The organism is uncultured Odoribacter sp., assembly GCF_937966165.1.
GTDB lineage: Bacteria > Bacteroidota > Bacteroidia > Bacteroidales > Marinifilaceae > Culturomica.
Map to the genome: position 1 here is coordinate 57,672 of NZ_CALCLB010000014.1, position 47,739 is coordinate 105,410.

Consider the following 47,739-nt stretch of genomic DNA (forward strand, 5'->3'; position numbering starts at 1 on the left):
AATATGTTGAGGACAAAGTAAACGTAGATACCGACACCCGTTTAGGAGATATCCGGGTTATTTTGCTGGTCGAAGATTCTATCCGTTACTACTCCCGCTATCTTCCCCTTTTATACAGTGAGATTGTAACCCAGACCCAGGAACTGATCCGGAATGAACCGGAAAATGATGAACTGAGTCTGATTATGAAGATACGGGTACGTCCGAAAGTTATACTCGTAAGCACATTTGAAGAAGGAGTTGCCATTATTGACAAATACCGGAATAACTTACTCTGTGTCATTTCGGATGTAAAATACAGCCGTAACGGTGTGGAAGATGAAAATGCAGGTGTTGAACTGATAAAATATGCCCATCAGGCAGACGACAAAATTCCTTGTCTCTTGCAGAGTCACGACATAGAAAATGCCAAACGGGCCAAAGCTGTAAATGCCGAATTTATTAATAAAAACTCTGTTACCCTTTCTCACGATATTACCCGTTTTATTAAAGAAAAACTCGGATTCGGGGATTTTATTTTTAAAAACAGTTTGGGCAAACCCATCGACAAAGCCAGTTCCATAGAAGAATTTAAACAGAAATTAGTTACCATCCCAGATGAAAGTTTGAAATACCACTCCATTCGCAACGGAATTTCCACCTGGTTTATGGCCAGAGGGCAAATCAGCCTGGCGAAACGCCTGAGACGCTATCGGTTTGAAGATTTTAAAACAATAGACGAAATCCGGCATTTTATCCTTCAGGTTTTTGAAGGGTATGAATTAAAAAAAATCAGAGGAAGAATCATTAATTTTCGTCCTCAGCTGGTAAACAGTAATCGTTACGTTACCAGTTTGGGAAAAGGATCTTTTGGCGGAAAAGGGCGGGGAATGGCTTTTTTATCTAACTTTATAGAAAATGTGTCTTTCCGGAAACTCATTCCGGAATTGAAGATTGCTATTCCCAAAACGGCTATTATCGGGGTGGAAGAATACGATAATTTTATCGAGATCAACAATTTAATTCAAACGATCTATACGGAAAAGAATTACGAAATTGTAAAGGAGGCTTTTATCAAAGCTAATCTGTCACCTCAATTGAGGCAAAAACTAAAAAGTTATCTGCAGGTCATGAGAAAGCCTTTAGCGATACGTTCTTCCGGACTGTTTGAAGATTCCCTCAGTCAGCCGTTTGCCGGCGTATATGCGACTTACCTCATTCCCAACAATCATCCCGATTCCGAACGCCGTTTACAGGAATTGGAAACAGCGATCAAACTTGTATATGCATCTATCTATACAGAGGATTCCAGGGCTTATTTCAATGCTATCGATTATGTGATTGAAGAAGAAAAAATGGCGGTCATTATTCAGGAGGTCGTCGGTCAGGAACACAATGGGAAATATTATCCGAATGTCAGCGGAGTAGCACAGTCCTACAATTTTTATCCTTTCTCCTACATCAAACCGGAAGATGGGTTTGCGGTCATTGCAGTAGGTCTGGGTGCCTATGTGGTGGGAGGGGAAAAAACATACCGTTTCTGTCCGCGATATCCCCGTCTGCAACTGGCTTCTATTCAGGATATGATGCGGGATTCTCAAAAATATTTTTACGCAGTCGATTTGCTTCATTCCGATTACGATCTGGCGAAAGACGGAGAACAGGCGGCCATAGCTTCTTACGATCTCAAAGAAGCTGAGGCAGACGGCACTTTAGTGTACAGCGCTTCTGTATACGATTTTCTGAATGAACGGATTGTATACGATTTCAATACCCGGGGCAGCCGGATTGTCAATTTCCCCGGATTTTTAGAATACAATCAGATTCCCTTGCCTAAAGCTTTGGACATTTTACTCAATATTTTTTCGCAAGCGATGGGTTCTCCGGTGGAAATAGAATTTTCACTTAATATAGAAAATCAGGTAGCCACCCTTTACTTATTGCAAATCAAACCTTTAATAAAAAATGATTTCTGGGTGGACATCGATCAGCTGCCCATTGATACTCACCGGATGCTCATGCGGGCAACCAAAGGTATGGGAAACGGCAAAATAGACTCCATACGAGATGTTATTTATATCGATCCCGAAAAATTTAATCGCCTGAAGACTACAGAAATGGCAGAAGAAATCAAAAAATTGAATCAAAAGATAGCGGCTACAGATAACAAATATTTACTTATCGGACCGGGCCGCTGGGGAACCCGTGATCCCCTGACGGGCATCCCCGTAACCTGGTCGGACATCTCCCGGGCACAGGTGATTGTCGAACAAGGATTAAAAGACTATCCTCTGGATGCTTCCTTAGGCTCTCATTTTTTTCACAATGTGACTTCCATGAAAGTGGGTTATTTTGCTATCCCTTACGATTCCGGAGATTCTTTTATCAATTTTGATATTTTAAAAAAACAGGAAACGGTGGAAGAATTACACTTTGCCCGTCACGTCCGTTTTACAACTCCCCTGACCATCCTTATGGATGGGAAAAAACAAACTGCAGTCATTCTCTATGGAGAAAATAGGTAAGTGAAAATGATGAGGAACCGGAACCGGCCATTCCGGACTCTCATCAAACAACACGAGGTTTCGCTTTCGCCGCTCATTTTCCTTTAAATCCCTTGTTCACCACCTTCTCACTCCCATCTGCTCTTGTTTTCGTTTTTATCCTTATCTTTGCCGGAAATAAACTCCGGCTCAGAGGGAGTACTCCGAAAGATCCGGCTGAAATTGTTTCTGCCCTGATTGGATATATCTTTGCCGGTTAAAGTATGGAAATGAAAAAAGCAATTGTATTATTATCGGGAGGTTTAGATTCCTCCACTGCCCTTTACGTAGCCAAAAATGAAGGCTTCGGGGAAGTATATGCCCTTACTTTCGAATACGGGCAAAAGCATGAGAAAGAAATTGAAAGTGCCAAAGCAATTGCCCGGGCAGCGGGAGTAAAAGAACACAAATTCGTCAAATTAATGCTCAATCAGTGGGGAAATTGTTCTTTGACCCGGGCGGAAGTGGAAATCGATAACGGAAATGTAGACCGTAAAGATATTCCGTCAACCTATGTGCCGGCCCGGAATATGGTTTTTCTTTCGGTGGCTGCTTCCTATGCCGATGCATTGGATATCAGCGATTTGTTTATCGGGGTAAGTGAAACGGATTATTCCGGTTATGTAGACTGCCGGGCAGATTTTATAAAAGCAATGGAAGAAGCCATTAACCTGGGAACAGTACTGGGAGCCGAAAAAAAACGGAGAATTACCATCCACGCTCCTTTTCTGCACATGACGAAAGCTGAGGAAATCCGGTTAGGAATGGAGCTAGGAGTGGATTTCGGTTTGACGTGGAGTTGTTACCGGGGAAGTGAAGAACCTTGCGGCACATGCGATAGCTGCCTTTTACGAGCCAGAGCTTTCGCTAGTGCCGGAATACCGGATCCCCTGTTGAAAAAATAAACCTTAAAAAGAAAAAAATGATTATCCGAAAATTATACAAATTTGAAGGGGCCCATATCGTCCGGCATTGTTTCTCACAACAATGCCGGGAAAACATTCACGGACATTCTTATGTAGTGGAGGTTTTTATTCGTTCTGACCAATTGGATCATGCCTGTATGGTAATGGATTTTGGGTTACTGGACAAAGTGAAAATGTTTATCGAAAGCTTTGACCATACTTATTCGCTTTGGGCAGGAGAATCCGCAGAAATGAAACATTTTATTTATAAATTTAACCGCCGGGTGGCAGAATTTCCCCTTTCCCCTTCAGCAGAAGGTTTTGCTCTGCTTTTTCTTTATGTTACAGACCTTATTCTGAAAAATACCCGTTTCAAAAATGGGGAAGGAAATGTAGAAGTGGCCTCTGTACGCGTTCATGAAACCGCAACAGGTTATGCGGAAGCCTTCCGGGAGGATTTACGCTTAGTCCATTTTCCCATTTCAGCTATTCATTTTTCTCCTGCCATAACAGAACAATGGAAAACGACAGACTGGTGGGAAAAATTAATGAACGCCTGATATATTACCTTTAGCAAAAGGCAGCCTCTATCCTATCGTTAAAATTGAAATTTGTATATACCAAAGCGGATGACATGGAAACAATCCAGGCACTTCTCTCTTGCCTGGAAAATTGGCATAAACCGGATATATTTTTACTGCCCTTGGAGTCAATCCGGCAGGAGTACAAGCCAATAGCCGGGAAACGTTCCGTTATTGCCGGCTAAAAGGCTGGAGGCATTGCAACCGGTTACCCCTTTCATTATTGGGTCCGAAGGAAGGAGTTTAAAAAACATTTTTATTATTCAATCCCTTCCTTTTCTCGTAAAGCCAAAAGTGTAGATTGTTTATAGAAAATAAAATCTTCATCCAGTAATTCCCTCAATCCGGCTATTGCCTTTTCCCTTTCATCCTCCTCAAACTGATACAGTAATTCTTTTATATTCCAATCCTTTTCTTCCAACAAAAGCAAAATGCCTTCTTTTATTTTTTTCCTGTCCGGCAAATTTTTCTTTTTCCTTCGGCTCAGGCAGATATCACAACTTCCGCAAACTTCTTTTTCATGCTGACCGAAATAGTTCATCAGTAATAATTGCCGGCATTCTTCCTTTTCCTCCACATAATTTACGACGGCATTTATTTTTTCGGCATAGGCTTGCCTCCGGTCTTCATAGGCTTGACGGGATAGCTGGAGATAAGATAAAGGCAAACGGGGCTGGTGATATATAATATAAGGCCGGTCGTTTCCCGGGATATAACTGACAATCTTCTTTTTGGCTAAAGCCAGTAAAGTATCATAAGCTTTTACCCTCTTTATCCCGATTTCCCCGGCAAGGGAAGTTTCGGTGATATAAACATATTGGGTAAAAATCCCCGGATATTTACGCATAAGTATAATCAACAACTTTTCTTCCCATTCATTTTCCGGAATAAATTCGTTTAACTTTTCCCGTGTAATTAAAAAACAGATGCGGGAACGGGAATTGATAGCAGTCGTGCATTCTATATAACCTCCTACCTGAAGAATACCGATAGCAGAAAGAGTACGGGCATAATCCAATCCAAAATTTTTTACAAACACCCCTTCGTCAAACTCGAAAGCATACCCCTGTCCACTGCCTTCCGCTATCTGAAAATAATTTCCCAGGCATTCATATACCTGCTTTATGTATTTTTTTTCCGGAAAATCTTTTGTAATTCTCGTTTTCAAGGCTGTCACAGCAGCCTGATTGCAAAGCAATACGGCATAAGCTTTTTTCCCATCCCGCCCGGCACGTCCGGCTTCCTGAAAATAAGCTTCCAAACTATCCGGTATATCAAAGTGAATGACCACGCGTACATCCGGTTTATCGATACCCATTCCGAAAGCATTTGTTGCCACCATTACCGGGACTTCATCCTGTTTCCACCTTTCCTGTTTCTTTTCCCTCTGCTGAGTATCTAAACCTGCATGATAGAAATCCGCCTTTACTTTGTTTCCATTTAAAAAATTTGCCAATTGTTCGGCAGTTTCTCTTTTGCGGGTGTATACGATCGCACTGCCAGATAATTTCTGCAAAATATGAAGCAATTCTCCCAATTTATCATCTGCTTTCCGGACGACGTATGCAATATTCTCCCTTCGGAAACTTTTAGATAAAACGTGAGGAGCCGTAAATTTCAATTGTTTTTGAATGTCTTTTGTCACAGCAGGAGTAGCTGTTGCCGTCAATGCCAAGACCGGCGCTCCGGGGAAAAAAGTACGGATTTCTGCTATCCGGAGATAGGTAGGCCGGAAATCATACCCCCATTGGGAAATACAATGGGCTTCGTCCACAGCGAACAGACATATTTTCATTTGTCCCAAACGAATCCGGAACTTTTCGGATGCCAAACGTTCAGGAGAAATATAGAGAAATTTGATTTTGGCACAAATACATTTATTGAGGACAGACTCTATTTGTTCCCGGGGCATACCTGTATATACCGCTTCTGCCTCAATACCCCGCCCTTTCAGATCTTCAACCTGATCTTTCATCAAAGCAATTAAAGGAGTGATAACGACGCACAACCCTTCCTTTGCCAATGCTGCCACCTGGTAAGTAAGGGATTTTCCCCCTCCGGTTGGCATCAGAGCCAGTGTATCCTTTCCGGAAATTACAGACCGGATGATTTCCTCCTGCAAAGAACGGAAATCCCCGTATCCCCAATATTGCTTCAAGATGTCTTTTATATCCCTCATGATAAACCCTCTTCTACCCCACAAATATATTAAGAATTCGCTTAAAGTAACAAAATACGGATGAATATAGGGAAAGGAAGCATTATTTCGCTGTATCCTTCTCATTGTCTCAAAGGCAGACGATAGAAGAGTTAAGTGAGGAAATTATTTCCTGAACACTTTCTTTTGTAATTCTTTTCCTCCGAAGATTTATTTCAATTGGCCAATTGTTCAATAAAAGCCCTTTCTGTAACATTTATTTCATTTCTATTACTCCCGAATGCAGATCGCATTGTTTCCCCAAACAATAAACATCCTCCTCTGTCATCAGTCCTAAATCGTAATACTTCGTTTGATAAGGGAATATTCCGGTAAAAACATACTTAGCCGGGAATTTCTACACATTGCCAATCTATATTTATTCGTGACAGGGCTCTGGCTACATCAAAGATTACCAAAGCAACAGCGAAGGGGAAAAGATAGAAGATAAACGGGACCAAAAGAAAATAAAAAACATTTTAAAATCAGGCCCCGAGGCGGCGAGCAAACGTTTCTCCCCAAACAGCCAGAAATACAGACGCTCCAAAGGGGCACAAACGGAAATATTTTTCCTTTATTCTCCCTGAAAAAAAGCCCTTAAACAGATATTCTACCGGTATTTTTTAGTAATTTCGCCCAACTATTTTAATTCAAAATCATTTACAATGTCGTTCATGGAAGATAGAATTATTGCCGAAGGATTAACCTTTGACGATGTACTTTTAGTACCGGCTTATTCGGAGATACTACCTCGCAATGTGGACTTAACTTCCCGTTTTTCAAGAGGAATTGAGTTAAAAACGCCCATTGTATCTGCAGCGATGGATACTGTCACGGAAGCGGCAATGGCTATTGCAATAGCCCGCGAAGGAGGAATCGGAGTAATTCATAAAAATATGACGATTCCGGAGCAAGCCCGTCAGGTTGAAATGGTAAAAAGGGCTGAAAACGGTATGATTTATGCACCGGTGACAATACAACCTTACAAAACGGTAAAAGATGCCCTGGACCTGATGAAAGAATTCAAAATCGGAGGAATTCCCGTTGTCGACAATGACAATACTCTGGTCGGAATAGTAACAAACCGGGACTTGAGGTTTGAAACACAGATGGACCGTAAAATTCAGGAGATAATGACCAGCGAGAATCTGGTTACAACCACAGAAAGTACGGACTTGCAAAAAGCAGCTGAAATTCTTCAGCAATATAAAATAGAGAAACTCCCGGTAGTAGATAAACACAATAAATTAATCGGTTTGGTTACCTACAAAGACATCACTAAGGCAAAAGACAAGCCTCTTGCTTCCAAAGATACCAAGGGGCGTTTACGGGTTGCTGCAGGTGTGGGGGTTACCGCAGACACTATGGAAAGAGTGGAAGCCCTTGTAAAGGCCAATGTAGATGCCATTGTCATCGACACAGCCCATGGACATTCGAAGGGGGTAATCGACATGTTGCGGAAAGTGAAAAATACCTTCTCCAATCTTCAGGTTGTTGTCGGAAATATTGCAACGGCTGAAGCAGGAATAGCTCTGGCTGAAGCAGGAGCGGATGCCGTCAAAGTGGGAATCGGGCCAGGTTCTATTTGTACAACCCGTATCATTGCAGGTGTAGGCGTTCCTCAACTGACCGCTATTTATAATGTAGCCAAAGAATTGAAAAAATACGATATACCGGTTATTGCCGACGGCGGTCTGCGTTATTCCGGGGATATCGTAAAAGCTTTAGCGGCAGGCGCCAGTTGTGTTATGGCCGGCTCCCTATTTGCCGGAGTCGAGGAATCTCCTGGAGAAACGATCATTTACAACGGCCGTAAATTTAAATCCTACCGCGGTATGGGATCTTTGGAAGCCATGCAAAAAGGTTCGAAAGACCGTTATTTCCAAGACACAGAAGACGATATTAAAAAATTAGTTCCGGAAGGAATCGTCGCCCGTGTTCCTTTCAAAGGTTCCCTGTATGAGGTCATATACCAGATGATCGGTGGTTTGAGAGCAGGTATGGGTTACTGCGGTGCTCCTGATATTCCAGCCCTACATCAGGCTAAATTTGTAAAAATTACAAGTTCCGGTATTACAGAAAGCCATGCTCACGACGTCACAATCACCAGTGAAGCGCCTAATTATAGCCGATAATAAATTAATCCGGACCGGAGGTGTTCTTTACAGCTTCCGGTCCCTCTGATTTTATCCGTTCTTTTTGATAACCTAGTAAAACGAATAAAATGAAATTTTCCCTTATAATCTTTTTCTTTTCCCTTCTTTTTTCCTGCACATTTCACAAACTCAAAAACGACATACCCGTAGCCAAAGTATTCGATTCGGAATTGAGGTATTCGGAGGTAGCAGCTTTTATCCCTTCCGGTACTTCCCCGGAAGACAGTATTTTAATGTCTCAAAATTATATCCGGAATTGGATTACCAAAAAATTATTACTCCATAAGGCCATCGAAAACCTTTCAGAACAGGAGAAAAATATACATAAACAGGTAGAAGACTACCGGACTTCCCTCCTCATCCATAAATACAAACAAAAGCTTATCGCTCAGAAATTGCAAGCAGAAATCCGGGAACAGGATATAGAAAACTATTACGAAACCAATAAGCAGAACTTTATACTGACGACACCGGTCGTAAAAGCCGTATTTTTTATTATACCCAAATCGGCTTCCAATATTAAAGAAGTAAAGAAATGGTATAAATCGGAAGATGCAAAAGATTTGGAGAAATTGGAAGAATACTGCATAACCAACGCCAAAAAATACGATGATTTCGGGCAGAAATGGATTGAATCCAAATACCTCACCAACTTATTCCCGCCTGATTCCGGAGAATTGGAAAAAGAGATTCTTTACTCAAAGTATATTGAAAAAGAAGACGATGAAAATTTCTACTTCCTGAAAATACAGGAAATTTGCAAGGAACAGGAATTTGCTCCGCTTGGTTATGTCCGGGACGAAATCATTCTGATTTTGAAAAATAAAAAGAAATTAGAATTTGAAAACGAACTCGACAAACAAATCAATGAAGAGGCATTACGTAAAAATTATGTCAAAATCTACTAAAATCCATGGAAAAATAAAAATTGAAAATTGAAAATGCGAGAAACATTCTCAGGTTTCAATAAAATGTATTAGTTTAGGGGGCTGATTAAGAAATACACATTTAATACAAATTTATAAAATAAAATAGAATGAGAAGAGGCTTTTTATTACTAGCAATATTATGTTGTAGCAGCTATATTTTCGCACAAAATAATGTGGTAGATAAAATCATTGCCATTGTGGGGGAAGAAATCATTCTGAAATCGGATATTGAGAATGAGTTTCTGCACGAACAAGGACAAGGTCTTATTTCTACAACCAGTGATTACCGGGCTGAAATTTTAGAGAGACAGCTGATTCAAAAATTATTACTGGCTCAGGCGAAGCTCGACAGTATTTCTGTCACGGAAGATGAGGTGGAAAATGAAGTAAACTCCAGGGTACAATACCTGACCACCAACATTGGTTCAAGGGAAAGACTGGAGGCTTATTTCGGAAAAAACATAGAGGAGATCAAAAGTGATATGCGTGCCCCTATCCGGGAAAAACTGATTACAGAAATGATGCAGCAAAAAATTGTTGAAAAAATCAGGAGTACTCCTTCTGAAATAAAAACATTTTATAAAAAATTACCGAAAGACAGCCTGCCCGACATACCGGATAAATATGAAATCCAGCAGATTGTGATTAAGCCTGCCATCAGCGAAGCTGAAAAAGAACGCATACGGGAAAAATTGAGAGGATTCCGGGATCAGATTTTGAGTGGGGAAAAAACGTTTAATACATTAGCTGTACTCTATTCTGAAGATGGCTCTGCTGTGCGGGGAGGAGAATTGGGCTATTCAACGAAAAGCATGTGGGATCCGGCCTTTGCCGAAGCAGCATTCAGTTTAAAGCCCGGAAAAATTTCTAAAATAGTAGAGTCCGAATTCGGTTTTCACATCATACAACTAATTGATAGACAAGGTGAAAGAATAAATGTCCGCCATATTATTCTGCAACCTAAAATATCCGATTCAGAACGGGAAGAAGCCATTCATCGCCTGGACTCAATACGGGAATATATTCTGGATAAGGAAATGACTTTTGAAGATGCCGCCTATTATTTCTCTACGGATAAACAAACCCGGAACAACGGAGGACTTATGTCCGGTAAAAACGGAGATTCCCGAATCGAAAAAGCAGAAATTGAAGGAGATATGGCAAAACAGGTAAACCGCATGAAAGTAGGTGAAATTTCCGAACCTTTTGTTTCAAAATCCGAAGCCCGGGAAGAATATAAGATTATTAAAGTCAAGGCTTTTTATCCACAGCATAAAGCAAACCTGGAAGACGACTGGCAAATCTTTGAAATGCTGTTGAAGAATGAGAAACAGATGGATAAACTGGAAAAATGGATTAAAGAAAAACAAGAGAATACTTATATTCACATTGACGATTCTTATAAAAATTCCAAATTCCGTTACGAAGGCTGGATAAAATAATTTGCAGCAAAAACACAACGGAAGGAAGGAAAGATTTTTAAGACAGTAAATTGTAAGTTATCATCCTTTTTTCCGGAACTAATTATTCCATGTATCGTAAAGGAATAAAGTCAATAGAAAAGGAAGGTTGCCCGGCATTTTTCCTTTTTTTATAAAATAATTTTTTTGTTTTTCCTTTTAGGAAACGGCTTTAAATGAAAAAAAAGTTGAAAATATTTTCCCACATCGGTTCCTGCTTGTCCTACCGGCAATGGATTAAAAACAGTCTTTTTCTCGTTTGCCTGACAGGAATGATTTCTCCGGCGGTTGCACAGCAGAAAACCACCATACGTATTTTACACGCCGATTTCTATAAACCGGAGACCGATAATAACCGGAATAAATTAATCGGAAATGTAAAATTGAAACACGAAGATATGCTGATGTATTGTGATAGTTTGTATCAATATGCGGACAGCAATTATATCGAAGCTTTCGGAAATGTACATGCCGTTCAAAACGATACCCTGAATTTGTGGGGAGATTTTATGACTTACAACGGAAATACCCAACTGGCAAAAGTACGGGACAATGTGATATTAAAAGATCCGGAAGTTACATTGACTACTGATTTCCTGGATTACAACGCCTTTACTAAAATCGGATATTATTTCAATCAGGGAACCATAAAAGATACCGCTACTACCCTTATAAGCGAAGAGGGATATTATTTTACCCAGGACGATCAAATGTTTTTTAAAGACAGTGTAAAAGTATATACCCAAGGATATGAGCTGTATTCGGATACAATGAAATATCATACTGTATCAAAAGTTATATCGATACTGGGGCCGACGACCATATACGGAGATAACAGAACCCTCTATTCGGAAGACGGCTGGTATAATTCTTTAACCGCCCATGCAGAATTATACAAAAACAACAAGATTACTTATAATGAATTTTGGGGAAAAGCGGATACGATGTTTGTGGACAGTATTAGTAATACAGCCATCCTTAAGAATAATCTGCACCTGTACGACACGGTAAACAATATAATTGTTGAGGGAAATTACGGAGAAATTCTGAAAAATAATGATTACGCTTATGTGGTCGACCAGGCTGTCTTGACTTTAGTCGGAAAACCCGATTCCCTTTTTGTGCACGGAGACACTTTATCCATCAGTAAAGACACGGCGGGTAATAATATTCTGAAAGCCTACTATCACACAAAATTTTTCAGTCCTCAGTTACAAGGGGTATGCGATTCTATGGCCTTTCCTGTAGCCGACTCTACCGTTTACCTATCCGGGGCTCCTATTGTCTGGGCCAGCGGTAACCAAATGACAGCTACTGGTATTGATATGCTCATGAGCAATAATGTCATACAGGAATTCCACCTGAACGAAAAAGCAATGATTATCAATCAATTGGATACAATCAAGTACAATCAGATCAAGGGACGTAATATGGTCGGACATATGAAAAACAACGAACTCTATCTGGTAGATGTGGACGGGAATGGAGAAACGCTTTATTATCCCGATGATAAAGGTGTCATTATCGGGATGAACAAGGCCCTGAGTTCTTACATCAAAATATTTATAGAGAATAGAAAAGTCAAGGATATTATTTTTATTAAAAAACCTGAGGGTCAACTCAATCCTCTGTTTCTGGTTGAGCCTCAGGAAATGAAATTAAGGGAATTTCAATGGCATATCGAGAAAAAGCCGTTGCAAAAAGAAGACATATTTTTAAAATAGAAAACCTTCGTAAAGTCAGAACGGCAGTGACATACATTTTTAAAACAGCCTGTTTCTTGCTTTTTAATCTTCTTTGAAATATACGGTATAATTCTCCCAAAAGCTTCTGTTGGTTTCCAGATCTTCATAATACATTCTGCCTTCAAAAGCTTCCGGATTTGTCGCATTCAAACGGGTTGTAACATATTGCATCCGTCCGTTTTTATCCTTCTCCCCTTCTTTATATGCATACTGAATGGTTATTCCGCTGAGGAAATAAAAAGCGTCCAACTTTTTATAATTTGTAATAATGGTCACTTTTACATTTTCCTTTTTTGTTGAATCAATAGACAGCAGATTCCGGCCTAAAACATTAAAGTCTTTAGCTGAGACATACATCACATTTTTTAAGACCGCGAAATCTTTCAGATTAATGTATATCTCACCGCTGTAATTCGTAACAGCGGCATCTCCTGAGGTTGACAGAGAAGGTTTACTAACTTCATAAGCGATTACTTGTACCGAATCCCCTTCGTACAATAGGCGTCCTTTATTTTTCAGCTTATAATCCCGGGCGTTACTGATATCCAATACATTCCGGGTATTCCGTACAATATCTGCCGTAAGGATGTCATCAAAATAATTTAATCCATCGGCAACAGTTTCGGTATCCTGGCTTCTGCGGACTTCTTTAAAACGATAATTCAGATCTTTAAAAGCAGTTTGCACATCACTTCTGTTATACCCCGCACGGTCGTATATCTCCACAATAGCTTCTTTTGTATTGGCCGGCTGATCATTTTCTGAAGCCGTATACTCAAAATAACCTTCATAATTATAAGGTTTAGCTATATAATTCCGGCCAATATTCCCGACAACCTGCCGTATCATTTTTTTATATACTAAAGATTCAGCATATACATCTACTTCTCCGATTCCATAAGTAACGGGTTTCAGCGTAATTCTCATATTCCCCTCTCCTTTTACTTCTCCTACATTCATTTCATAAGAAGTATACCCGACAACGGATACCCGGATTTTATATTTTTCAAACCCTAACGGTAAAACCAATTCGAAATTTCCATCCATATCGGAAGCCGCTCCTGCAACGGTTCCCAGGACCCCAAGATTTGCAAACGGGATCGGTTCTCCGGTAGTTGCATCCACCACCACTCCTTTTATCGTTATCCGATTGTCTTCCTGAGCATAAAGGATTGAAAATATTCCGAAAAGTAATATTATTAGTGAGAGAAGCTTTTTATTCATAGTAATTTTATTATTTTATTTATATATTTGCCCCAAAGTAAATAATTATAATCATTAAAACCAAAGCTATTTTGGGAATAGTAAAAAATTAAGACTGTATGAAACGGAAGGCATTATACATAATTGGACTCTCTATTCTATCCCTCTCACTTACTTCTTGCGTCTCTAAAAAGAAATTCGATGAATTAGCCAGAGCTAAAAATATGGTGGAACGGGAAGCGGCTCAATTGAAGACAGATAAACGTAGCCTAGAAAAGAAATTGCAGGAAAACAAAGATGAGTTCAACAAAATCCGCTATCAACTTACAGAAAATAATGCCGCAAAGGATAAAATCATTGACGATCTATATGGCAAACTCCGTACTGTAGAAAGTAAGCAAAGCGAACTGAAATCTGAATTAGATGATGTAACGGACCAGATGAAATACACTTCCCAGAGTAAAGAACAAAAAATTGTCTCTTTAGAAAATAACCTAAAAAGGATTACGGCCGAACGGGATAACCTGAGAAAAGAAATCTCCGATTTGCAAAATAATCTGGATTGGGAAAACCGTCAATTGAAAAATGATATTGAAACAGCTAAAGCCAATTTACTTACCCGTAATAATGAAAATGCCCAGCTAAAAAAACAATTAGAAGAAGCCAATAAAAAACTGGCATGGATCCGGAAACAAAAAGCTGCCGGAGATGCAGAAATTGAAAAATTAACCAATCAGGTTAATCTTTTGAAAAAAGAATTGAAAATGTAAGGGAATATGCTGTATATTATTCTAGGAATAGCAGGGCTACTGATTACAGTTGCCCTGTTTACTTTTCTTTTCAAACGTAAAAATAATACTCCCGAAGAAATTCATGCTCCGGCAGAAGGATGTTGCGGGGCTCATGCGATTTGTGAAAAGGGACTGAAAAAAGCAAAGCCGGAAATCGAATATTTTGAGGACGAAGAATTAGATGCTTTCCGGGGCATTGATGCCGAACAGTATTCAGATGAACAAATTGACCTTTTCCGGGACATACTTTATACACTTCGGAAAGAAGAAGTATCCGACTGGTTGATAAGTCTGGAAAAAAGAGAAATCAATCTTCCCCTCATTCTCCGTCAGGAAGCTCTGGATCTATTATGACCCCAAACTGAGGTTTCTGAATATTTGCTTTCCCACACGGCATTGCAGGCAGCGATGAGCCTCGCAATAGACTTTTCTCAATTGAATCAAAGCTTGTGTCTGCATAGCAGAATCGAATACAAATCCTTGTTTTTCCCATGCTCTTACAATATAATTATTTTCAGGACCCGTCTCTTCCAGCCAATCCAAGGCTTTTTTTATCCATTTTTCCTCTCCCCGTCCTTTCCCATAGAGAAATAAAAAAGGGATAACGGTATTGATCAGAATTATTTTCCGGCTTCCTTCTCCCAATTTTTTTATTTTGAAGGAAGATTCTTTTCCGAAAACATAATGTGTTTCCCAGTAGACAGAAGCCTGTACATCGAAAAGAAATAACACTTCTTTCAGTGCAGCAGTTTTTAAGATAGCCGCCAATAAATGTCCGAAGCGACATAACAGAGCCGCTAGCAATGCCAGTCGTATGGTCGGAAATCCTTCCGGGCGTATACGCATAAATTTCCACTGGGCAGCCTGCATCGTCCACAATTTATGCTTTTTCTGCAAATACTGAAATTCCTTTTTCAAATTCAGTGTATAAGGTTCGTCAGGAGCAGTCTCCAATAAACCTGAACATCCCAATAACAAAGCTTCTACCAGATGAGGACGGTCGATATAACGCAGTAATATCTTATAAGGCAGATATAAAGCCAATTGATAAAAAGAATCGGAATTTATATTTGCAGACCAATACCTGCACATCAGACGATAAAAACACTCTTGCCAGTCGTTCTTCGTCTGAGAGAGAATTTTCCGGATATCATTCACTTTTCTTTCCAACCGTTCTATTGTCAAACTCTGCAACGTCAGATAAAACCAGGAATCTTCCAATAATTCAAGGCGGCGGTAACAACCGGGTTGCTGAATTGTATCCCGCATATAAATATATTCATTGTATAAATAATCAGCATATTCCAATTCGACACATTCTATTTCTGTTCCCTCCTGAGTATATATCCGGACATCATCCTCCCGGACAACAGAAAGGATAACATTATTGTAAGCTTTATCTTTGTGGTGTTCATGCCTGTACCAATCGCTGCTTTTCAGGTGAACTTCAATATTACCGGCCAAAATAACATGATCCATCCGGAGGCGGGCATTGAAAAAATCAGGACCCGCATCCCGGTTATAAGAACCCGGTTGTAAAATTTCAATCCTTTTGCCCGTATGAGTTATCAATTCCCTATTTTTTAAAAGGGAATTGGCCCATATATACTGGAGAAAATCTTCATTCATTATTAACGGATTTACAACACATACACAATTTACGTTAAAAAAATTCAAAAACAAAGTTTATGAAGAAGAAAATAAAAGCATTTCATTTATTCTTCTTACCATTTCAAGGTTATTTTTCATACCTTTGCACCTAAAGCCGTTTATTTTAAACGGCTATTTCTAAGAAAAACAAAGAAATCTGAATAATAGAAATAGAAAACATTCGAAAAGACAAAACAATAGGTGCTATTAAACTTTTAAAATGGAAAACGTTTGAAAAGTCAAAAGAATGGATGTTATTGAATTTTTAAAATAAAAACCTTACTTCGTTTATGGAAGAGAATAAATTTATTCAAAGTAAAAAAGACAAACGGCTGGTGGTAATTATCGGTTGTCTTGCAGGTGTGCTAGTTATCTTACTTATATTTTTTCTGGTAGAATGGTCCCAAAATAAAAAGCACATTGCGGCTATTCATGAAGAAAAGGAATTGTTGGAGCAGGAACTGACTGATCTCAGTAGCCATTACGACAATCTAAAAACGTCTAATGACACCTTAAATGAAAAATTATTGATTGAACAGGAAAAGATTGCCACCTTAATGGTTGAAATGAAAAAGTTCCGGGATAATTCTTACGCAGAAATCAATAAATACAAACGGGAAATCGGAACACTCAAAACTGTATTGAGAAGTTATGTGGTACAAATTGATTCCCTGAACCGCCTGAATCAGCAATTAGCTCAGGAAAACACGGAAGTAAAACAACAAATGAATTGGGTACGGGAACGCAATACAAAATTGGAAAACGAACAAAAAAACATGAAAAAGGTCATAGCGATAGCCGGTGCTTTGACTGCAGAAAATTTTGTCATTGTTCCTATCAATAAAAAGGGAAAAGAAGTAAACTGGAAAAAATGTTTCCAGTTACGGGCCGATTTTATCATTCCCAAAAATATTACGGCTAAACGGGGAAAACGGACGGTTTACCTGCGTCTCACCCGTCCGGATGACAAAGTGATCGCTTTCAGTGATAAATCCTATTTTAAATACCAGAACGCTACCCTTACCTATTCAGCAAAACGGGAATTTGAATACGAGGGTGAACGTCTGGAAATGTCTATATACTGGCCTAATGACGGAAGTCTGGTAAAGGGCCGGTATACGGCTGATTTATTTTGCGACAATGAAAACATTGGAAGTACGGAGTTTTTCCTTAAATAAGAATTGTCCTTTTTAGAAACCAAACATATACACTCAACTATGACAGACATTGAAATAGCCAACACCATCCAATTAAAACCCATTGGGGAAATTGCAGCAAAACTAGGCATAGACCCTGATATGCTGGAACTTTACGGAAAATATAAAGCCAAGTTACCCCTTTCTTTAATCCATGAAGATCAGTTGAAAGGGAAACACCTGATTTTAGTGTCAGCTATTTCGCCCACTCCTGCCGGAGAAGGGAAAACGACCGTTTCCATCGGTTTGACTGAAGGATTAAACCGTATTGGCAAAAAGACGACTGTCGTACTTCGCGAACCTTCCTTAGGGCCTGTATTCGGCATCAAGGGCGGGGCAACGGGAGGAGGATATTCCCAGGTATTGCCCATGGAAGACATCAATCTTCACTTTACAGGAGATTTCAATGCCGTTGAAAAAGCCCATAATTTACTTGCCGCTTTAATCGACAATAACATACAAAGTAAGTCGACCTCCCTGGGAATAGATCCCCGTACAGTAACCTGGAAGCGCGTTATGGATATGAATGACCGTTCTTTACGCCACGTCATCGTAGGTCTGGGCGGAACGGCATCCGGTATACCCCGGGAGACCGGATTCGATATTACGGCAGCTTCAGAAGTTATGGCCATACTCTGTCTTTCAGAAAATTTTGCTGATTTAAAAGAGCGTTTGGGGAATATCTTTGTCGGATATACTTACAACAAATGTCCGGTATATGCCCGGGATTTAAAAGCCAACGGAGCGATGGCAGCCTTACTCAAAGAGGCAATAAAGCCAAATTTAGTCCAGACAATAGAAGGCAATCCTGCTATAATACACGGAGGTCCGTTCGCGAATATTGCACAAGGTACCAATTCCATCATCGCTACTAAAATGGGATTGTCTTTATCGGATTTCGTGGTTACAGAAGCCGGATTCGGATTTGACCTGGGAGCAGAAAAGTTCTTCGATATCAAATGTGTCAAAGCCGGTTTAAATCCAAGCGCAGTAGTCCTTGTCGCTACAGTAAGAGCCTTGAAATATCATGGCGGAGTAAAGACGGATGCTTTGAAAGAGGAAAATCCGGAAGCCCTGGCAAAAGGCATGGAAAATCTGGAAAAGCATGTGGAAAATATGAAAAAATTCAATATTTGCCCGATTGTAGCTCTCAACCGTTTTGTCACGGATACAGATGCTGAAATATCACTCATTGCAAATAAATGCCAGCAACTGGGTGTACCTATGGAAGTTGCAGATGTCTGGGCCCAGGGAGGCAAAGGCGCTGAAAAATTAGCAGAACTCACTGCTAAAGTAGCGGAACAATGTGTATGCCATTTGCGTCCCCTTTATGACTGGAACTGGAGTATTGAGAAAAAAATAGAAACAATTGCTAAAGAGATATATGGAGCTGCTGCTATTGATTACACCAGCCAAGCCAAAAATGATTTGAAGAAAATCATTTCTCTGGGATTGGATAAAACTCCTGTTTGTATCGCAAAAACTCAAAAATCGCTTTCGGATAATCCGAAATTATTGGGCAGGCCGAAAGATTTTATTGTAACCGTTCGTCAAATTGAAATTGCTTCAGGAGCTGGTTTTATCATACCCATAACGGGCGACATCATGAGAATGCCTGGTTTACCCGATATCCCTTCTGCCGAACACATTGATATCGACGAAGAAGGACATATTTCAGGACTTTTCTAAAATTCTATCCGGTATTTGCCCCAATCCTTTCAGGCCAATACCGGAAAAACTTTCTCCTCCCTTCTACCGGGAAATTTTTCATTGTCCAATGTTGAAATCAGTTTACTATGCGCAGTAATAGTTTGATCTATTTAATTGGTATATTATTCATAGTGTTAACAGACACTATACTCTTTATTCAAATCAGGAAGTTTCTATATAAAAAACGAAATATTCTTTTTTACTGGCTCCACAGTTTATTATTTATACTGGGTCTGACTGTTTATAATTTTGCGGTACCCCGTCTCAAAGGCCCCGAGAGTTATTACTGGATTGGTCTAGCTATCGGTATCCTTTTTCTTTTCTATGCTCCCAAAATTATTTTTATTGTATTGAATATTTTAGCAAATATCGGCGGATTGCTAAACCGGAAAATAAAACGGATAGGACACAAAATCGCAGCCATATGTGCTATACTCCTCTTTCTCGTGCTTTTATACAGCATCACCTGGGGACGTTATAATTTTAAAGTAAATACGAAAGAAGTTTGTTTTACCAACCTGCCGGAAGCCTTTAATCGATTTAAAATTGTACAACTCACAGATCTTCATGTAGGCAGTCTCCCCTCCCATTATGCAGGGATTTCCAAACTCGTAGAACAAGTAAATGCTCTCCGGCCGGACCTCATTCTTTTTACCGGGGATATGGTCAATAATTTTGCTTCAGAATTAGCTCCCTGGACAGGCGAATTGAGTAAGTTAAAAGCAAAATATGGTAAATTCGCAGTTACGGGAAATCACGATTACGGAAATTATACCCGCTGGAATTCTCCGGAAGAACAAAAACAAAATATGACAAACTTTTACCGGAATATGAAAGCAGCCGGATTTACAATGCTCAATAATGACCACCAGGAGATACCTCTGAAAGGAGATACCATTTATGTTGCAGGAGTTGAAAACTGGGGAAACCCGCCTTTCCCGAGATATGGCAAACTCAAAAAAGCAATTGCTGGAATACAGGATCATTTTATCATCCTCCTTTCCCACGATCCTTCCCATTGGCGGGCAGAGGTGTTGAACGAAAATATCCCCCTCACTCTTTCCGGGCATACTCACGCCATGCAAATGGGCATAAAAATCGGAAAATATAAATGGAGTCCTGCCCAATATATGTATCCGGAATACGACGGACTTTACCAAAACCAAAATCAGTATTTAAATGTTTCCCGAGGTCAGGGATACTTGGGATTTCCGGGACGAATCGGATTAAGACCGGAAATTAATGTTCTCATTTTAACAAATAATTGCAAATAAATAAATAATTTATTAACTTTTTTATAAATTGCTTGCTTAACTAAACTACTCTAAATCTAAACTAAACTAATTTCAAATTGACTGATTTACAATGAAGAAGTATACTTACAGGAGTTTTTCACAAAAACTGATTCTGTATCTCTTAATGGCTTTGTTCTGCATATTTTCGATTGTATCTGTATGCCTATACGTTTCTGCCAAAAATTTTACGCATACCTATATTTCCTATGAGATGAATGGTCTGACTTCCAATATTGGCAGAATCTTAAAACGTAAGGTAAGTGAAATTGAACAAATTTCCCAACATATATTGGGAACAGAAGAAATGAATGATTCTACAAATTTCGATTATATACTTTCAAAAATACAAAACGCCTATCCTTTTCTCTCAGAAATTTCCCTTCGGTATAATAATCATATTTATGGTAAACCTTCGGTAAATACGCCTGACGGCAATTCCAAAACCAATGGCAGTTTATTTTCAGATACCAACCGGATTATCCGGAGAAATCGTCAAAAAGGCTATTGGTATCTGAAATCTCAAAACGCTGAAAAGAGTATACTCTGCTATTGCACACCCGTTAATTCTTCTCCGAAACAAAATAAATCCGGAAACCTGGAACTCCATTTTTATTTAAAGTATTTCACGACTTTCATTCACGATATCAAACCTTCACAATCAGGTTATGTTTTTATTACGGATAAAGAAGGCAATTTCCTCTCTCATCCGAAATCAGAAATTATTCGTTACGGAAATTTATTTACTTATCTGAAAAATAAGCATATACAATGCTGTGATAAAATAAAAAATTACCGGACGACAGAAAGAGGCGAAGCAAATCTTATAAAAAACAACACCCGTTATCATTTGTATTACAATACCGATCCTGTTTTTCAGTGGAAAATAAACACCCTTTGTCCTGATAAAGAAATATTCTCTGTTTTCGATAAATTTTGTTTTTTATTTGTTTTAATACTGGGTACAGGTTTTTTCATCTTCCTCTATATTATCATCCGGATTGTACATCATTCTTTATTTCCCTTAGGTGAATTTACCAAAAACGTAAGAAGCAGCTGTCAGGGGGAAGGGAATATGCAATTTCCTGCTGATCCGCACAATGAAGAATTACGGGAATTATACGAGTCTTATGCTTATATGCAAAACAATATCACCTCCTATATCAAAGAATTAAAGAAAACGACAGCAGAAAATGAAAAGATCACAACAGAAATAAAATTAGCCAGAAAAATACAACAGCGATTTTTGCCGAAACCTATTGCTTTACCCCGTAACATAGAGTTATACGGAGAATTGAAACAATCCAAAAGTGTAGGAGGAGATTTATATGAATATTTTTTAATCGGTCATAAACTTTATTTTGCCATTGGAGATGTTTCAGGGAAAGGTGTTCCGGCAGCCCTTTACATGGCTTCTATCATCAAGCTTTTCCGTTATGTAGCCAGTCGACAGGACTCTACTGCCGAAATTTGCAATACCATCAATGCCCATATGTGTGACAACAATGAAGACGATATGTATGTAACCATGGTTATCGGCATAATGGATATAAATACAGGAATTATTACTTTTACCAATGCAGGACATCCCCGTCCTTTAATTATTCATCAGAACGGCCAAGTTCATACCTTGAATAAGTATACAGATGTACCTATTGGAATTTTGGAAGATTATAAGTTTTCAGAATTCACTTATACTCTCCGGAAAGGATGTCAGATTCTCTTATTCACCGATGGTATTACAGATGCCGAAAATATAAACGGAAACTTTTTCGGAGAAGCCAGACTGATGGAATACATCCAGCAAGCGACAAACCGTTCTCCGCAGACCCTTGTTTCTTCCATTTTATCAGGCATACATCATCATATAAAAGATGCAGGCCAGTCAGACGATTTTACTATCCTTTCTATTTTATACAAAGGAATTCCAAATTAATTGACATCTTCATCTAATACTTGTAAATAAGCTTTTAACCGTTCATTATTTAAAGTTAAACTATCGCCTCTCAGGTATTTATTACTTTTTAAATCGTAAATGGAAATACCTTCCTGTGAAATAATACCCATAGCATTGGAATAAGAATAAAAGGCAAAAGGAATTATATCCTCAGCAAGCAAATTTTTACTGTATCGGTATTGAGAATGATCAATTCCCAACTGGGCTAATAAGGTTGCTGCAATATCCGATTGGGACCCGATGGTCGAAATAACAGTATCCTGCACATTTAGCACTCCTCCGGCAAGCAGAAAAGGGATATGGAAAGCTCTTGGTTCAAAAGGCTGTAAATCCCCGATTTTTATCGTACCATGATCTGCTACCAAAATAAATAAAGTATTATCCCATATTCCGGATGCTTTACATTTACGGATGAAGTCGCCGATACAAGCATCACTGTAATAAATAGCATTTAGAAAACGTTTCTCTTCCGAATTTCCCGCGATACGGGTTTCCATGGGAACTTCAAAAGGTTCATGGCTGCTCATATTGAAAGCCATATACATAAAAGGTTGCGGAGCCTTACTTACATCCTGGAAAAGGCGTTCGAACATAAACTCATCGTGTATACCCCATTTAAACCGTTCTTCCTGAGCTTTTCCTGAAAAATCATCCTCTGTGACCATTTCCTGAAAACTCATCGTAACATACGAGCGGAAGCCTCCGAAATTGATATCGCCCGCATAGTAAAAACGCGTATGATAACCGTTGGCTTCCAGGTCTTCTGAAAAACGGGGACGTGTAGCCGTTTTATTGGGGTATTTCAATAAAGAAAAATTCGGATGGGAAGGATAAGCACTGATCACTCCGGCCATTCCCCGGTCAGAACGGTTCCCCACAGCATAAATATTGGAAAAAAGTATACCTTCCCTGGCCAGTTGATTTAAATGAGGAGTCACGCCTGCTTCCCCTCCTAAAACCTCTATCGCATTCGCCGTAAAACTCTCCAATAAAAGAATAACAATATTGGGGCGGTCAGTATTTAAAATTTGCTTGTAAGTTCCTCCCTGACGCATTAATGTATCCACAATCGCATGAGCTTTTTCTGCAGGCATATATTCAAATTTCTTTTGGGCCTTATTCATGTGAAGTACTTCGTAAATAAAGTTCCAAACGGGATTGATTGCTGCCTGATTAGCGAACATACTGGTTTTATGGAAAAAGACAAAACTCGTATTCATAGGAGCAACATTAAAGCCTCCCCTTACAGGAATAATCATTAATGCGCTTAAAATCAAAAAGACAGGAACCTGCCACCAGGAACCGGATTTATAGTGGTAAGGCCGGGAAATAAAATGCCGGTATAAATAATAACTTCCAGCAATTAGTACAATCAAAAACAGGACTAACCCGACAATCAGGCCATTGGATAAAGAAGCCAGGGCTTCTTTCGGAGTCTTTATATACAACAAGGGAGTAGAATCAATATGGTATCCCCAATTTTTAAAGAGTTCCAAATCTACAACAACTACTGTCCAGAACAATAGCAGTAATACAATTGTCAACAGAGCAAAACATCCTTTTATGATCTGTTCCCGTACAAACGGAGTAAATGCCGTCAGCAGACAGGCCAGCATCATAATGTATCCTCCCAATGAAAAATCCAGTTGCAGTCCTTTGTAAAACAGCTGAAAATAATCCCCTGTCTGCAGCCCGTCTCCTTTTTCATAAAGTAAAAAAATCACTTTTGCTACTACAGACAGCAATATCCAGAATAAATAATATTTTACTAAAAATCCTATTTTTGCACGCATAGACCGGTAATTTTAAACTCTTTATATCAGAAATTCTTTTTAAAACGGAGCTTTTCCGGAATCCGTTCCTGCCTCAAATGACTTTCCTCCTTCTTCAAAACCGGTATCCAGCGCCGGTACAGGATCGTCATTTAATTTGGAACTATAGGTACGGGTCACTAATTCCCCGGTTGTCGTATCCGAATGAAAAGGAGTAACCATTTCCAAATCGCAGAACTGAGTTAATTCACTCCTGAAACGTAATTGTATTTCCCCTACGGCTCCATTACGGTGTTTAGCAATAATGATATCAGCAATCCCTTTTAAACTATTTCCCTGAGCATCTGTCATGATACCATATTTCTCAGGACGGTGTATAAATAATACCATATCAGCATCCTGTTCTATCGCCCCGGATTCACGTAAGTCGGACAACATCGGTTTTTTGGCATCTCCCGTTCTCAACTCTACTCCCCGGTTCAGCTGTGACAGAGCAATAACCGGTACATTCAATTCTTTTGCAATAATCTTCAATTGCCGGGAAATCATACTGACTTCCTGTTCCCGGTTTCCCCTCATATCCGCTCCTGCCGTCATGAGTTGAAGATAATCGATAATGATTACTTTGACATCATATTTTTGTTTTAATCTCCTGCATTTCGCCCGTAATTCAAAAATAGACAAAGCCGGAGTATCGTCTACATAAATAGGTGCAGTTATTAAAGTCTTTATTTTACTGTGCAGGTGTTTCCATTCTTCTTCTGTCAAACGTCCGTTTTTTATCTTTTCAGATCCCAATTCTGTCTCACTGGCAATCAGACGATTGACCAATTGCAGGGAAGACATTTCCAAAGAAAAAACAGCTATGGGTTGTTTATATAAAACCGCCATATTGCGGGCCATGGAAAGCACAAATGCAGTCTTTCCCATGGCAGGACGGGCAGCAATGATGACCAGATCAGAATTCTGCCAGCCGGAAGTCACTTCATCCAAAGCCGTAAATCCGGAAGGAATACCGCTAATTCCATCCGGACGTTTTGCTGCAGCTTCTATACCCCGGATAGCATCTTCAATCAGCGGAGCAATTTCCGTAGTATCTTTCCGAATATTCCCGTCTGCAATATCAAACACAGCCTTCTGCGCTTTATCTACCAAATCTGCTACATCCGTTGCCTCATCATAAGCCATATCCTGCAATTCTGTACACACCCCAATCAGTTTCCGCTGTATGTATTTTTGGACAATAATCCGGGCATGAAACTCAATATGGGCAGCAGAAGCGACCCGGGAAGTCAGTTGCGAAAGATAATAATACCCTCCAACCTGTTCCAACTCTCCGCTACTTTTCAATTCCACGCTCACCGTGAGTATATCCACAGGCTCATCTTTGATAAACAATTGATGAATGGCTTTAAATATCCGCTGGTGTGCATCCTTGTAAAAACATTCCGGTTTCAGTAAATCCCCGACTATGGCAAAAGCATCTTTTTCCAACATCAAAGCCCCTAATACGGCCTCTTCCAAATCCACTGCCTGAGGCGGCATCTTACCGTACTCAGAAGATAAATCCCGATAATTATTTTTTATATTCTCTGTTTTCTTTGCCATAATTCCATTCAAATTCCTTTATTGAACACCACAAAGGTATAACAATAGACCAAAACAGAAGAAAAATACCCTCCCGTTTTATCAGAAAGAAATCAACAACACTGTTGATAAGTAAAGATACAATTTCAGATTTTGATTACCCCTAATTCTTTTAACTTCCAGAAACATTTGACTGTAGCTTCCACATCTGCCAATGCATTATGGGCATCCTTAAAATTAGTACCGAATAAAATCCGGTACAGTTCTGAAAGTTTCGGGGATTTAAACCCTTTTTTCCCCGGTAGTTTGCAATACTCCACCGAGCATTTCATGGTACAGTATTTGGGTTTTAAAAACAAAGAAGTCATCATGCGTAAACGTTCAAATTCAGCTCCTACAATACATTCATCAAAGCTAATGTTATGCCCAACCAATAGCTGAGCATTATCGATTTGTTCTGAAAAATCCTCTAACACCTCCTTCAAATTTTCCCCTTTCTCCTGTGCCAATTGGGTCGTAATTCCATGTATCCGTGCCACTTCTGCCGGAATCGTATACCCTTCCGGCCGGATAATCGCATTCCGTTCCGATTCAATACGTCCTTCAGCATTACATACCACCCATGCCAATTGTACCAGCCGGGGCCAATTAGCAGTATCTGTTACCGGAGCATTCCAACGCAAAGGCAAACCAGTCGTCTCCGTATCAAAAAACAAGTAAGACATAATTTTTTTTAAATCAATTATTGAAAATTGAAGCCCACATTTTATCGATTGTAAATATAATATTTATTTTTTAAAGCTGTAATAACTTTTACAATACAGCTCAGAAAAGGTATTTAAAAGAAATACCCACCGGTTCAGGCGTTTCAATCCAGACCTAAAAAGGGAAACTTATGCCGGAAGCAGCAAAGCCCGACTCAAGTTCACTCCCGCCTGACGTTCTAACCATACAAAAAAGGGGATTGAGCAGGGAACAGTGGAACGTTTTACTTATTTGTCGTTTTTATCTGTATCGAAACTCTTATTGTACTGGTGCATAGCTCTGTAACTCATCCCCATACTGGAAAATCCGCCGTCATGATACAAATTCTGCATTGTAATTTTACGTGTCAAATCCGAAAACAGACAGATACAATAATTTGCACACTCTTCTGCCGTAGCATTCCCCAAAGGAGACATACGATCAGCAAAATCGACTAGGGAATCAAAACCTTTGATGCCGCTTCCGGCCGTAGTCAACGTCGGAGACTGGGAAATTGTATTGATCCGGATTTTTTTCTCCCTTCCGTAAATGTAGCCGAAACTGCGTGCGATGGATTCCAGCATTGCTTTTGCATCAGCCATATCATTGTATTCATACATAGTACGCTGAGCCGCTACATAGGATAAAGCCACCACCGACCCCCATTCGTTAATGGCATCCAACTTTTTTGCGCATTGTAATACTTTATGGAAAGATACCGCTGAAATATCCAGGGTTTTCTGCAAATAATCGTAATCCAAATCGTCATACGACCGTTTTTTCCGGACATTCAGAGACATCGCTACAGAATGCAAAATGAAATCTATTTTCCCTCCAAAATGATGCATTGCTTCTTCCAGCAGACGATTTAGATCCTCTATGTTTGTAGCATCTGCAGGAATAAGAGGAACCTGATTCGTCCTTGCAAATTCTTCTACTTTTCCCATCCGGATAGATAAAGGAGTATTCGTCAACACAATCCGGGCTCCTTCTTCCAAACATTTCTCAGCCACTTGCCAGGCAATGGACATCTCATTTAATGCCCCGAATATGATCCCTTTTTTTCCTTTCAGTAAATTATATGCCATATTATTCATTATTTATTTTCAAACTTCAACAGATTTCTTGCCGTTTCGAGGGCTGCAGAAGTAATCTCGCTCCCACTGATCATTCCGGCAATTTCATTCACCCTTTCTGTACGGGATAATTTTCGGATCCTGGAAACCGTATTGGTTTGACGATCTTCTTTATATACTTTAAAATGTTCTTTCCCTGCCGATGCGATCTGAGGCAAATGAGAAATACAGATGACCTGCATTCCCTGGGCCATTTCTTGCATCATCTGTGCCATCCGGTGCGCCACTTCTCCCGATAATCCCGTATCTATTTCATCGAAAACAATTACAGGCAGCCGACGGGTTTTTGATAATACGTATTTCAGGGAAAGCATGACCCGGGATATTTCACCTCCGGAAGCAACCTTGGCAATTTCACCCGGTTGTTGATTTTTATTGGCAGCAAAAAGGAAAGTAACCTCATCCTTTCCATTCCCCAGAAATTCCTCTGTTTCCTGAATGTCAATTTCAAAATGGGCATGCTTTATCCCCAAATCCTGTAACAAATTCTCCATTTCCTGACACAATGGAATCCGGGCATCAATCCGCGTCTGATGTAATTGTTCAGCCAATTTCTGCATCCGGTTCTCCATTCCTGCGATCTCTTTTTCAAGCTTTTCAATATTACCGGTATATTCCTGTATCCCTGATAATTGCCCGAAAATCTGTTCTTTTATTTCCAGCAACTCCTCAACTGTTTCCACTTTATATTTAAATAAAAGATCATATATTACGTTTAAGCGGGCATTAACAAGCTCTATACGGGCCGGACTAAATTCCGTATTTTCTGCCCGTTTCTCTGCTTCATCCGCTAAATCACCCAATTCCAAAATAACGGAATTCAAACGTTCCTCATATTCCGAAGCCTCTTTCACCACAGGGCGTAAAGAAGCGAAAACATGCTTACAATTTTTTAAAACCGGAATAACAGCATTATTTTCCGTATCTCTCAATTGATACGTTAATTGACTGAATCCGGTTTTAATTGTTTCAGCATTTGTCAACAGAGCCAACTCTTCCTCCAGTTCTACCTTTTCCCCTTTTTTCAGTTTAGCACTTTCCAACTGACTTAAACGATATTTCAAATACTCTTCTTCCTTTACCGCTTCCGATGCTTTGGCCTTCAGCTCTTTTAATTCCAGAAGGCTAAGGCGACGCTCCTCATAACATTTCCGGTATTCCGCCACTTTTGAAACATTTCCGCAAAAAGCATCTAAAATATCGATTTGGTAAGCCGGGCGTCCCAAAAGCAAAGATTGATGCTGCGAATGAATATCCACCATATACTCCCCGAATTCTTTCAAGATTTTGTTATTCACAGGTGTATCGTTGATAAATCCCCTGGACCTTCCTTCGGCAGTTATTTCCCTTCTAACCACAACATGATCTGAATAATCCAATTCATTCTCCTTAAACCAACCGGATAAAGAATACCCTTTCACATTGTATATAATCTCAACGATACATTTTTTCTCCTTATTCATCAATACAGAAATATCCGCCCGTTGTCCCAGGGTCAGTCCGATAGCTCCTAATAAAATAGACTTACCAGCTCCTGTTTCCCCTGTAATTACAGATAAACCGGCTTGCATCTCCATCTCAGTTTGTTCGATCAATGCATAATTATATATACCGATACTCTCTATCATATTTTTTAATCAAATTCCTATTTTCGCGTAACCTCATTTGCTGACGGCTTACTTTTCAAGTAATTCCGGCCAAAAATCCTCTATCGGTTACTTATATTCTTTGCAAAGATATAATTTTCAATTTTCAATTCCCGCTTTTCAATTAATTTACTACTTTTGCGGCGTCAAAATAAACCAATTGTTCTTCATAGAAATGACAAGCAGAAGATTAATCCGGATTAAAGTTTTACAACTCCTTTACGCTTATTCTAAAAAAGAAGGTGTATCGCAGGCAGAAACAGAACGGGACTTATTAAAAAGTATCGGGAAAAGTACAGACCTCTATTATCAAATTCTTCTGTTACTTACAGAATTACGACATAAAGCTTTTTTAAAAATAGATGCGGCAAAAAATAAACATTTTGCTACCGAGGATGATTTGCATCCCAATACCCGATTTATCGATAATCCGATTTTTTCGAAACTGTCTGAAAATAAAAAATTCAAATCCTATCTGCTCAATCATCCGATCAGTTGGAATGATAATATGGAATTAATCTATTTTCTCTATAATACCATTACCGGACATCCGGTTTATAAAGAATATATGAGCCGGGAAGAAGTGAATTTTGAAGATCATAAACGATTTATACTCGACATTTTTACAGAAATTATTGCACAGAATGAAATCTTTTTCCAAACACTAGAAGATATCAACATTTATTGGAATGACGATTTTGAATTAGTATTGAATGTCGTCTATAAAACCCTGAAAAATATTAAAGAAAGCGATACTGAAAACGATAATATTTTTTACGCCATCTACAATGAAGCAGAAGATCTGGACTTTGCCAAAATGCTGTTGCGTAAAACAATATTGGAACAGGACGAAAACCTTAAAATTATTGATAAATATATTTTAAACTGGGAAATTGAACGGATATCCGATATGGACAAATTGATTATGTCTTTAGCTTTGTCTGAATTAAAACACTTCCCTGCTATCCCCATTAAAGTAACACTGGATGAATATATCGAAATAACAAAATCTTATAGTTCACCTAAAAGCGGTCCTTTTATCAATGGGGTACTGGATAAAGCTGTTGCCCAACTGAAAGAAACGGAACAAATTCACAAGACCGGAAGAGGTTTAATGGAATAACAAAGGGGGATATGATATCCCCCTTTGACTAAACTAAACTAAAACTAATTCAAATTTCCATTGTAATCTCTACAAGGGTATCTTTGAGTGCTCCTCGCACATCATAAACCACATCCCGCCATTTTTATATTATTGGGGTAAAGATATTAAAAAAAAATATATTTCAAAATAAATCAGGTTCAATATTTTGAATATAGATGAGTCTCTCCCGGACTTTTCAGGTAGCAGGCAATCTCTGAAACACTACCTGCAATTTTATATAGCTTTTCGTAAACCGGAGCAATAAATCCGTTTCCGGCAGATTCATTTATAAAAGAAAAGAAGGAATCATAGAATCCGTTAATGTTAAAAAACAGCACCGGTTTAGTATGCATCCCCAATTGTTTTAAAGTGATAACTTCAGTAATTTCTTCTAAAGTTCCCCACCCCCCGGGCATAGCGATAAAAGCGTCCGCCATATCCCTCATTTTCTGTTTCCTTTCCTTCATGTCAGCCGCCACATATAACTCTGTCAGACCCGTTGCCGTCAATCCCCTTTCCTGTATACAAGCGGGGATCACTCCTTCCACTTTTCCTCCTGCTTTTAAGGCAGCCTGTGCCACTTCTTTCATCAGCCCGCAATTTGTACCCCCGTACACAATCTTCCAGGATTGTCCGGCTATTTCTTCTCCTAATAAACGGGCTTGTTCAAAATACACAGGAGCCAAATGATCAGAAGACGCACAAAAAATACAAATATTCATTCAGGAAATAGATTAGGACTTTAGGCTTGCCGGCCTGCAAACCTAAAGTATATTAAAATTATGTATCTATAGTAGCATAAGTAGCATTCTGTTCAATAAACTGCCTTCTGGGCGGTACATCATCTCCCATCAGCATGGAGAATATTCGGTCTGCCTCCGCAGCATTCTCTATCGATACCTGACGCAAAGTGCGGCCTTCCGGTGCCATAGTGGTTTCCCACAATTGTTCCGGATTCATTTCTCCCAAACCTTTATACCGCTGAATATGTAAATTGCTCTCTCTGCCTCCTCCCCATTCCTGAATCAGACGCAGCCGCTCTTCTTCATTCCAGCAATACCTTTGTTCTTTTCCTTTCTTTACCAGATACAAAGGAGGTGTGGCTATATAAAGATACCCGTGTTCGATAACGGACTTCATGTGACGGAAAAACAAAGTCATAATCAGAGTCGCAATATGAGCACCGTCGACATCGGCATCCGACATAATAATGATTTTGTGATAACGGATCCGGTCCAAATCTACTCCCATACTGTCTTCCTCTGTCCCTGGTGTAATTCCTAAAGCTTTAAAGATCATGACAATTTCATCACTTTCATATACCCGGTGACGCATGGCTTTCTCCACATTGAGGATTTTTCCCCTCAACGGTAAAATAGCCTGAAACTGACGATCCCTTCCCTGTTTAGCCGATCCACCTGCAGAATCTCCCTCGACCAGAAATATTTCACAATTAGCAGGATCATTATCTGCACAATCCGCTAATTTCCCGGGTAATCCAGAACCGGAAAGTACCGATTTACGCTGTACTAAATCCCTCGCTTTACGGGCAGCATGCCGGGCCGTAGCAGCCAGAATTACCTTATCGACAATTGCCTTGGCATCTTTAGGGTGTTCTTCCAAATAATTCGATAATGCAGCACTTACCGCCTGAGATACAGCAGTACCCACTTCTGTATTCCCTAATTTTGTCTTGGTTTGCCCTTCAAACTGAGGTTCCTGAACTTTTACAGAAATGACAGCAGTCAGGCCTTCACGGAAATCGTCCCCGCTTATGTCAAACTTTAATTTCGATAACATCCCGGTAGTATCGGCATAATTCTTTAAAGTCTGGGTCAGCCCCCTCCGGAAGCCAGCCAGATGCGTCCCCCCCTCCTTCGTATTAATATTGTTTACATAAGAAAAAACATTTTCCGTAAAGGAAGTATTATAATGTAAAGCCACTTCTATGGGTATTCCATTCTTTTCCGTATTGATATCAATCGTATTCTCGATTAATTTTTCCCGGCTGGCATCGATAAATTCAACAAACTCTTTTAAACCATATTCCGAATAAAAGACCTCATGCCGGGGCTGATTAGTTTCCGGATCCAATTCCCGCTTGTCTGTCAGCGACAAACGAATCCCCTTATTTAAATAGGCTAGTTCCCGCAAACGGGTAGCCAGGGTGTCGTATTTGTACTCCGTAACATAAAAGATAGATTCATCCGGTTTAAATGTAATTGTAGTCCCTGTACGGTCGGTCTCACCGATGATCTCTACATCCCCCTGCGGACATCCTTTACAAAATTCCTGCCGCCACACTTTTCCTTCCCGGTATATTTCTGCAACCAGCTTATCTGAAAGTGCATTTACACAGGAAACACCTACTCCATGTAACCCACCGGATACTTTATAAGAATCTTTATTAAATTTTCCTCCGGCATGTAATACAGTAAGCACTACCTCCAGGGCAGACCTGTTCTCTTTGGCATGCCGGGCTGTCGGAATTCCCCGTCCGTTATCACGTACGGTAATGGAATTATCCTCATTGATAAATACTTGTATATGATCACAATATCCGGCCAACGCCTCATCAATAGAGTTATCTACCACCTCATATACCAAATGATGCAAACCGTCCGTATTCACATCTCCGATATACATAGAAGGACGTTTTCTTACGGCTTCCAAACCTTCCAATACCTGGATACTATCCGCAGAATATTCTTCCTGTTCCGTTTTCACTTTTTCTTCTTCGCTCATATGATTATATTAATTATTTTCTTTCTGGTTTCCAAAACCGTTTTTCCAAAAACATACAAATATAATCATTTTCCCCCGAAAAAACAGCTTTTTAAGTCACAAAATCCACTCGAAAAAGGCATATATCTCCTTCTCCAAACTCATTTTCACCGGACAAATCCGATCTTCTTACTTACTAAATAAAAAAATTCTGAAGAATTTCTGCTTTCCGGAAAAATTCCCTTTCCGCATTTATTCTTCAGAATCTACTCAAAAAACTGAAATCTCTATTTATTTTATCGCTATTACCCCATCTTCAAATTCAACTATCTCTGGCTTCGTCTCTTGATATTGAGGCATTTCCATGCCTACAGAAGCATTTATATAAGTCGGATCACATATAACGTAATGAAGTCCCTTATGGGTCAATGCATCCCCTTCTACAGCTATATCTTCGAAGTATACAGCTGTCGCCACATGACCGGGGTAATCCAAACCGACCACTTGCAGGCCTGTCAAATTCCGCACTAAGCGCGCAAAAAAGGCAGCCCTGTCTTCACAATCACAATAAGGGTAGGCTAACACCTCTTCCGGATAAAAATACTTTTCTTTGCCGAACTGCTCCTCATCTGTTTGGTATTCAAAGGAAGTCTGCACAAAATTCAATAAGATTCCGACAAATTCCGGTAAAGAATACTTCGCACGAATATCTCTGAAGTAGTCTAAAACCGCTTCTTCCGTTTTTTGAGGAAGAGGAGCCGCAAAATATACAGGTAGATCCGTCAAAGGCATATCACTGTAAAAAGCGATATTTGCTAAATTGTATGGCAAAGTAATTTGTATTTCCGGAAATTTTTTCAATTTCAACTCTCTCATTTTCCAGGCATCTCCGATATTCAAAGGAACGGAAAGATGTAAATCCACTTGTTTTAAATCCTTATCTGCTGCCGTTTTTCCGTAAGTATAAAGTCCGTTAAGCTTATTTTTCCCGATATAATAGTATTTTTTACCCTCTAAAACAAAATAGGAATGTTCGTATACCTTCGTGGAAAAAGCCATTAACAGGCATAACTGCTCCTGAGAACGTCCGATCCTAACGTCTAAGCCCTGCTGGCGAAGCATAAAGAAACAAAATAATAAACGGTCATTTTCATTCTCAAACAATTTCTGAGCGACAGCTTCCGTCAAACGGTACATTCCCCAGTCATTTAATCCGAAAACCTGGGCACGAGCCTGTAATTCCTTCAAAAAATCTTCATAAGGAGCCGCACTCATCTTTTCCCAATAGGCGGCAATCTGTTCTTCAGTATAACCGGCTCCTTTTATTTTCAGCCGGGAAGAAAAGGGGATTTCCAATTCAGTATTATAAAATAAAAATGTCAATTCTTCGGGCAATACTTCGGGCTTACGCGGATTTCTGGCAACGGGTTTGATTTCAGGTAAAGAAGGCAATGGATTGTCTATTACAGGACCCGTTATAAGAGGAAGATTAGAATCCTGAACAAAAGGGGGACGCTGGGGTTTCGGTTCTACAGGTAAGGGTTCCCCTTTAAAACTTTGAAACTGCTGCCATTCTTTTTTTAAAAAATCAGCAAATTCTTTATTCCGTTCACTGACATAATTATTATATTCCTGTTGCCTTTGTTTTTTAAACTGTTCAAATTCATCTTTCAGCTCTTCTTGGGCAAACAAAACCAATGTTAACAGGAGTAAAACCGATGTTATAAATATTTTTTTCATCTTCTTCTGAATTTCACAAACGACAAAAATGTGATTCTTTTCAATTTTCTATTTTTATATACCATCCCGCCTGAAGCAGATTTTCCCGAATTCCTATACTTTCCAACTTTATACTTACTTTTTCTTTTATCAGTTCCCGCTTCAATTCCTGCTGTATATTCCCGTAATTTTCACTCATTTTCTTCAAATAAACCGTTGGAAAAGAATACAAAGTTATCTCATTTAACAATGTTTCTGTCAATGCTCCCCAAAAGGAATCCGTCATTTTACATGCATTTTCCTTATATTCATCTCCGCATCCATTATCCTTATACCAATATCTTCCATAAGGAATCAGCTGGGAAGTATCATTGATCGTTGTCAAAATCTGACGGTAACTCCGGCCTCCCTTGCATGAATAGGTGGTCGTTTTTATCTTTTCAAATCCTTCAGCAGCTAAATTCAGGAATATTTTTATCTCCCGTTCCTCTCTCAAATCTTTATCTTCTACGATCATAAACTCCGCAGAAGCTGAAAAACGGACCCCTTCTTTCCCGCCCGGACGAACAGTAAGAGCCACAAAAACTTCTCCATAACGGGAAATATACTCGTTTAAAATCTCATAGCGCAAAAAATCAGAATCAAGAGTACAAGTAGCTAACACCAACATTTTACTGGTTTCCCGATCATAAGAAAACCGTTCCTTCACAGATGTCAGGTAATCAAATGCCACTTTTAGTTCTGTTCCTTGTTGTAATCCGTAAATAAATAAGGCACGTTGTATGGCTTGTTCTCTTGCGGCCTCGGGTTGGAGACAAGGATCGGATATTCCCAGAAACACTTCCTCCCCTGGTTCAAATACCCACTGGGGCAATGTGTCCCGGCAACCACTTCTCCAATTATATTCTTTTACATAAGAATTAACTGTTTGTCCCCAGATAGTCCCTAAAAAAACAAAACAAAAAAATACCGACAGAAATCCTTTGCTTTTGAGGGAAAATAATCCGGAAAGTCCAGTTTCCTCCCGTTCCATCCGGAGAGAGGAAAATTCTCTCTCCGGACCGGCCGTTCTTTTTTTGAAATCCAACAAAAAAACAGGAGTTCCCTGATTATTTTCGGATTTTTTTTTACTGTTCTTTAGCCAGCTTTTCCATCTCTTCATCGAATACTTTTTTGAATTTTTCGTACTCGTAATCGATTTTCAGTTTATCATCATTGCTAATCCGGTTATTCATAGCATTCATTATTTCGTTTCCGGCAAGCTCAATAGCAACATATACCTTATATTTTCCGTCAGGAGTTTTCATCGTTTTTTCACATAAGGTACGCGTTCCGGTCAATTTTTCAGACACGACCGAACGGGCTAAATCCTGGAAACGGCTTTTCGCTTCTTCCTGTTCTCCCAGCTGATAAGAAGATCCGTAATTATCAATAACACGTTTCATCGTGCTGTTCATAGCAGTAGCTAACTCAGCCCGGGCTTCTGCCAAAGCTTTCTTTTTAGCCATCATCATATCTGTAGATAAACCCATAGCTGATGCCCGGAAATAGTCCCCGCTCGTCATGTATTCCGGACCCGAACACGGTACTACGACTTCCACATCTTCCTGAGATTTTACCAATTGTTTCTGGCCTCCACAACCTGCAGCCAGCATAACAGACAATCCTAAAATAAAATAAATTTTTTTCATGATATCAGTTTATTATTTAATGTTAGTCGCCTACTCTCAAGCTTTTCGGCTTCCGCATCATTTATCTGTTTCTCTAAAATCATTCTCACTAGGATATGATTTTTTCTTCTCTTTTGTGACAAATTATAAATGATTTTTTTCAAAAATTCTCATTTAATATACAAATGTAGGATATTTTTTCAATACTTATACCTATTTGAATCTCTCTTGAGATTTCTTTTTCAGGATTTACTTCAAAACAATATTCAGCTTTGTAATTTTACGGATAAGGTCAGATCTCCCCTTTTTCTCCAAACACAACAAATCCGGAAAAAAGAATAAGACTGCCTAAAAAATAATTTCAGACAGTCTTTCTAAAATAGGTTCCACTCTTTCCGCCCTTTTAATGCTGAGTTAATCTATATCCTTCTTATTTCAGGACAGTCCCCATGGTTTTCCATAAACCTCCTCCTTGTTTTCCGGAAATGATCACCAATTTTCTTCCGTCCTGATTCGCTTCCAGAATTTCCTTCCCTCCTTTTGTTACCTTACAAAGTGTCATATCCTCTCCCTGTACTTCTTCCGCTTTAAGCGCTCCGATATTGGTCAAAATTTTCTTACCGGCAATATCTTTCTCAACTTTCACATCAAAAAGTTGTCCTTTTTGTATGCCTACAGTAGACCCACAATTTATATATACCGTTACAGCTCCTTTTTTCTTATCGGATTGTTCAATGGCCACAATTGTAGATTCCAATTTAAAGTAATCATTTACAAATTTCTGCATAGACGTTTTAACATAAGCCAAAGTTGCTGTAATCGCAGCTTCCCGGCTATCTCCGGTCTTAGCATTTAAGCCTGAATAATCAAACTGTTTGCTAACTTTGATCGATCCGTCTGTAATATTAGTTACTTTCACAGTAAAAGAAATCAAACCGTCGTAATATATACTGCCATTGTCCAAGGTTTTTCTGATCGCATCCATATTTGCAACATGAGCGGTCAATAAATAATTCGCTCCCATGGTCTTCATCTGAGCCGTACGAGCCGTCTCGTCTGCCATAGCTCCCTCGGACGAACGCCTTTCAGCTTCAATTTTCAAATCCGCTTCAGCATCCACATCTACAACCGATAAACGTCCAGTCTCTGCAATTCCGCCAATGATAGCATTCCGTAATTGCTCGGGGTAAGAGCTTCCGATTTTAGAGGTGTACGAAAAATAATCAACTAATAAAACTTCTTTTTTCTGAGTAAAACCATACATAACCCAGCATAAACACAATGTAACTAACATTAATTTTTTCATCATTTCTATCTTTTAATTATTAATAATGGGTAATAACACACATTTACCTATTTTCCGTATGAGACTTATCTCCAATGATCTTATAGAACCGATCCATTTATTAACATATATTTCACATCCAACACAAACGATCGATTAAATAGATATCATGTTTATTATTTATTTTTTTTAACTTTTAGAATAACATTATGAGTATAAAGATTTTGAAAAATTAAATTATTGTTTAATTTTGTTGCTGAAAGCGTAGATGCCATCCTATTTAATCGATCCTTTCTTTTAATTCTATATCATTCATTATCAATATTCTGTCTGGAATAAGTAGTTAAACGTTTTTATATAAACTATTGATAATCAATTAAAATAGACAAAACTATTTTATTCTCAATTGTTAATATATGTACAATCTATTATTTATTACTATACTGTATTTTTTTGATTTACAAATGAATTGAAGCAGAAAATCCGGTTATCGGATAAGCGAAACAACCTCTTCCGATTAATTTTTCAGTTGTAAATACCGTTGAAAAGAATTGTCAAATACCGGGTAGTATCCTGTAAACAGAGGAAAGTCATAAAATACAAAAAGAGGTTATTTTCATAACCTCTTTTTGCTAAAAATATTTAATTCCGGATCCGGTCAGTGGATCAAACTAATTGTACAAGTAACTCCTGCCATAACAATAGCAACCATACTCATCAATTTAATCAGAATATTCAAGCTTGGGCCGGAAGTATCTTTAAAAGGATCTCCTACCGTATCACCGATCACAGTAGCCTTATGGCATTCTGAACCCTTTCCGCCCAAATTTCCTTCTTCTACATATTTTTTGGCATTATCCCAGGCTCCTCCGGAATTAGCCATAAAAATCGCCAATACGAAGCCAGAACCCAATCCGCCAGCCAATAATCCCATTACGCCGGCAACTCCGAAAATCAATCCTACAACAATAGGAATAACGATAGCCAGTAAAGAAGGAAATAACATTTCTTTTTGAGCGCCCCGGGTCGAGATTTCTACACAACGGGCATAATCGGGTTCCGCTTTACCTTCCATGATTCCTTTAATTTCCCGGAATTGCCGCCTTACTTCATTTACCATTTTTTGGGCAGCCCGTCCTACAGCATTCATGGTCAACCCGCAGAATAAGAAAGCCATCATCGAACCGATAAATACACCGGCTAACACTTTAGGATTCATCAAGTTGACATCATAATAAGTCATCATATCCTTCAGGGTCGCAGAAGTTGTTTGTATGATGTCTCCTCCCACATTTAAAGTTGTCTCTCCCAAACGTACCAAACCAATCTTAATTTCCTCGATATAAGACGCTAAAAGTGCCAAACCGGTCAATGCCGCAGAACCGATAGCAAATCCTTTACCGGTAGCAGCTGTTGTATTTCCTAAAGCATCCAAAGCATCTGTACGTTGACGCACTTCTTTTCCCAATTCACTCATTTCAGCATTCCCTCCTGCATTGTCCGCAATGGGTCCGTAAGCGTCAGTAGCCAGGGTTATTCCCAATGTCGACAGCATACCGACAGCAGCAATACCAACACCGTACAATCCCATCGACATATTTGCCATATCAAACCCGGATGCAAAAAGGTAAGCCAGAATAATTCCAACAACAATTGTTATAACCGGTATAGCAGTAGAAATCATTCCCGTTCCTATACCTTTGATAATGACGGTAGCCGGTCCGGTCTGCGAACTCTTTGCAATATCCTGAGTCGGTTTATAAGCATGGGAAGTATAATGTTCCGTAGCTTTCCCGATTACGATTCCTGTCAGCAAACCTACGATTACAGAACCACAAATCCAATAACTCAACCCCAATAAATAGACCACCAAGAAACTCGCTCCGATAATCAATACCGAACTGACATTAATTCCCCTGTCCAAAGCCCTCAATAACTGTAATTGAGAAGCACCTTCTTTCGTCTTTACCAAAAAGATACCCAATAACGAAAGAATCACTCCAAAAGCGGCAATCAGCATGGGAGCCAGAATCGCATTGAATTGTTGGTCCGGAAATGCTGCAAAAGCAGCAGCACCCAAAGCCGCTGTTGCCAATACGGAACCACAGTAAGATTCATATAAGTCAGCTCCCATTCCTGCAACATCCCCTACATTGTCCCCTACATTATCCGCAATAGTAGCCGGATTCCTCGGATCATCTTCCGGTATACCGGCTTCCACTTTTCCGACTAAATCAGCTCCTACGTCAGCCGCTTTGGTAAAGATTCCGCCTCCTACACGGGCAAACAATGCCTGCGTAGAAGCCCCCATTCCGAAAGTAAGCATAGTCGTTGTGATCATGATCGCTTTCTGACTGGCAGTCGGTTCATCTACAAAATAATCCAACACCAACCACCATAACGAAATATCTAATAAAGCCAACCCTACTACAACCAATCCCATTACGGCTCCGGAACGAAATGCCACCTTTAATCCCTCGTTCATACTCCTCCGGGCAGCATTAGCCGTACGGGCTGAGGCATAAGTGGCGGTCTTCATACCGATAAAACCTGCTAAACCCGAAAAGAAACCTCCCGTCAGGAAAGCAAACCATACCCATTCATTTTGTAAACCCGGTCCATAAGCCATCCATGCAAAAAAGAGACAAAGAATCAAAAATACGATTCCTACAATCTTATACTGTTGCTTTAAATACGCCATCGCCCCTTTACGCACATGGGAAGCTATCCGCTTCATGGTATCCGTACCTTCCGATTCTTTCATCATGCCACGGAAAAACAACCAGGCAAAAATCAAGGCGATTAAAGAACAAATCGGTACAATCCAAAATAAATTGTTCTGCATAATCGACATTTTTAAATTAATATATCAAACGCTTTTATTCAGCAGCAGCAGTCCCTGTTGCAACACTTTTACTCCGTTCTACCGATTGCAGTGCCAAGTAATGATCCCCGAATTTCTGCAAATTTTCCATTTCGGTATCGAATTGATCCTGATGTATTTCTTCTTCAGCAGTCAAAGCTTCAAACAATTTTTTAGAGACAGAATCTGAGGCAGCAGCACATTCATTAGCCCATTTATTATAATCATCTACACTTTGCATTTCCATTTTTACTGCAAGCTCCAGCATTTCCCGGGCATCGTGGATTTTTTTCACTTCACCGGCAACTTTCATCTCCACTTCTCCCTTTAAAAACAGTATCCGCTCTGACAATTGCTCTACGTGCATCATTTCTTGTATGGCTGTCCGGCGGAAAAGTCCGGAAAGCAGATCGTATCCCAAATCGTCACACACAAAATGGAAATACATGTACTGATGTACGGCCAATAACTCATCGTTTACAGCTCTGTTCAGTAATTCGATGCTTTTTTCTCTTTTACTCATAATTCAATTATTTAATTAAAATATATCATCGTTTCTCCCTGCTCCTTTATTCTCCTCTCTTTTTCCTGATAAAAATCAAATTTATTACCTCTTTATAAAATCTTGTCACAAAATTAATTTAATCCTATAATTATCCAAGAAGTTCATAAATTATATTTAACAAAGTAAAAATTCGCTTTAGTGAGAGTGAGGACAGATATCTATAAAAAAAGGTACCCGAAAATCCTGTTTTTCGGATACCCTTTTTTCAAATGTATTTGAATTGATTATTTACTTTGCTGATAAAGTATAGTATTCCGCTGTTCAATGATCCATTTGTCGCCGGCTTTTCTAATATTAAACGTATCATCGTCTTCCTGGTTCCACGCATATCCTCCGGCAGGTAAGCTTCTGCGTTCCAAAACAGGATGAAATTCTGTATCCGGCAGAAATACTTCTGCCTGCAGGGAATCGGCAGAAAACACAATATAAGCAGCCAGAGAAGATGCCGTATCCTGTACAGAAACCAACTGCACTCCGGATTCAAATAAACGAATACAATTTTTCTGTACTTCCGACCAGGTATAACCTGCTGCTTTATTACAACCGTGACTGTCTTTATCTACCCCTACCTGCTTTTCTGTCCTTTTAGGAATAAAAGTCATCCGGACATTTCCGGCTGAATCTCTTAATTGAAGCAGATTCTTTTCGAAACGATAGGAAGCGACATTCTTTAATCCTTCCAGATATTGATCTTCTACAGCCATGTCCGGACAAAACATCATGGTAACTCCTCCCAATTCTATATGCAATCTGTCCTTTCCCTTTGTGGTATACGTTCCGAAGAAACGGTTACAACCGGCAAAACCGTATAAAGCTGTGCTATCCGTAAAAAGTAAGGTAGGCATTTTTTCCGGTTTGGCAGAGAGCCCGGTCATTTCCTGGAGTTGCCATTCCTGTGCTGTAAGTTTCGTATTCTCCTGTTTTTTACATGCGGTTACCAAAAAAACGATAACCATGGCCATAAATACTGTCGTTTTCATTTTTCCTGTTTTTATTATCATTTATACCTAAATTTATACTCTCCCGTTTAAAATTAGTTACATTCCCAAATCCGGAACAACCTTTCCCTCTAAATCATATTCATACGTTCCGCAGATTTTTACCTGATAAAATTCTCCTACCCGTAGAGGATAATCTGATTTAACGATGACTTCCGGGTCTACTTCCGGGGAATCATGTTCCGTACGCCCCACAAAATACCCTTCCTCCTCCCGGTCAATCAATACCTGTACGACTTTCCCCAGCAGGTTCAGATTTAGCGCTTCTGCCACTTTCTGTTGTATTCTCATGATTTTTTCTGCCCTTCTTTTTTTTATTTTTTCCGGCACATCATCCTGATAGTGCTTATCACAATAAGTGTCTTCCTCGTGAGAATACGGAAATACGCCCAATCGTTCAAATTTCATTTTCCATACAAAGTCACACAATTCCTTAAAATCCTCCTCTTTTTCTCCCGGATGTCCCGTCATTAAAGTTGTTCTCAAATATATTCCCGGTACTTCCCGTCGGATTTTCCGGATCAGCCGGATGGTTTGTTCTTTATCAATTCCCCTTCTCATCTTTTTCAACATCGGATCGCTACAATGCTGTAAAGCAATATCCAGATACTTACAAACATTTTCCCTCTTTTTCATTACAGACAATAATTCCATAGGAAAACCTGCCGGATACGCATAATGCAATTTTATCCATTTTATCCCTTCTATATCCGCTATTTTATCAATCAACTCGGCTAATCTATTTTTTCCATACAAATCAGTTCCGTAATAAGTCAGATCTTGTGCCATCACTAAAATTTCTTTTACTCCCTCCCGGGCCAAAAGACGGCATTCTTCTAAAATTTCATCCAGTTCCCGGGATTTATATTTCCCGGTCATAATGGGAATAGCACAATAAGAACACATACGATTACACCCTTCTGCAATTTTAAGATAAGCATAATGAGAAGGAGTAGTCAGTATCCGCTGATTACGGACAGAATTGTCATACGTTTTCCCCAGGTACTTCAGTATTCCTTTCCAGTCGAATTTACCAAAATAAGCATCTACTTCGGGAATCTCCGTTTCCAATTCTGACTTATATCTTTGGGAAAGACAACCCATAACCAGTACTTTCCGGATTTTTCCCGCCTTCTTTTTTCCGATTTGTTCCAGAATGGTATTCACCGATTCTTCCTTTGCATCTCCGATAAAACCGCATGTATTGATTACTACAATTTCTGCCTCTTCCCCGGCTTCGTATAAAGAAGCCCTATAACCGGCTTTTTCCAACTGTTTAAGTAATAATTCCGTATCTACCAGATTTTTGGAACAACCTAAACTGATAATGTTTACATCATTCATTTTCTGTTATGCTCTATATTTGACAAGAAAGGCCCTATTTAGGGAGTGGCAAAGGTATAAAAAAACATTATCTTTGTAAGCTTATATTTGGAGAATGAATAGTGAGAAACAATTACAATGGCTTCCTACATCTGTAAAGGAAGTGAAAGAGAGGGGGTGGAACAGCATCGATGTTATCCTTTTTTCGGGGGATGCCTATGTGGATCATCCCTCTTTTGGGGCTGCTGTCATTGGCCGCCTTTTGGAATCCATCGGTTTAAAAATAGCTATTGTGCCTCAGCCGAACTGGCAGGACGATTTGCGGGATTTTAAAAAGTTAGGACGTCCCAATCTTTTTTTCGGAATTAGTGCCGGTTCAATGGATTCTATGGTAAATCACTATACGGCAGCAAAACGCAGACGCTCAGATGACGCATACACGCCCGGAGGGAAAGCAGGTTTTCGTCCGGATATGCCTACGATCGTATATACAAAGATTTTAAAACAATTATACCCGGACGTACCCGTCGTCATTGGAGGTATTGAAGCTTCCTTAAGACGACTGACACATTACGATTACTGGCAGGACAATCTCCGGCCCTCTATTCTGGTAGAAAGCCATGCCGACATGCTGATTTACGGAATGGGAGAAAAACCGCTGACGGAACTTTGCAGATTATTACAAAGAGGTATTCCTTTTTCCGTATTAACGAATATCCCACAAACCTGTATATGCCGGAAGCAAACCGAAAATTATGCAACAAATAAAAAGTGGCAGGTCATTCGTTTGTTTTCGCATGAAGAATGCCTGAGAGATAAAAAAAAGCATGCGCAGAATTTTCGTTTCATTGAGCAGGAATCCAATAGCCTGAAAGCAGCCCAACTTATCCAAAATGCCGGAGAGAAACAGATTATTGTCAATCCCCCTTACGCCCCTATGACAACGGCAGAAATAGATGCCGTATACGCTTTGCCGTTTACCCGCCTTCCCCACCCCCGGTATAAAGGAAAAGAAATTCCTGCCTATACTATGATCCGGCATTCTGTGACGCTTCACCGGGGCTGCTTCGGAGGTTGTGCTTTTTGTACCATATCGGCTCATCAAGGCAAATTCATTTCTTCCCGTTCAGAAAAGTCCATTTTACAAGAATTGGAAAAAATCACCCGCATGCCCGATTTCAAAGGAACAGTTAGTGATCTGGGTGGGCCTTCCGCTAATATGTATACGATGAAAGGAAAAGACAACTCTCTGTGCGCCCGTTGTAAAAGAGCATCCTGTGCTTTCCCTTCCGTCTGTAAAAATCTGGATACCGATCATTCTCCTCTATTAAATATATATGCTTTAGCCAGAAAATACCCCCAAATTAAACATGTTTTTATCGGGTCCGGAATCCGTTATGACCTTTGTTTACGCGATACAGGAAATCCTGTCATCAACCGGAAAAACACCGAATACCTGCAAAACGTGATCCGATTTCATGTATCCGGACATTTTAAAGTCGCCCCGGAACATGTTTCCGAACAGGTGCTGACCCTTATGCGTAAACCTCCTTTTTCTTTATTTTATACCTTAAAAGAACAATTCGACACGATCAACCAAAAGTATGGACAGAAACAGCAAATTGTCCCATACTTTATCTCTTCGCATCCGGGCTGTAAACTCGAAGATATGGCCGAATTAGCTGCTACAACCCGCCATTTGAATTTTAAACTGGAACAGGTACAAGATTTCACTCCCACGCCGATGACATTGGCGACTACCATGTATTATACCGGATATCACCCCTATTCGCTACAAAAAATATATACCCCGAAAACAGAATCAGAAAAAAAACAACAAAACATGTTTTTTTTCTGGTATAAACCTGATGTAAGGGAAAAAATTATCCGGATTTTAAAAAAAATGAAACGATTCGATTTGATCCGGAAAATATTTAACAAATAACAATTCAAACAGAAATTTTTATATTCCCTTCCAAATCACTAATTTTGAAATAAATTAGAATAAATATTCGGGAGCATGAAATACGGAATCATTATTATTATACTTTTTACATTATTATCCTGCCAAAATAAAGTCAAACAACTCCATCGGGAAGGGATGGATTATATTCTCCAGGGGAAGTACGAACAAGCCATAAATAAATTTTCCGAAGTTTTAGTAACCGATCCCAATTGGTTAGCTGCCTATTATAACCGGGCAATTTGTTATGCAAATACCAAAGCTTATGAAAAAGGTTTACAGGACTTCAATTATGTTTTAGCTAATTGTCCGGATCAGGCCGAAGCTTACTTTAACCGGGGAATTGTATATGAAAACCTGGGACTTTATTCCAATGCCATAAAAGATTATTCCCAAGCTATCCAACACAAACCGGATTTAGTAGCTGCTTATCATTACCGGGGCATTGCCCGTTTTTATATGAAAGACTACGAGGGAGCTCTATCGGATTACAATCAGGCCCTGAATTTAGGACTTTCTGAAACCGGGCTCTATTTTAACCGGGGGGTTATTCTTCAGATAAAAGGAAATTATAAAGCTGCCATACGGGACTATACACAGTCCATTCAAATTGACCCCTCCAATCCGAAACCTTTCTACAACCGGGCCATTGCCAAAATATCCCTGAATCAGACGGAAGAAGCAGTAAAGGATTTGGAAATTGCAACCCGCTTGGGTTATGTCAAAGCGGAAGAAATTCTTCATACTTATTTTAAATAGTATTTTTTTAACGGAATTTTTAATAAAGTACATTTCTTAAAATCAGAAATTCAAAATTTTTATAGAAATTGATGTATCACTTCTGTCCTAAAATCAACCATCATAAAAAATGTTATCTACCTATTTGGTCTTAACTCAAAAATACTAAAAACAGATATATGATGGAGAAAAAGATTTGCTGCATGCAGCATTACAGTGAGTAGTATACATTATCGTCTTTCCTATTCTAAATATGTACTCGGGCACACTTCCACATGGGTTAAATTTCCCAATTATAGAATATTTCTATGGATATATATACAAACAAAGGCCCTCGTATGAAGGCCTTTGATCTTAAAAGATAAAACTAAAATTATTCAGCAATTGCTTCAACAGCGGATTTAGAAACCTGATTTCCATTTACAGCTGCTTTTACGCTTGCGGAATTAGTAGATACCTTTGTCATCACAGGATTGCCTGCAAATGGCCAATCTACCTTGAAATTCAAATAGTCACCATCTGCGTTTTCAATAAAATAGCAGAAACCAGCATACGTATATTTAGTTCCTGCAGTTCCTATAGAAACTTCTTGGCCTACCCATTCTACTTTGTTTCCATTTAATATCCCTGCCATACAAGCTGATGGGCTTGTAGTAGTAACATAAGAATAGGCGCCATTATACGGAATCACACCTGTTAAATGAACCGGATAAGTAATATCATTTGCATCTGTATAAGTTCCAAGACTTTGCTCAGTGTATATTGCAATTGCATGCTGACTGGCAACATATTGCATAGTAAAGGCATATTTTGGATCGGTAGCTACAACAGATTTACCCCAACCTGTCACAGTATAACTTTCTCCGGCAACTTTCTGAGAAACAACAATTGTGTAATCTCCTTGTTCTAACATACTAGAAGTTACAGTCCAAGTTCCTAAATAATCTTCATAAGTAATTACTTTCGGAGCAGCTTGATTAACTGTAATTTCAGCCATTTTTTCACCCATTTTAAGGGTTACTTTAGCACTACGGGCTTCGCCAGTATTGGCTGCTGCTTTTAAGGTTACTTTATCTGCTGCTGCAGTGGCTGTCAACCAGGTTTCACTGGACTCTGCTGTAAATGCAGCAGTTGCTGTTACCTTTACAGCTTCTTCTCCGCCTGCAGCTTCAAAGTTTACTTCTGTTTTCTCCGGTGTCAATTCTTCAGCCACTACCTCTTTACCGGATTGAGTTACAGTTACATTTACGTTCTGTTCCCCAACTGTAAAGGTTACTTTAGCGGTACGAATCTGAGTTTCTTCATTAGCGGTAACGGTAATTTTAGCTTTGGATTCGGTTACTACTGCCGTACACCAGTCTTTGTCCGGAGAAGCAATAGCTCCTGCAAGAGAAAGGGTAACTTCCTGAGATCCTCCTTCTACGGCGAAGGTTAATTCAGTCGGGTTTACACTTAAGGGTACAGGTTTTGGATCATCATCATCGCTACAAGCTGTTGCAAATACACAAAGTGCAATCATCAACAAATTGAATAACTTTTTCATAGGCAATTAATTTTTAGTGAATATT

General features: G+C 39.3%; 36 protein-coding genes (1 of these 36 cut by a window edge). 17 read left to right on the forward strand and 19 right to left on the reverse strand.

Annotated features, from left to right (window positions below; translation table 11 throughout):
- The 4 genes from Q0465_RS06550 to Q0465_RS06565 all read left to right on the forward strand — a co-directional run.
- On the forward strand, nt 1–2,504 hold the 3' portion of the coding sequence (locus Q0465_RS06550) for a PEP/pyruvate-binding domain-containing protein (protein WP_298614275.1). 472 nt of this gene lie to the left of the window's left edge; the window shows 2,504 of its 2,976 coding nt (coding positions 473–2,976); its start codon lies beyond the left edge, outside the window; its stop codon occupies nt 2,502–2,504.
- Nucleotides 2,505–2,752: 248 nt separating this feature from the next.
- Complete coding sequence (gene queC / locus Q0465_RS06555) at nt 2,753–3,427, forward strand: 7-cyano-7-deazaguanine synthase QueC (protein ID WP_298614278.1); 675 nt, start codon at nt 2,753–2,755, stop codon at nt 3,425–3,427.
- A 17-nt stretch (nt 3,428–3,444) separates the two neighbouring features.
- Nucleotides 3,445–3,987: a 6-carboxytetrahydropterin synthase gene (locus Q0465_RS06560; RefSeq protein WP_298614280.1), complete on the forward strand. Its 543-nt coding sequence runs from the start codon at nt 3,445–3,447 to the stop codon at nt 3,985–3,987.
- Nucleotides 3,988–4,061: 74 nt separating this feature from the next.
- The gene (locus tag Q0465_RS06565) at nt 4,062–4,193 is read left to right on the forward strand and encodes a hypothetical protein (protein WP_298614282.1); all 132 of its coding nucleotides are present in this window, start codon (nt 4,062–4,064) and stop codon (nt 4,191–4,193) included.
- Between the two features lie 74 nt (nt 4,194–4,267).
- On the opposite strand, the gene Q0465_RS06570 is transcribed toward Q0465_RS06565, so the two are convergent.
- The gene (locus Q0465_RS06570; RefSeq protein ID WP_298614284.1) at nt 4,268–6,187 is read right to left on the reverse strand and encodes an ATP-dependent DNA helicase RecQ; all 1,920 of its coding nucleotides are present in this window, start codon (nt 6,185–6,187) and stop codon (nt 4,268–4,270) included.
- A gap of 683 nt (nt 6,188–6,870) precedes the next feature.
- Between Q0465_RS06570 and guaB the strand changes: the two genes are divergently transcribed.
- The 4 genes from guaB (at nt 6,871) to Q0465_RS06590 (ending at nt 12,474) form a co-directional block, all read left to right on the forward strand.
- Nucleotides 6,871–8,340 (forward strand): IMP dehydrogenase, encoded by a 1,470-nt coding sequence (guaB, locus tag Q0465_RS06575; RefSeq protein WP_298614286.1) that lies wholly within the window; start codon nt 6,871–6,873, stop codon nt 8,338–8,340.
- Nucleotides 8,341–8,429: 89 nt separating this feature from the next.
- Nucleotides 8,430–9,269 carry a peptidyl-prolyl cis-trans isomerase gene (locus tag Q0465_RS06580; protein WP_298614287.1) on the forward strand — a complete coding sequence of 280 codons (840 nt, stop codon included), beginning with the start codon at nt 8,430–8,432 and terminating at the stop codon, nt 9,267–9,269.
- Between the two features lie 128 nt (nt 9,270–9,397).
- Entirely contained in the window at nt 9,398–10,732 is a 1,335-nt protein-coding gene (locus Q0465_RS06585) for a peptidylprolyl isomerase (protein WP_298614289.1), read from the forward strand.
- 194 nt (nt 10,733–10,926) lie between these two features.
- Nucleotides 10,927–12,474 (forward strand): OstA-like protein, encoded by a 1,548-nt coding sequence (locus Q0465_RS06590; RefSeq protein ID WP_298614291.1) that lies wholly within the window; start codon nt 10,927–10,929, stop codon nt 12,472–12,474.
- A 63-nt stretch (nt 12,475–12,537) separates the two neighbouring features.
- On the opposite strand, the gene Q0465_RS06595 is transcribed toward Q0465_RS06590, so the two are convergent.
- Entirely contained in the window at nt 12,538–13,719 is a 1,182-nt protein-coding gene (locus Q0465_RS06595; RefSeq protein WP_298614292.1) for a carboxypeptidase-like regulatory domain-containing protein, read from the reverse strand.
- Nucleotides 13,720–13,817: 98 nt separating this feature from the next.
- Between Q0465_RS06595 and Q0465_RS06600 the strand changes: the two genes are divergently transcribed.
- Both Q0465_RS06600 and Q0465_RS06605 read left to right on the forward strand, forming a co-directional pair.
- A complete protein-coding gene (locus tag Q0465_RS06600; protein WP_298614294.1) occupies nt 13,818–14,468 on the forward strand; it encodes a hypothetical protein in 651 nt (216 codons plus the stop codon).
- Nucleotides 14,469–14,474: 6 nt separating this feature from the next.
- Nucleotides 14,475–14,843, forward strand: a complete 369-nt coding sequence (locus tag Q0465_RS06605; RefSeq protein ID WP_298614296.1) for a hypothetical protein — start codon at nt 14,475–14,477, stop codon at nt 14,841–14,843.
- Here Q0465_RS06605 and Q0465_RS06610 read toward each other — a convergent pair.
- Nucleotides 14,838–16,118, reverse strand: a complete 1,281-nt coding sequence (locus Q0465_RS06610) for a DUF2851 family protein (RefSeq protein ID WP_298614298.1) — start codon at nt 16,116–16,118, stop codon at nt 14,838–14,840. The genes Q0465_RS06605 and Q0465_RS06610 overlap by 6 nt on opposite strands.
- A gap of 311 nt (nt 16,119–16,429) precedes the next feature.
- Between Q0465_RS06610 and Q0465_RS06615 the strand changes: the two genes are divergently transcribed.
- The 4 genes from Q0465_RS06615 to Q0465_RS06630 all read left to right on the forward strand — a co-directional run bounded on the left by Q0465_RS06615 (nt 16,430) and on the right by Q0465_RS06630 (nt 22,273).
- A complete protein-coding gene (locus tag Q0465_RS06615; protein WP_298614300.1) occupies nt 16,430–17,317 on the forward strand; it encodes a hypothetical protein in 888 nt (295 codons plus the stop codon).
- A gap of 39 nt (nt 17,318–17,356) precedes the next feature.
- Nucleotides 17,357–19,024 carry a formate--tetrahydrofolate ligase gene (locus tag Q0465_RS06620; protein ID WP_298614302.1) on the forward strand — a complete coding sequence of 556 codons (1,668 nt, stop codon included), beginning with the start codon at nt 17,357–17,359 and terminating at the stop codon, nt 19,022–19,024.
- A 107-nt stretch (nt 19,025–19,131) separates the two neighbouring features.
- Nucleotides 19,132–20,319 carry a metallophosphoesterase gene (locus Q0465_RS06625; RefSeq protein ID WP_298614304.1) on the forward strand — a complete coding sequence of 396 codons (1,188 nt, stop codon included), beginning with the start codon at nt 19,132–19,134 and terminating at the stop codon, nt 20,317–20,319.
- A 91-nt stretch (nt 20,320–20,410) separates the two neighbouring features.
- Nucleotides 20,411–22,273 carry a SpoIIE family protein phosphatase gene (locus Q0465_RS06630; protein WP_298614306.1) on the forward strand — a complete coding sequence of 621 codons (1,863 nt, stop codon included), beginning with the start codon at nt 20,411–20,413 and terminating at the stop codon, nt 22,271–22,273.
- Here the strand turns inward: Q0465_RS06630 and Q0465_RS06635 are convergent.
- The 5 genes from Q0465_RS06635 to recN form a co-directional block, all read right to left on the reverse strand.
- Nucleotides 22,270–24,087 carry an LTA synthase family protein gene (locus Q0465_RS06635; RefSeq protein ID WP_298614308.1) on the reverse strand — a complete coding sequence of 606 codons (1,818 nt, stop codon included), beginning with the start codon at nt 24,085–24,087 and terminating at the stop codon, nt 22,270–22,272. The two genes, Q0465_RS06630 and Q0465_RS06635, sit on opposite strands and share 4 nt — an antisense overlap.
- 39 nt (nt 24,088–24,126) lie before the next feature.
- Complete coding sequence (gene dnaB / locus Q0465_RS06640) at nt 24,127–25,674, reverse strand: replicative DNA helicase (protein ID WP_298614310.1); 1,548 nt, start codon at nt 25,672–25,674, stop codon at nt 24,127–24,129.
- A 125-nt stretch (nt 25,675–25,799) separates the two neighbouring features.
- Nucleotides 25,800–26,378: a 3'-5' exonuclease gene (locus tag Q0465_RS06645; protein WP_298614312.1), complete on the reverse strand. Its 579-nt coding sequence runs from the start codon at nt 26,376–26,378 to the stop codon at nt 25,800–25,802.
- A gap of 267 nt (nt 26,379–26,645) precedes the next feature.
- Nucleotides 26,646–27,485, reverse strand: coding sequence for an SDR family oxidoreductase (locus Q0465_RS06650; protein WP_298614314.1), 840 nt, complete (start codon nt 27,483–27,485; stop codon nt 26,646–26,648).
- 8 nt (nt 27,486–27,493) lie between these two features.
- Nucleotides 27,494–29,161, reverse strand: a complete 1,668-nt coding sequence (gene recN / locus Q0465_RS06655) for a DNA repair protein RecN (RefSeq protein WP_298614316.1) — start codon at nt 29,159–29,161, stop codon at nt 27,494–27,496.
- Between the two features lie 193 nt (nt 29,162–29,354).
- On the opposite strand from recN, the gene nusB reads away from it, so the two are divergent.
- Nucleotides 29,355–30,302, forward strand: a complete 948-nt coding sequence (gene nusB / locus Q0465_RS06660) for a transcription antitermination factor NusB (RefSeq protein ID WP_298614317.1) — start codon at nt 29,355–29,357, stop codon at nt 30,300–30,302.
- A 179-nt stretch (nt 30,303–30,481) separates the two neighbouring features.
- On the opposite strand, the gene Q0465_RS06665 is transcribed toward nusB, so the two are convergent.
- The 10 genes from Q0465_RS06665 to rimO all read right to left on the reverse strand — a co-directional run bounded on the left by Q0465_RS06665 (nt 30,482) and on the right by rimO (nt 43,491).
- Nucleotides 30,482–31,045 carry a TIGR00730 family Rossman fold protein gene (locus Q0465_RS06665; RefSeq protein ID WP_298614318.1) on the reverse strand — a complete coding sequence of 188 codons (564 nt, stop codon included), beginning with the start codon at nt 31,043–31,045 and terminating at the stop codon, nt 30,482–30,484.
- 58 nt (nt 31,046–31,103) lie between these two features.
- Nucleotides 31,104–33,068, reverse strand: a complete 1,965-nt coding sequence (gene gyrB, locus Q0465_RS06670) for a DNA topoisomerase (ATP-hydrolyzing) subunit B (protein ID WP_298614319.1) — start codon at nt 33,066–33,068, stop codon at nt 31,104–31,106.
- Nucleotides 33,069–33,338: 270 nt separating this feature from the next.
- Nucleotides 33,339–34,787 (reverse strand): hypothetical protein, encoded by a 1,449-nt coding sequence (locus tag Q0465_RS06675; RefSeq protein ID WP_298614320.1) that lies wholly within the window; start codon nt 34,785–34,787, stop codon nt 33,339–33,341.
- Nucleotides 34,788–34,827: 40 nt separating this feature from the next.
- Nucleotides 34,828–35,928 (reverse strand): hypothetical protein, encoded by a 1,101-nt coding sequence (locus Q0465_RS06680; protein WP_298614321.1) that lies wholly within the window; start codon nt 35,926–35,928, stop codon nt 34,828–34,830.
- The gene (locus Q0465_RS06685) at nt 35,894–36,457 is read right to left on the reverse strand and encodes a hypothetical protein (RefSeq protein ID WP_298614323.1); all 564 of its coding nucleotides are present in this window, start codon (nt 36,455–36,457) and stop codon (nt 35,894–35,896) included. Before Q0465_RS06685 ends, Q0465_RS06680 begins: the two co-directional genes overlap by 35 nt.
- Nucleotides 36,458–36,866: 409 nt before the next feature.
- Entirely contained in the window at nt 36,867–37,745 is an 879-nt protein-coding gene (locus Q0465_RS06690) for a hypothetical protein (RefSeq protein WP_298614325.1), read from the reverse strand.
- 634 nt (nt 37,746–38,379) lie between these two features.
- Nucleotides 38,380–40,566 carry a sodium-translocating pyrophosphatase gene (locus tag Q0465_RS06695; protein WP_298614326.1) on the reverse strand — a complete coding sequence of 729 codons (2,187 nt, stop codon included), beginning with the start codon at nt 40,564–40,566 and terminating at the stop codon, nt 38,380–38,382.
- Between the two features lie 34 nt (nt 40,567–40,600).
- Nucleotides 40,601–41,107: a ferritin-like domain-containing protein gene (locus Q0465_RS06700; RefSeq protein ID WP_298614328.1), complete on the reverse strand. Its 507-nt coding sequence runs from the start codon at nt 41,105–41,107 to the stop codon at nt 40,601–40,603.
- 266 nt (nt 41,108–41,373) lie between these two features.
- Entirely contained in the window at nt 41,374–42,129 is a 756-nt protein-coding gene (locus Q0465_RS06705) for an META domain-containing protein (RefSeq protein ID WP_298614330.1), read from the reverse strand.
- Nucleotides 42,130–42,186: 57 nt separating this feature from the next.
- On the reverse strand, nt 42,187–43,491 hold the full coding sequence (gene rimO / locus Q0465_RS06710) for a 30S ribosomal protein S12 methylthiotransferase RimO (protein WP_298614332.1): 1,305 nt from the start codon (nt 43,489–43,491) through the stop codon (nt 42,187–42,189).
- 94 nt (nt 43,492–43,585) lie between these two features.
- On the opposite strand from rimO, the gene Q0465_RS06715 reads away from it, so the two are divergent.
- Together Q0465_RS06715 and Q0465_RS06720 are read left to right on the forward strand one after the other, a co-directional pair.
- Nucleotides 43,586–45,415, forward strand: a complete 1,830-nt coding sequence (locus tag Q0465_RS06715) for a YgiQ family radical SAM protein (RefSeq protein ID WP_298614334.1) — start codon at nt 43,586–43,588, stop codon at nt 45,413–45,415.
- A 75-nt stretch (nt 45,416–45,490) separates the two neighbouring features.
- Nucleotides 45,491–46,192: a tetratricopeptide repeat protein gene (locus tag Q0465_RS06720; RefSeq protein ID WP_298614336.1), complete on the forward strand. Its 702-nt coding sequence runs from the start codon at nt 45,491–45,493 to the stop codon at nt 46,190–46,192.
- A 352-nt stretch (nt 46,193–46,544) separates the two neighbouring features.
- Here the strand turns inward: Q0465_RS06720 and Q0465_RS06725 are convergent, their stop codons facing one another.
- Nucleotides 46,545–47,714: a BACON domain-containing protein gene (locus Q0465_RS06725; protein ID WP_298614338.1), complete on the reverse strand. Its 1,170-nt coding sequence runs from the start codon at nt 47,712–47,714 to the stop codon at nt 46,545–46,547.
- Between the last annotated feature and the right edge of the window lie 25 nt (nt 47,715–47,739).

Excerpts from the sequence above, each read along its gene's own strand:
- queC (WP_298614278.1), top strand. The coding sequence starts at position 2,753 with ATGAAAAAAGCAATTGTATTATTATCGGGAGGTTTAGATTCCTCCACT.
- Q0465_RS06560 (WP_298614280.1), top strand. The coding sequence starts at position 3,445 with ATGATTATCCGAAAATTATACAAATTTGAAGGGGCCCATATCGTCCGG.
- Q0465_RS06565 (WP_298614282.1), top strand. The coding sequence starts at position 4,062 with ATGGAAACAATCCAGGCACTTCTCTCTTGCCTGGAAAATTGGCATAAA.
- Q0465_RS06570 (WP_298614284.1), bottom strand. The coding sequence starts at position 6,187 with ATGAGGGATATAAAAGACATCTTGAAGCAATATTGGGGATACGGGGAT.
- guaB (WP_298614286.1), top strand. The coding sequence starts at position 6,871 with ATGTCGTTCATGGAAGATAGAATTATTGCCGAAGGATTAACCTTTGAC.
- Q0465_RS06580 (WP_298614287.1), top strand. The coding sequence starts at position 8,430 with ATGAAATTTTCCCTTATAATCTTTTTCTTTTCCCTTCTTTTTTCCTGC.
- Q0465_RS06585 (WP_298614289.1), top strand. The coding sequence starts at position 9,398 with ATGAGAAGAGGCTTTTTATTACTAGCAATATTATGTTGTAGCAGCTAT.
- Q0465_RS06590 (WP_298614291.1), top strand. The coding sequence starts at position 10,927 with ATGAAAAAAAAGTTGAAAATATTTTCCCACATCGGTTCCTGCTTGTCC.
- Q0465_RS06595 (WP_298614292.1), bottom strand. The coding sequence starts at position 13,719 with ATGAATAAAAAGCTTCTCTCACTAATAATATTACTTTTCGGAATATTT.
- Q0465_RS06600 (WP_298614294.1), top strand. The coding sequence starts at position 13,818 with ATGAAACGGAAGGCATTATACATAATTGGACTCTCTATTCTATCCCTC.
- Q0465_RS06605 (WP_298614296.1), top strand. The coding sequence starts at position 14,475 with ATGCTGTATATTATTCTAGGAATAGCAGGGCTACTGATTACAGTTGCC.
- Q0465_RS06610 (WP_298614298.1), bottom strand. The coding sequence starts at position 16,118 with ATGAATGAAGATTTTCTCCAGTATATATGGGCCAATTCCCTTTTAAAA.
- Q0465_RS06615 (WP_298614300.1), top strand. The coding sequence starts at position 16,430 with ATGGAAGAGAATAAATTTATTCAAAGTAAAAAAGACAAACGGCTGGTG.
- Q0465_RS06620 (WP_298614302.1), top strand. The coding sequence starts at position 17,357 with ATGACAGACATTGAAATAGCCAACACCATCCAATTAAAACCCATTGGG.
- Q0465_RS06625 (WP_298614304.1), top strand. The coding sequence starts at position 19,132 with ATGCGCAGTAATAGTTTGATCTATTTAATTGGTATATTATTCATAGTG.
- Q0465_RS06630 (WP_298614306.1), top strand. The coding sequence starts at position 20,411 with ATGAAGAAGTATACTTACAGGAGTTTTTCACAAAAACTGATTCTGTAT.
- Q0465_RS06635 (WP_298614308.1), bottom strand. The coding sequence starts at position 24,087 with ATGCGTGCAAAAATAGGATTTTTAGTAAAATATTATTTATTCTGGATA.
- dnaB (WP_298614310.1), bottom strand. The coding sequence starts at position 25,674 with ATGGCAAAGAAAACAGAGAATATAAAAAATAATTATCGGGATTTATCT.
- Q0465_RS06645 (WP_298614312.1), bottom strand. The coding sequence starts at position 26,378 with ATGTCTTACTTGTTTTTTGATACGGAGACGACTGGTTTGCCTTTGCGT.
- Q0465_RS06650 (WP_298614314.1), bottom strand. The coding sequence starts at position 27,485 with ATGGCATATAATTTACTGAAAGGAAAAAAAGGGATCATATTCGGGGCA.
- recN (WP_298614316.1), bottom strand. The coding sequence starts at position 29,161 with ATGATAGAGAGTATCGGTATATATAATTATGCATTGATCGAACAAACT.
- nusB (WP_298614317.1), top strand. The coding sequence starts at position 29,355 with ATGACAAGCAGAAGATTAATCCGGATTAAAGTTTTACAACTCCTTTAC.
- Q0465_RS06665 (WP_298614318.1), bottom strand. The coding sequence starts at position 31,045 with ATGAATATTTGTATTTTTTGTGCGTCTTCTGATCATTTGGCTCCTGTG.
- gyrB (WP_298614319.1), bottom strand. The coding sequence starts at position 33,068 with ATGAGCGAAGAAGAAAAAGTGAAAACGGAACAGGAAGAATATTCTGCG.
- Q0465_RS06675 (WP_298614320.1), bottom strand. The coding sequence starts at position 34,787 with ATGAAAAAAATATTTATAACATCGGTTTTACTCCTGTTAACATTGGTT.
- Q0465_RS06680 (WP_298614321.1), bottom strand. The coding sequence starts at position 35,928 with ATGAAGAGATGGAAAAGCTGGCTAAAGAACAGTAAAAAAAAATCCGAA.
- Q0465_RS06685 (WP_298614323.1), bottom strand. The coding sequence starts at position 36,457 with ATGAAAAAAATTTATTTTATTTTAGGATTGTCTGTTATGCTGGCTGCA.
- Q0465_RS06690 (WP_298614325.1), bottom strand. The coding sequence starts at position 37,745 with ATGATGAAAAAATTAATGTTAGTTACATTGTGTTTATGCTGGGTTATG.
- Q0465_RS06695 (WP_298614326.1), bottom strand. The coding sequence starts at position 40,566 with ATGCAGAACAATTTATTTTGGATTGTACCGATTTGTTCTTTAATCGCC.
- Q0465_RS06700 (WP_298614328.1), bottom strand. The coding sequence starts at position 41,107 with ATGAGTAAAAGAGAAAAAAGCATCGAATTACTGAACAGAGCTGTAAAC.
- Q0465_RS06705 (WP_298614330.1), bottom strand. The coding sequence starts at position 42,129 with ATGAAAACGACAGTATTTATGGCCATGGTTATCGTTTTTTTGGTAACC.
- rimO (WP_298614332.1), bottom strand. The coding sequence starts at position 43,491 with ATGAATGATGTAAACATTATCAGTTTAGGTTGTTCCAAAAATCTGGTA.
- Q0465_RS06715 (WP_298614334.1), top strand. The coding sequence starts at position 43,586 with ATGAATAGTGAGAAACAATTACAATGGCTTCCTACATCTGTAAAGGAA.
- Q0465_RS06720 (WP_298614336.1), top strand. The coding sequence starts at position 45,491 with ATGAAATACGGAATCATTATTATTATACTTTTTACATTATTATCCTGC.
- Q0465_RS06725 (WP_298614338.1), bottom strand. The coding sequence starts at position 47,714 with ATGAAAAAGTTATTCAATTTGTTGATGATTGCACTTTGTGTATTTGCA.